We start from the raw sequence: 57,671 nt of genomic DNA, 5'->3' as shown, positions 1-57,671 counted from the left end.
GCCCGTGCGCCGGAACGTCTCGATGAGCCCGATGCTCGCCCAGGTGCCCTCTACGGTCGCCACCCTCCCGGCCCACTCCGGGTTCGGGTAGTCCCAGGCGCCGTCGGGTCGCTGGCGTGCCAGGATCTTGTCGGCACAATCGATCGCTGTTCGGGCGTACGATTCGTCGCCGGTGCGCTCGTGCAGGATCCAGTTCGCAAGGATCCAGTAAGCCTGCCCCTGCAGGTAGTACAACTGATCGTTCCACCGTACGAAGCCCAGATAACCCTTGACAAAGCGGCCGATGCGGTAGTTGAAGCGGATCCCGGGATCGGGCCCGACGAGCGCGCCGCCGTCTCCGTGGTTGGTCACCAGGTACCGATAGAGCTTGTCGGCAGCTAGAGCGTAGTGATCCACGGTTTGACCTCCTTCCCCTGGGACGACCGAGCGGACGTGTCGGCAAGCGCGCGGTCGTAGACCGCGAGCGTCTGCTTGGCGATGACGTCCGGGTGGCACTCGGTCTCCAGCTTTCGGCGCCCGGCCTGCCCCATCCGGTGACGAAGCGGGGCATCGGTGAGCAGGCGGACGACGGCATCGGCCAGAGCGCGCTCGTCCCGCGGGGGGACGAGATAGCCGGTGCGGCCGTCCTCAACGAGAGCCGGGAGGCAGCCGACGTCGGTGGCGACGACCGGCTTTCCGGCCATGTAGGCAAGCGGCGCGACGCCGCTCTGGGATGCCTCCACGTATGGAAGGACCACCACGCTGGCCTCGGCGAACAGCGCGGCCCGCTGCTCGTGCGAGACGTATCGGTTGTGGACCTCGAAGTGGTCGGGGTTCTGCATCATCTGGCGGTAGCGGGTGAAGTCCTCGCCCTCGCCGGCGATGACGATGCGCGCATCCGGAACCCTGGCGGTGATCAGCGGCTCGGCACGGATCAGGTACTCCAGCCCCTTGTAGGCCCAGATTCGCCCGAAGAACAGGATGCGCTTGGTGTCGGCCGGTTCCACGTCCTTGATCTCATCGTGTCCCACCAGCACCCGCTGGATCACATCGATCCGCGAACTGGACAAGCCGCACTCGTCCACGAGTTGCTGCTTCATGCGTTCGCAGTGAGCGATGACGCGGGCCGCACGACGGAACCCATAGTCGAAGACCGCCTGCGGGGTCTTCTGTGATGAGCGATCACCCGGGTGGTGGCGAACGTCGTGGACGGTGAGCACGAGCGGATAGCGCCGCAGGAGGGGGAGGGCAAGGTTGAACCACAGATGCCCCTGCTGCAGGTGCAACACGTCCGGGCGGAAGTCATTGATCTCCCGGAGCAGATGGCGCAGTGAGACGAGTTGCCGGAGCGGTTGCCGCATCCGCGGCTTGTCAAAAGCGAGGAACCGGACGTTCGGGCTGACCAGGGACAGGTGTGGTTCGGAGATCTCGCGCGGAAGGATGAGCTGTACCTCCGCCTCCTGCGCCAAGGCGCTGGCCAGGCGGATGCAGTATTCCGCCGAGATGTAGGAAATCAAGGTCACTCGCATGCGTGGTGTGCCCTCCTCCAGCGGCTGTCTCTCAGGCCGCGTCGTGCGAGTCATTCCGACCACAGGTAGCGATAGTGGGTGCGGACGCGCCGGACACCGCCGGCGGACCAAATCGTCAGGGCGCCGAGCGCGGCCGCGTACACCAAGGCCGCGCTGACGATGGTGATCACGATCCCGTGGTGCCTGAACACGATCAGGTACACCCCCATGCACAGGCTGGCGAGTGCGGGTATGCGCACAGGCGCGAGCAGGTTGACCGAGCCGGCGATGCGGGAGACCTGGATGTAGTGCTGCACCACGCCGACGCCACGGGTTAGCACGATGGTCAGTGCTGCACCGATCAGCCCGAACTGGCTGATGAGGATCACCCCGATGACCAGGTTGGCCAGGGTGTTGATCGCCACGATGCTCAGGGTGATGCGCTCGCGATCTCCGGCGAGTAGGGTCTGCCCGAGGGCCGTCGTGTACGCGCGGAGGAAGACTTCCCAAACAACGATCCGGAGCACGACGGCGCCCAGGGCAAAGTCCTGCCCGCCGTACACGAGCACCAGGATGCGCTCCGCGAGGAACGACAACCCCACGACGATGGGCAGACCGATCGTCATCAGCAGCTCGGTGACGCGCTGGGAGAGCCGCTTGAGGCTCTCGAAGCCCGCTTCGTAGCGGCGGCACATCACCGGGAACAGGCTGAGAACCACGCTCTGGTAGAGCAGCACAACCGGCGTGAGCAGTTGCGATGAGGCGCTGAGCAGCCCGACGTCTGATTCGCTCCGAAAGGACGACAAGATGACGATCGTGATCGTGCCCCACAGGGAGATGAGCACGTCGATGGCGAGGAACGGCGCTGTCTGGCTCAGGGCACGGCGAATGAAGCCGAGATCGATCCGCAGCCTGGGCCGGGTGACACGGGAGACGACAAGCGCCAGCTCGAACGCGGCGATCGCTCCCTGCGTCAGCAGCAAGATCGCGACGACCGTATAGATTCCGCCGCCCGCACGAAGCAGGACGAATGCGCCCCCCGCCTTCGCCAGGTTGAGCGGGATGTTCACGTAGGCGATGAAGTGCATCTGCTCCACCGCCTGGAAGAGCGCCTCGCAGATCGTTGAAATCGTGTACGGAAACAGGATCAGCGCGAGCAGCAAGATCACCCGCGCGGTGTCGGCTCCGTAGCCCATAATCCAGACGAAGCCGAGGAGCAGCACGAGCGAGATCAGCGTTGCCCCCGTGACGATTGCGACCCCGTTCACCAGGTACTGGGCCGTCTTCGTTCGATCCTTCGCGGCCTCGCGGATGATGAGCGTCTTCAACCCTGCCGTCGCGAAGACCTGGGCGGTGTAGACGATGCTCAACGCCAGCGAGAGTTGACCGAAGCGGAACAGGCCCAGGTGCCGGGTAACGAGTGCGTAGAGCACGAACGTCGATGCCCGGGTGACCACGTCGCTGGCGAGCACCGAGGCGGCATTACGAGCGATGGTGCGCAGGCTGATCGAGAAGGTGCTGGACATCGGCGGCTACCCCCCTACCCCAGTGGTGCGGTAGTCGGGGATAAACGCGGGCAGGCGCACCCAACGGTTCGCTGGCCGCCCAGCCACATCCGCGCGGCCGAGCCTGGTGAGGGCGATGAGGAGGCCCGCGACCAGGAACAGCGAGTCGAGTTGCGCCCAGCTCTTGTAGACGTCGACGAACATGTGCACCGACTCCCCGAGCAAGGACCCGAACACCGCTACCGCGAACGGCGCGAGGTCGGGACCGAGCGTGTGAGCGCATGCCCATGCGCGACGGACGGCGGCGGCCAGGATCCAGAGGAAAGCCACGAGCCCCACCGGACCGATCTCGGCCCAGATCGTCAGGTAGTAGTTGTGGACGCTGTAAATGAATTGCGTTGAAAACTGGGGCCCGACATATGCCGGCAGCACGGCGGTGAAGTTGTTCAGGCCCACCCCGAGCGGATGGTCGCCGATCACCAGGAAGGCGATCTGCATCAGGGGGATACGCGCTTCCGCCGCGCCGTGGTCTTCCCCGAAGAGGCGAGCGACAAGCGTTGGCCCGAAGATGACGGCCACCACGATGCCGACCGCGGCCATGGCGACGATCGTGGACGCGGCAAACCACCGACGATGCAGCCCAATCGCGGTGAGCACCATGACGGCAATGCCGAACGATAGGAGACTGCCTCGTGAGAGCGTCAGAATGAGCGCGACCGTGCCCAGCGCAAAGGCGACGCCGCCAAGCCAGCGCAATCGCTTCGGCAGGTGACAGATCGTGAGCGACAGCGCCGGTGCGAGAAGGAAGGCAAGGTAGGCGCCCGCAGCGTTGGGTGAGCCGAGCGTGCCGGCTGCTCGGGTAAACCCGCCGGCGTAGACGCTCGTGGTGGTCACGCGCGTCGAGATACCCGCGACTTCGAAGGTGACGCCGGTCGCGGCCACGCCGATCATGATGATGCTCTCGATCGCCAGCGCCGCCATCATCGCGGCCAGGATGACGTAGACATCCCGCCGCGTCTCCACGGTGCTCGCGACATAAAGGAACATCAGGACGATCTGGATCAACCAAAACGTCTCAAACAGCGACGCGAAAACGTCCCGTGCGAAGAGGATCGACACGATGTTCAGGAGCAGGTACAGGAAGACCGGACGCGCCTCGCGGAGCGCCGGGCGTGGAGCGTACGCAACCCCGGTCAGCGCGGCCCCGATCCAGAGCGCGTACAACCCTCCCAGGGCCACGGTTCCGAGCGAGATGTTCCATCCGCCGATCCCGCCGAGCATCCCAATGGCTTCGCGGTATCCCAGATAGATGTCCGGGCCGGTCGGGATGGTGATGATCAACAGGATCAGGAGCACGTAGCGCACGCGCCCGACAACTGCCACGATGAACGGAGCCAGGAGCCCAGCGAGCAGCAGCGGGGCGAATCGACTGTTCGACCCGGTCACGACGATCGCGGCGCCGCCGAGCCCAAGCCCGACGGCGGCCGCGAGGATCAACTGCGCGGGCCAGGACGTGACCAGATGGCCGAAACCGCCCCGGCTCGCTTCGTCGATCCACTTGGGTTGGACGAGGTTCCAACTCGCCACGCTCATGCTCCTCAGCCGACCGCCGCACCCGTCCGGGCGGTTGGTGGCACGTACTCCGCCTGACGGGCGACTGCGTCGCGATCAGTCAGCGGTTCGTGCGATCCCCGGTGCGGGCTGGTCTCGCTCCAGGACATCGCGAATGGCTGCTGCGACGTAGTCGATCGCGCCGTCCGACAGCTCCGGATACATGGGGAGGGACAGGATCTGATCAGCGACAGCTTCGGTGACCGGAAAGTCGCCGCGCCGGTAGCCGAGCCCTGAGCACGCTTGCAGCAGGTGGATCGGGATCGGATAGTGGATACCCGTCGCAATGCCGCGCTCAGCCAGTGCGGCGCGGAGCGCGTCCCGATTCGGCACTCGGATCACGTAGAGGTGCCAGACCGGTTCCGCATATGACGGCACCGAGGGGATGCCGACGTTCTCCGGCAAGACCTCCGCATACCGTTCGGCGTGACGGCGCCGTGCGGCGTTCCATTCGTCGAGGTAGCGGAGTTTGACCCGCATCACCGCCGCCTGGAGCGTGTCCAACCGGCGATTGAAGCCCAACTGCAGGTGGTGATACTTCTCCCGCTGGCCGTAGTTGCCGAGGAGGCGCACCGTATCGGCCACCTTGGCGTCCGGCGTAACGACCATGCCGCCGTCTCCGTAGGCACCGAGGTTCTTCGCGGGATAGAAGCTGAAGGCCGCAGCGTGGCCGAAGGTGCCGACCCGTCGGCCCTTGTAGCGGGCACCGTGTGCCTGGCAGGCGTCCTCGATCACGATGAGGCCGTAGCGCCGGGCGATCTCCACGATCGGGTCCATGTCGGCCGGTTGGCCGTAGAGGTGGACCGGCAAGATGGCCTTGGTGCGCGGCGTAATTGCCTGCTCGAGCAGCTCCGGATCCATGTTGTAGGTGCTCGGATCGACGTCCACGAGCACCGGAGTCGCCCCCGTGTAGGCGATCGCGAACACCGTCGCGACGAACGTGTTCGCCTGGGTGATCACCTCGTCCCCTGGCCCGATGTTGAATGCCCGCAGCGCGAGCTCCAGGGCCGACGTACCCGAGTCGACGCCGACCGCGTGCTCGATCTCGCAGTAGTCGGCGAACTCGCGCTCGAACGCGGTGACGTCGGCGCCCAGGATGAAGTCGGTGCCGCGCAGCACGCGCGCGATGGCCGCATCGACCTCGGGCGCGATGCTGTCGTACTGGGCGGCCAGGTCAACGAAGGGGATGCGACGCTGACTCTGCAGGGTAGACATAGAGCGACTCCTTCGTGTTCGTGAGTTCGACCGGCGTGCCACGCATGGCCATCGACTTATCCACTGCCTCGAGAACACGCACGACATCCCGCCCGGCGGGGCCGTCCGTGAGCGGCCGGCGGCCGTGGATCACGCACTCAGCAAAGTGGGCAGCGAGGGTCTTGAGCGGTTCCCGGGGCTGGATGCTGGGGCTGATGATGTCGCCGTCGCGCACCACAAGCTGGTCTCCGCCGATGCCCTCCCCGTTCTGCATCAACGGGGCAACGCCTTTCTCAAAGACGCGCACTTGCTCCATGGTCTGGAGGTCGTTGAAGACGATCCGCTTGTCGCTCCCGACGACCACCACTTCGCGAACCTTGTGGGGATCAGCCCAGCTCACATGGATCTGGCCGAGCACGTTGTCGGGGTACCCGAGGACGATGAAGCCAACGTCCTCGCGACCGTTACGCAGAGCCCGGGAGCCGACCGCGCTGACCCACAGCGGAGCGGAATCCATGAAGTAGTTGAAGATGGAGATGTCGTGCGGCGCGAGATCCCAGAGCGCGTTGACATCTTTCCGGATCGGGCCGAGGTTGGTGCGGCGCGCGTACAGGTAATAGATCCGGCCGACCTCTTTCCGGTCGATGTACTCCTTCACGCGTTGCACGCCCGCGTTGTAGAGGAAGGTGTGCCCGACCATGAGGGTCAACTTGCGGGCATTGGCCGCCGCGATCAGGTCCTCGGCGTCCTGGCTCGTCGTCGCGATCGGCTTTTCGATGAGGACGTGTTTCCCGGCGCGGAAACACTCGCGGGCCACGCGATGATGTGAGGTCGCCTCGGTGCAGACCACCACGGCATCGACACCCGGCATGGCGAGGGCGTCGGCCACATCCGTGGTCACGGCGATACCGGGGTACCGCTGAGCGATCTCGCGCACCCGCTCGGGCCGCTGGTCGCAGGCTACGACTACGCGTGTCTCTGGGATCTCGTTGAAGACCCGGACGTAGTTGACGCCCCAGTAGCCGCAGCCGAGGACCGCGATGCCTATTTGTTCAGCCATGTCCCTCCGTCCTCCCATAGCTCGTGCGTCGACTATCCAGCTCCGGTGCCCCGGAGCACCGCCGGAACGGTCCGGGCCAAGATCTTGAGGTCCAGCACCGTTGACTGGTTCCGCACGTACTCAAGGTCGAGCGCGATCATCTCGTCGAAGGTGAGCGCGCAGCGGCCGGTGACCTGCCACAACCCGGTGATTCCGGGCAGTGCTGCCAGCCGCTCGAAGTGCCACGACTCGTAGTGCTCGACCTCATAGGGCGGCACCGGCCGTGGCCCGACGAGACTCATGTCGCCCTTGAGCACGTTGACGAGTTGCGGCAGTTCGTCGAGGCTGGTGGCCCGCAGGAAGCGTCCGACCCGGGTGATCCGGGGGTCGCCAGTGAGCTTGAAGCCACCCTTGCCGGGTCCGCGTTGCACCTGCCCGCTTGCGTAGGCGGCGATGTGTGCCCGATGGAGCGATTCGTCCGCGTTGTGCACCATCGAGCGGAACTTGTAGAACCGGAACGGCCGGATCTCCCAGGCGACGGTCGTTCCACGACGCCGCATCCGTGCGCCTACCCGTTCGTGAGCGAAGATCACCGGTCCGCGAGAGTCCAGTTTGATCGCCAGCGCGATCACCAGCATCACCGGCGACAGCAGCACCAGAGCTGCGCTGGACAGGACGACGTCGATGCAGCGCTTGGTGGCGTAGTAGCGCAGGCGCCGTTGATCGACGTGCGTAACCACGGCCCTTGGGATCTCCACCGCCTGCTGGGCTTGCATCATGACCCTGTCCTTCCCTAGGCGCAGCCCGGTGCTCTGGGATTCCCGCCAGTGACGTTGAGCGCGTGCCATGCTCACTCATCACCACGCAGAGACGACTCTGACTCGGCCTCCGCGAACCGCTGGCGCAGCCGCGAAGGCCGCCCGTTTCGGACAGCCACTGGTGTCGGGTTCTCATGCGTGATCAGACGAGCGGTTGGGACTGCGTCGTAGCTCTCCGCCGGCTCGCCGTCGTCAGCGTCGGCCTGGTTGGCCACGACCCCGACCACGCGCGCCTGAAGCGTGTCGAGCTTGCGGATGGCGGCGACGACGGCCCCTTCGCGGGCGCGCCCGCTCTGGACCACGAGAATGACGCCGTCGACGATCCCGGCCAGAATCGCTGCATCCGCCACCTGTTCAAGCGGTGGCGCATCGAGCAGGATCAAGTCCGCCGTCGCTCGCAGCTCGGTCAGGAGCTGACGCATCCGCTCCGAGCCGAGCAGTTCCGGCGGATACGACGGCTCGGGGCCGCTGGTCAGTACCTGGATCCGAGGGATGGTGGTCGTCTGGAGCGCGTCAGCCACCGATGCCTCGTCGCGCAGCACGCTGGTGAGCCCACAGTGGTTCGACAACCCGAAGAACTGGTGCTGTCGCGGCGAGCGCAGGTCGGCGTCGATGATGATCACGCGGCGGTTCGCCCCGGCGAGTACGAAGGCGAGATTGGCCGTCACGGTGGAACGCCCCTCGCCGCGTTGGGAGCTGGTGATCACGATCGTCTTGAGCGGTTGCCGTGCGCTCTGATAAAGCAGATTGGTCCGCAGCCAGCGGAACGCTTCGAGCAGGCGAGCGTTAGCAGAGACCAACAAGATGCGGGCACGTCGCCCGGAACGCGGGATCACCGCGAGGATCGGTACGCGTGCCGCGCGACGGATGGCCCCAGTCGTGTAGAGCCGATCGTCCAGATTCTCGAAGAGGAACGCGAGCCCGATGGCACCGACGAGCCCGGCGCCGAGACCAAGGGCCAGGTTCAGCAACTGGTTCGGCGAGCTCGGGCTCTCCGGTGGTACGGCCGGGTCCGCCAGAACGATCGTGTCGCGGCGAGTCGCCTCGGTCACTCGAGCGCGGTCATATTGTGTCTGCAGGGAGCTGTATTCCTGCTGCCGCAGGTCGAGCTCGATCCGCGCGGAAGCGACATCGTTCGGGTCCGCCTGTGGATCCGATGCCAGCGACTCGTACTTGAGCCGTGCATCGAGCAGGGCCTGCTGGGCCGCCGCGAAATCCTCTCCCAGTGCCTGGGCGGACTCTGGGTTCGACTGCTGGGCGGTTTCCACCTGAGCGGCCAGTGCCGCGGTGGCGGCGTTGGCGATCGCGGCAGCCATGGCCGGGTCGCGGTGGGAGGCGCTGACATGCAGGAGTTCCGAGTTCGCCGGGGCGGTCCCGGAGATTTCCGGCAGCGTATTGAGATTCAGTTCTTTCGCCACCTGCTCGCGCACGGAGTGACTGGTGACGAGCGTCAGATAGGTGTTGAGCAGGCGGTCCGTATAGGTGGGATCCCGAATCACGTAGTCGATCGAGCCCGACGTGACCGAGACCCGAGCCGTCGCAGTCGCGACGTAGACAGGCGCGATGATCCGGTTTGCGGCGACCGCGACTCCCAATGCTGTCAGAACCGTGAGGAGAACGATCCACTTCCGGCGGCACAGGATGGCCGCGTAGGCGCGTAGTTCCATTCCACCACTCTCGTCTAGGGAAGCTGCCGCGCGATACTCCGTCGGTCTCCGTCGAGGTTGGGGCAGCTCCCAGACTGTGACCGTCCCTGTCGCGCCCATTCGGTTCACCGGCCTACCTCGCGCGGTGAGCGCCGGTGAGGGTGACGTGGCCGCTGCGGCGGAGTGCAGCGTACGTCCGCGCCGAATGGACCGTTGGGCGGGGGACAGTGACCCGCGCAGCTCCAGTCGCGCGCTACGTGCTGATCGGGTCGGCGTCGTGACTTCTCCACCGACCGACGCAACTCCCGACCATCGACCGGAGTTTCCGTATGTCAGTATGGTCTGGGCCGATTAACAGGGACCCTTACGTTGTGCGTGGAGTCGATAACAGTAATGTTACTGAGGGTTAGCGGCAGGGAACTCATTAGAGCCGCGTTCAGACATGGCGAACTCCGCGCGGAACCGCACGGTGGTCCGAGCTCGTGCGGCCCTGGGTGGAAGGGGAACCGGCTAGGCGTAGCGGTAGACGAGGGCCCCTGCACGCGCCGCGACTGGGAGTGGCATGCGGCGCCACGCCGGCTTCGCCAACTGCCGAAGCTTACTTCCGCGTGATGGGCCACTGGTGCCGGCCTGCGTCGTCGACGGACGACGTTCCACGTAGCGATACATCGGCCGTGGCTGTCCGCCCCACTTGCGCTTGTACCGTGCCAGACCGCTCTCCGGATGGGCGTCGCCGAGGTCGATGCGACGATATCCCGCGTCCCAGCTCGAATGGACGATGTGCCATTGGATCAGGTCGTGACCGTGAAGCTGCCTCGAGATGGGGCTGCGGGCGAGGTACTCGCCAAGAACGGTCTGCGAATTGAGCAGCAGAATCTCGCCCCCGATGAGTTCCGTCCCGTTTCCTCTCGGCTGGTCGACCACGAGGAGCTGCAGCATTCCTTCCGGGCGCAGGTAGTGCCAGGCTGCATCAAACAGGCGGAAGGGGAGAGGCGGGGATTCTTTCTCTTGCATCGTTCCCACGTACAGGCGATACCACGCGACCAGGTCCTCGAAGCGCTCGGCTTCTCGCAGCCGCAAGCCATATTCATGTGCCTTTTTCACCCCGCGTTTGATGACGCTGTGCTTGCCGGCAGCCCCAACCCGGAGCGGCTCCGTGCGCTCCGGAAGATCGATCACGTAGGTCGGGATGCCCTCGACCCTGGAGAGAACGGTGCCTCCCGGATCGAGGTCCGGCACCATCGAGTGAAGTACCAGCCGGTGGGCGGGCGGTTCCTGGGCCAGCCTGATCGCCGCCTGGATCAGGGCCTCGGCCGCTTCGGCACTGGTGGTGAGCGGACCGGCCACGGCCGTGCAGGGGAGTGACCAGAGCTGGCGGCCGCGTATCAGGCCGCGGCGGTAGACCAGCGGCAGCACCCCATGCAGTCTGCCCTGGTCGTCTTCGCAGGCGAGATGAGCAGGGGGGTAGCCGAAGGTGTCGGCCAGGGTGGCGAGCCAGGCGGGGTGGTGGAAGGCCAGCCCGTCCGGATGTGCCGATACGAATGCCGCCCAGCGGGGGTCCGCCGTGGGGTCGACGAGATTGACGCGGAGTCCGCCGGAACGATGTTCGGTTCGCGGGACTGATTCAGTTGCCATACCATCCAACCCCTCACTGTCTCCCGTCCGGTGCCGCCGCTGGGTGATGCTCACAGGTAGTGCGTGACCACCGACCCGATCCATGCTGTCGCGGCGAGTGGCACGCGGCGCCAGCCCGCCTGACCCAGCCGCCCCATCCGCTGCTGGAGCGAGGTGGGGCTGGGGAGCCGGGCGTTCTGCGGGCTCGCGGGGTAGAAGTAGCGGTAGACAGGATGTGGCACGCCGCCCCACTTCCGCTTGTAACGCGCCAAGCCCTCTTGACCGGTCGGCACGTTTCCCAGGTCGAAGGAACGACAACCCGCCTCCCACGCGATGTGGAGCGACTCCCAGTACAGGAGATCGTGGAGGTGGAGCGTGCTCGTGCCGTCACGCTGACCGATACCCTCGCCGACCGCCGTCTGCGATACCAGGACGGTGATCGCTCCGCCGACCAACTCGGATGAGCCTCCCGATCGCTGTTCGATTAGAATGAGTCGCAGGAATCCCCGCGGGTGCAGGTGGTGCCAGGCAGCTTCGAAGAAACGGAACGGGTTGGGGGGCGACATCTTTTGGCGCATGCCTGCGAGGTAGAGCCGGTACCATGCATGCAGGTCGTCGATGCTCTTACCCTCCCGTGCCCGGAGACCGTATTCCGTGGCCTTCCTCACCCCGCGCCGGATGTCCTGGTGGTATCCAGGGGCGCCGATCCGTAATGGGCCTGTGCGGTCCGGCAGCGGAATCACGTACGTCGGGTACCATTCCACCCGCTGCAAGGTCGGAGCGCGCTGATTGAGGTCCGGACCCAGCGTCTTGAACTGCAGGCGCTGCCCTACCTCGCGTTCGGCTAACTCGACTGCCGCCTGCACCAGGGCGGTGGCAGCCGCATCGCTGGTAGCCAGTGGGCCGGCCAGCGGCGTGTGCGGGAGTGACCACAGCGCCTTCCCGCGAAGCCACCCATGGCGGTACACGAGCGGCAGGAAGCCGTGCAGGTTCCCCTGGTCGTCCTCGCAGGCCAACGCGACCGCGCGGTATCCGTATGTGTCGACCAATGTTTGGAGCCACGCCGGGTGGTGAAAGGGAAGACCGTCTGGGTGGGACTCAACGAATGAGGCCACTCGCGAGTCGGCCGTGTGGTCGACCAGTGTGACCCGCAATTGTTCCCGTATGAGGGGTGTTTCCAGGCGGTAGTCGATGCTCATGATGTCCAGCCCTTCACCACTCTCGCACACTACAGGTACTGATGGATCCAGCGACCGAGGGGCCTCGTCGCCGCGAGCGGCACTCGTCGCCAGCATGCAGCGGCAAGCCCGGCCTGTCCCTGAGTGCGTGAGCGCGGCCTAGACAGGCGGGTGCCCCAGTCGGAGGGCGGGTAGAAGTAGCGATAGAGCGGGCGTGGGCGGGCGCCCCATACCTCCTTGAACTGTCGGAGGCCAGTCTGGTCGGGAGCAACACTGCCCAGGTCGTAGCGTCGATAACCGGCCTCCCATGCTTGGTAAATCGCCTGGCCGAGGATCATATCGCTCGGGTGGTACTGGCGGGCGTCCAGGCGGTCGGCGGTGTACTGATCGGTCACCGTGGTGGTCCCATGGAGCACGACGGCGCCGGCAAGGAGCTCCGTGCGTCCACCCGCAACCCGCTCCGCCAGGAGCAGGCGGAGCAACCCCTGCGACCGCATGTGGGTCCAGGCCGCCTCGAAGAGTGTGAGCGGGAGAGGCGGGTGGCCCAGGCGGCGGAGCGTCCGGACGTAGAGGTCGTACCACGCGTGGACGTCGCTGACACGATCGGCGTCGCGCACCTGGACCCCGGCGCGGACCGCCTTGGCGATTCCCCGGCGCCGGGACTTGGAAAATCGAGGGGCCTCCGACCGATCTGACAGGTCGATGACGTAGTTCGGATACCAGTCGACGCGCAGGAACGACACATCGCGGACGGTCAGATCCGGCAGGTCGGAATGAAGCTGTAGGCGCTGCCCGGCGGCCTGCTCGGCCAGGTCCACCGCGGCATGCACCAAGGCCCCTAAGGCCGCCCGGCTCCGGGCCAGGGGGCCGGCGAGGGGTGTGTACGGCAACGACCACAGTTGACGGCCGCGGAGCAGTCCGCGTCGGTACACGAGCGGCAGCACTCCGTGCACCGTGCCGCGCTCGTCCTCGCAGGCGAGGTGAAAGGGTGCGAAGCCGAAGGTGTCGGCCAGCGTGGCAAGCCACGCAGGATGGTGGAATGCCAGCCCGTCCGGGTGGGACGTCACGAACTCGGCCCACCGGGGATCGGTGGTCGGATCGACGAGCCTCACCCGAAGCGATCGTGCCCTGACAGGGCTGTGCTCAATGACCGGTTGCATCCACAATCTCCTTCCCCAACCCCGGGGCGACGTTGCAGCGGCCTCGCCCAATGGAATGAGCGCGCCCGTTTGACCGGAGCGGGGTCCACGCGGGTAACGCGGTCCCCTGGACCGCAGACAACCCCCTGACTCACAGGTATTGGTAGATCCACTCTCCGAGCTGCTGTGTGACCGCGAGGGGCAGGATCCGCCACGTAGCTTGCGCGGCAGCCCGTACTCGCCCTCGGGACGCGACGACGTCCATGACGACGTCCTTGGGAGCGGGGTAGAAGTAGCGGTAGAGAGGCCGCGGCTCCGCGCCCCACTTCAACTTGTAGCGCGCCAAACCGTCGTCTCCTGGTTCCACTTCGCCCAGGTCGAACCGATGGTGTCCTCGCTCCCAGGCGGTGTGGATGGCCGTCCATTGGATCAGATCGTTCGGCCGCAGGGAGAGTGCGTCCTGACGATAGCCGGTGAAGGCGAACAACGTTGTCCGAGCACAGGCAAAGTAGACGCATCCACCGAGCATCTGCGTACCGTTCGACGTGGGGAGCTCGGCCAGGAGGACCGACATCAGCCCCAGTGGTCTGAGCCGCTCCCAGGCCACGGTGAAGAAGCGGAACGACCGCGGAGGCACGCCGAGGCGACGCATGGTCGTGAGGTACAGGTGATACCAGTCGCGCAGCTCGTCGCGCGTTTGCACCTCCCGCGTGACCACCCCATTCTTGAGCGCCTTCTTGACCGCCCGTTTGATCCGCTCGCGATGCCGAGCCGAACTGAAGGCGGGTGGCTGCGGCGGACTGGGCAGGTCCACGATGTAGGTTGGATCCCACTGGACCGGCACCAGCCCGGGGATGTCGGTGCTCAGGTCCGGCGCGTCCGCCTTGATCAGGAGCCCCTGGTGTCCGTCGGCTCCGGCACGTTCCACCGCGGCGCGGAGGAGGGCGGCCGTCGCTGCGCGGCTGGTTGTCAACGGACCACACACTGGAGTGTGCGGCAGGGAAACCAGGCGCCGTCCGCTGAGCAGCCCTCGCTGCGAGAACAGCGGCAAGACGCCGTGCAGGTTCCCGGCTGCGTCTTCGCAGGCGAGATGAGCCGGTCGGTAGCCATACGTCTCTGCGATCACTTGTGACCAGGCCGGGTGATGATACAGATGGCCTTCGGGATGGGCAGTCACGAATTCCGCCCACCGCCGGTCCGTCTCGGCGTCGATCTCCACGACGCGGAGCCGTGTTGCCGGATCGTTGTCCGCTTTCATCCCTTGCGCGGCGGACCCGTACTGCCCCTCCGCGCTGGCTATCGCGACATCATCCCACGCAGGGTGGTTACTCGACACGGGATTCCTCCAATTCCACGCTGCGCGAGACGTCGACCGTTTGAAGTCCCCTCCTGTCGAGGGTGCAGAGGATCGACTCCCCAGCGGTGACGTGGTCGCCTGGCCGGACGTTCACGCGCAGCCCCTCGACCGCCGGCAGCACCAGGTCGACCTGCGAGCCGAGCCGGATCACACCGATGCGCTGTCCCAAGGCGACGTCCTGGCCCTCTCTGACGAACGAGGCGATCTGGCGAACCAGACGCGACGCGATTTGCACGACGGCAATCTGGAGGTTGCCGTTCTCGATGACCGTCGTGACGCGCTCGTTGGCGAAGATCATGTGCGGATCCCGCAGCGAGCCGAAGAGACCGGGGAAGCGTTGCAGCGACACGATGCGGCCCGCGATCGGCGCGCGGTTCACGTGCACGTCCAGGAAGCTCATGCCGATGCCGATGACGATGGCGTGTTGCATCTGGAGCGGGGTTCCTGTCAGTTCTCGCAGGGTGTAGCTCCGGCCCTGTTTGGTGGCGATCGGCAGTTCGCCGTTCGACGACCGGTGGATGTAGAGGACCGTTCCGTCGGCCGGGCTCACAATGACATCGTCGCGGTTGGGGGCCACGCGCTCCGGGTCGCGGTAGAAACGGTAGGCGAGCACGGAGAAGGCCCCGGTGAGCGTCGACGCCGTGGTGAGCACGGTGCGAACGCGTCCATTGAGCGCGAGGACATTGCCCAGCGCGGTCACGAGGGCGGCCGACACGGTCGCCAGTACGGTGACGGCCGCCGCGGTGCGGCGCATGCCGAGCTGCCACTTCCAGGCCAATGCGAGCGCGGTGCCGAGGGCAGCGAGGCCTCCGGCCACGAGGTGGTAGATCATGTTCTAGAACCCCCGCTTGATGGCTTCGTACGGGATCAACGCGAGTTCGAAGATCCCGGGAAGGGGATCCTCGCGTGCGAAGACCGACTCGATGTGGATGCCGCGCAGCGAGCGCAGATACGAGCGCAAGGAGAGCGTCCCGTCCTTGATCTCGACGGCACCGGTCGGCAAGTCGGTCACCAGCCGGATCCATCGGATCCCCGGTTGGGCCCGGCAGGGCTCGACCGGGAGTCCAACCTGATCGGCGTACAGGAGGTACGGGAAGTCGACGCCTGCCCGTTGCCCCAGGGTGTGGTAGCCCCAGGCGCGTGCGTTGATGTCGAGGAGCTTGTACTGCCCGTCGCGCGGGTCGAGCTTATACTCCATCTCCACGAGCCCGTAGAAGTTGACGTGGCGTAGAAAGCGTTCGGACAACTCCTCGAGGAGTGGGATATCGACCGTCTCGGCCAGGGTGCTTGCCCGGCCGAACTCCGGCGGGTGCTGGCGCCGGCGCTGGGCGACCATACTGCCGATCGCCTGTCCATCCTTGTAGAAGGCACAGTAGGCGAATTGGTGGCGCCCGTCTCCCGGTATGAGTTCCTGCACCATCGCTTCGCCGGGCCCGACCAGCGCCGCGGCCTGCTGGAACTTCTCGCGCAGCTCCTCGCGCGTGTCCGCGCGCCAGGCTTTAGCCTTCGTCGCGTAGATGAAGTGCTCCTTGATGGCCGGCTTGATCGCGACCGGCAGCTCGACGTTCAGCTCATCGAGCTCCGCAACGTCCCGAGGGCACCAGGTGCGCGGTGCCGGGATGCCGAGCTGGCCGGCCATCTCGTAGGTCCGGCGCTTGTCCCAGATCCACTGCACACTTTCCCAGCCCGGGCTCGGCACGCGGTACTGGGCGCTGAGCTGGTCGCGGTAGCGTGCGAACGCGGCGACGTTCTCGTCGCGCGTCGGGTAGAGGATCCAGCCGTCCAGCCCAAGTCGCCGTCCGACGTCGAGCACCGTCTCGACCGCACGCTGCTCGTCGAGGAGGTCGGGGACGCGGACGTGGTGCGTGGTGTACCGGGAGACCCGGCTGACGGAGATTTCGTCGTCGATGACGCACACCGGGATGCCTCGACGCCCGAGGCTCCGGACAATGCCGAGCCCGGGGAAGTTGCCGCCGACCACGACGGCACCGACCGTCTCGGTGTTCGGTCGTCCAGCAGATCGGTTCCGGCGTGGCTCGGTGTACGCTGGATTATCCGCCGCCTGTCGTTCGACGGTGCTCGCAACGCCCCGTTCCGCTGCTGTTTGGTCCAACCTGGTGCGCTCGGTCACTCCCTGCTCGCCCTTCCAACCTGTTCGTCGCGTCCGAGACGTCTGCCAAGCCACCTGCGCTAGTGGCGGTCGCTGGCAGCCAACTGCCGCCGGGATGCAGCCCGTGTAAAATCGCGGCGATCCCCGAGCAGCGCGTCGTGCTCGCGGCTGTAATACGTGGCGAGCGATTCGTCCTGCGGCCGCGGGGTGATGCGGTCGGCGAGCGGCATCGTCTGCTGGAAGAGCGTCCAGCCGTACTCCAGTGCACGGAGGTAGACGTCTTGGACTTCGTCAAACTCGGGATAAATTGAGTACTCCACCTGAGCAATGATCGGCCCGTCGTCGATTCCCGACGTGATCTCGTGGATGGTCACGCCGTGCTTCCGTTCGCCGTTCTTCAAAGCCCAGTTGATGGGCGACACTCCCCGGTACCGCGGGAGCGGGCCGTTGTGGAGATTCCAAATCCGCTCGCACTTGGCGATGAACCACGGGCGGATGATGTGCCCGTAGAAGACGGACATCGCCAGGTCGACGCGCCAGGACTCGTCGTGAACCCCCTCGATGTCGCGGTAGTGGCCTGAGGCCACGACGGGCACGCCGTGCTCGCGCGCCCACTCGGTCAACGAGTCGGTCCAGGTCGGCTCGGGAATCACCGGGACGACCTGTGTCAGGTGGTAGTCGGGACTCCGATAGAACCAGTCGGCGATCCGAATCGCCAGCGTACCCTTCCCGAGCACGATGACGGTTCGCGGTCGACCGGCTTGCGTGTTCATGGCCCTGTTGGACACTGGTCCTCCCCTTCGGCTCTTGCATGGGTCGAGAGGGAACAACGGTTCTGAGCACCTGTACACCGGGGGTGCCGGTGCTGTGAGTGCTGACCGTCTACTACCCAGTGAGCCTAGTTGGGACGGATGAACTCTGGCTTACCCGACACAGCCAACAACCTAACATTCTTGGAACACTGTCAAGAACGCAGACGCTGCCGCGTCCATACAGGGGGTGAGGAGCGCCCAGAGGGTGCGGATTCGACGCAATAGCACACTGTCCCGAGTCGCCTGGTGGACGAGCGAGGCCGACCGGTGGGTGGAGCATGTCGGCGTGGTCGCGCTTCCGGGCTAGTGGCGTCGTTTGGCGTCTAGTCGTCAGATGCCTCGTGTTAACCTCGATCCCCGAGCTCGCCGGCCTCTCCGGCCGGATGAAGGCGAACATCGCCTCGGATCGTAGGTTCGGGGCTGTGCGCACTCCTGACGGCCGGTAGCAGCGCTCCCGTCAGCGACCTTGGTGCGCGGGCGGTCACCGTGGCGCCGCTCCTGTCACATATGGGTTTAGACTTGTGCCGACGCCCGGTCCCAGCCGCCGGGGCTTGCCACCGAAAACCCCGGGGCGCCGGATCAGATGTGCACGCCGGTTGGCGCACGCTCGGCGCATTCGTCCCGTCAAGACGGGTGCGGCGATAGCGCCCGCGGTCACCGGGAGTACCACCAGCACGATGGGGGAGTGTTGCGAGCACTCGGTGTGCCACGAATGCTGAACGGAGTCTCAGCCACCGCCTCCGTCAATGGCCCCCGCAGAAGAGGGCGCGATCTCTTGCCGGAGAGGCGGCGGGCCGTCATCCCCCTTGCCGAGCCGGCTACTCAACGGAAACACGCCACGAAGTGGAGTGGTGCGCCGCTCAGTGAATCCGCGGGGTCGTGTGCGGTGGCCAGCAACACGATGCCACGGCACCCACGGTGTCGATTTCGTCCGAGGCCGATCGACTATCTAATGAGACCGCTAACTTCAGTGGCGACGGTACTGCCGGAGCCTAGCGATTCGGAGCGGAGCATGGCGCAGTCAATCACCCCGTGCCTGTGGTTCAACGGTCAGGCAGAGGAAGCCACGAACTTCTACGTGTCGGTGTTTCCCAACTCCGAGGTGCTCGAGGTCACCCGGTACACCGAGGTGGGGCCGGGCGAGCCGGGTTCCGTCGTGACAATCTTGTTCAGGATCAACGGCCAGGAGTTCCTGGCGCTCAACGGCGGGCCGGAGTTCACGTTCAACGAGGCTGTTTCGTTCATTATCGACTGTGCATCGCAGGAAGAGGTCGACTACTACTGGGAGAAGCTAACCGCGGATGGCGGCGAGCCGGGTCCTTGTGGCTGGTTGAAGGACAAGTTCGGGGTGTCCTGGCAGGTCGTCCCGTCGATCCTGAACGAGTACCTCCAGGATAAGGACCGCGAGCGGGCGAACCGCGTGATGTCGACGATGCTCAAGATGTCGAAGCTCGACATCGCCGAGCTTCAGCGCGCCTACGAGGGCCGATAGGCAAGGGGCCGCGTAGGGTCCACCCGCCGCACGGCTCGTTCACCGCACGCGCCGAGGGCAGGGCCGCACAGTCCGAGACCGCCCGTGATCGGACAGGCCATTGCGGCCTCGTTCGGCGGCACGCGAGGGACGGCAGGCGGTTCCGGCTGCTTCCAGACAACAAGACGGCGACCCATCCGGGTCGCCGTCTCTGGGTTCTTGCGGCGGGAGCGACGGGATTCGAACCCGCGATCTCAGCCTTGACAGGGCTGCATGTTAGGCCACTACACCACGCCCCCACGCCGTTGGCCCATACTCTACCATGTTTTTCCCCGTCGTGCCCGCGCCTGTCGGGCATGGAGCGCCACAGAGCGAGCCGACGGTGCCGCCTCTGGTCCGAGCGCCTGGCTCGACCACACGTCGCGGCAAACAACACAGCGACCCGCGTGGGTCGCCGTGCGAGATGCTGTCTGGCGGAAGCGACGGGATTCGAACCCGCGATCTCAGCCTTGACAGGGCTGCATGTTAGGCCACTACACCACGCCTCCAAGCCAACCGGCGGGAATGGTACCACGGCTCTCCCGGGGGTGTCAAGAGAAATCGCCGTCCTGGCGCGGGAACGCGGGACCAGCACGACCCAGTACGTACGTTGCGGACGCTCACGACGCAGCGGTCCGGGTTCGTCCGAGGAGGGCGAGGACGATGTTCGCCTCCTGTCGTCCGACTGCCCCGGAGACGACCAGCGCGCCCGCATAGGCGACGCAGGCTGCGATGGTTGCCGGGATCGCCCCGAGGCGCCAGGTGAGGAGAAGCACGGCACCCATCGCAACGGAGGCAAGTGCCGGCCGGAACGCAATGTCGGACCAGTTGAGCCGCCCGACGTAACGCCGCACCGCGACCCCGAGCGTGCCGAAGATGACGACTTCGGTAGCAACGGTCACCGCCGCCGCCCCGTAGATCCCGTACCGCGGCACCAGCAGGAGGTTGGCTCCCAGGTTGAACACCACCGCAGCGGCGAAGGCCCCGGTGATCGACCGCTGGCGGTCCACCGCGATCAGGACGTATTGGGTTACGCCATTGACATAACTTAACGGCAGGAACCAGATGAGGACGCGCAGCGCGCTGGCGGAGTCGGGGAGGAACTCAGCGCCGCCGAGGATGTCGATCAGGAGCGGCGCCAGCGCGACCGTGCCGAGCGTCATCGGCCAGGCGATGATCAGCATGAACTTGATCGCGAGCCGGTAGCTGTCGATCAGTCGCGTCTGATCGGACGTGGCGTAGCGCGACAAGATCGGGAAGACGGCGAGGGTGAAGTAGGTCGGAACCAGGAGGACCGTGTTGATGAACTTGTAGGCGGCGTCATAGACACCGAGCGCGTGGTCGCCGCGGGTCGCCTGGATGATGAACACGTCGGCCCGGAAGAACAGGTTTACCAGGAGCGAGTTCAACAAGAGCGGCCAGGAGAGCGTGATCAACCAGCGCGCTTCGGTTCGGGTGAGCCGCCACTCAGGCCGCACACCGAGGTGTCGCAGCGCAACGTGGTAGGCGAGCGTGGACACGGTGGTCGTCACCAACGCCACGAGCGCAAGGCCGACGACACCGAAGCCTGCTACCAAGGCCGCCAGCCCGAGGCAGAAGCGGAAGAGGTTTGTGGCGACATTGAGGGCGGCGGGCAGCTCCATTCGCTCATGGGCGTTGAAGATTGAGTTGATCGCCTCGGTGTAACTGCCGGGGACGAGCGAGAGGGTCAGCAGGCCGATGGCGACGGCGCTCGCGCGCGAGAGGTCGAACAGGTGCGTGCCCCCGACGGTGTAGGTGGCAACCGGGGGAACCAAGGCGACCAGCACGACGATACGGAGTAGTGTGCTGGCCCCAAGCAGGCGCCCGGCACGATCGGGTTCACGCGCCGCTTCGCGCGTGACCAGAACGCTGAGGCCGAAGTCAGAGATCGTCTTGAGGTACAGCCACGCCACGACCGCGACCGCGTACTGCCCATTGGCCGTGGCACCGAGGAGGCGGAGCACGAAGGCCGCGAAGACCAGGTCCACCGCGCGGTTGGCGAGCTGCCCGACAATCGGGGCGGCGCTGTTCTTGGCTAATCGCTGCACGGTGTTTCCGGAGATGCGGTCGATGCCGGGGATGCCGACCCGCGCGAGCGCGAAGAGCAGGGTCGCAAAGAGGGCGGCACCCGCCAGGAGTGCCGCCGAGGTATAGGGCCAGTCTACGAGCGCGTCGGTCATCGTGCGGCGTAGATCTCCTGTTGCCTACCGGCCGGACGAAACGCGGTAGACGATGGCGAGCGCGACCGTTGCCATCATGCAGGCGAGCAGCAGGTAGGCGATGACGGCGATCAAGATGATGGATCGACTCGCGCTGCTGCTTGGGCGGCGCGGCTCAGACGGCGCCGGCTCGTTGTTGGGCGGTTCGGGCAACTGCTCGTTCACCGCTCTGCCCTCACTCGTCGGTACAGCGCCAGGTGCGCATCGGCGGCAGCCTCCCAGGTGAACTGTGCCGCCCGCTCGCGGCCGCGGCGCACGAGCTCATCGCGCAAGGCGTCATCTTCCAGCACGCGACACATCTGTTCCGCAAGCTTGTCCGCGTCGCCCGCCGGTACCAGCAGGGCGGCATCGCCCGCGACCTCGGCAAGGGCACCGTGGTCGCTAGTAATCACCGCAGCCCCGCTCGCCATCGCCTCGACCACGGGGAGGCCGAACCCCTCATACCACGAAGGATAGACGAGCGCGGTGCTCCCGGCGTAGAGGCCGGGGAGCAGCCGGTCGTCGATGCGAGAAAGTAGGCGGACCGGTAGTTTGCGCGCGGCCGCGTCGATGTCAGCCACGATGGGATCGGCCAGCCAGCCATGCCGCCCGACGATGAGTAACGACACCTCGGGATGGGCCGCATACACCTTCTCGAATGCCGTGAGGATTGTGCGATGGTTCTTCCGTGGCTCGATGGTGCCGACCGTGAGGAAGTACGGGCGCCGAACTTCGAGCTGGGCATGGACGCGATGGATTTCATCGGGTGCCGGAGGCTGGAAGCGAGGATCCACCCCGTTGGGGATGACGGTGATGCGCTCGCGCGGCGCGCTGTAGTGCTCGACCAGGTCGGCCGCGGTCGTCTCTGAGACTGCAATGATCCCCGCGGCTCGCTCGAGTGCGCGGGGCACCGCCTGCATCAGGTAACGGCGGAGGGCAGGGTGAGCGTATTCGGGTGTGACGATGTAGCTGAGATCGTGGATCGTGACGACCGCCGGCGCGCTGGTCGGCGGGATGACGAAGTCGGGGCCGTGGACGACGTCGACGGAGCCGATCAGGTGCTCAAGCCGGACCGGGGCGTGGAGCCGGTGCCACGCGCCCGTTAGCACGCGCTCCGGCAGGGGCACCCTCCGGAGCTGCACACGACCGTTATCCCACGAAGGCGGATCTTCCGGCTCGGCATCCCGCGCATACCACAGAACCAGTTCTTCGTCATCCCCGAGGCGCTGCGCGACGGCGCTGACGAGGCTCCGCGTGTAGCGTCCGATTCCCGCTCCCTGCCGGATGGCAGGGGTATAGTCAATCGCGATCCTCATACCTGCCTCACCGCCATCGCCAGCGGGTGATGAGATAGAGAACCGCCCCGACGGCGATGACGCTCCAGTACGCCACGACCCGGTCGAGGAGTGCCACCGACGCGGCGGTTTGGTGGAACACCCCGAAGAGGGTCAGCGCACCCACGATACCCAACTCGACAAATCCCAGGCCAGCGGGAGTGACCGGGACGACGGTCAGAAGGCTGGCGAGCAGCGCGACGAACAGGGCGGCAGCGATCGACACGCCCGCACCGACCGCCATGCTGACGAAGTAGAGGCGAACCCCCTCCAGCAGCCAGATGATCGCCGTGAGACCGAGCACCGTGGGGACGCTCCCGAACGAGCCGATTACCCCCTCTTCGATACGGACGTAGTGGTGCCGGAGGCGGGTGGGCACCAGGGCGCGCAGCCGATGACGGAAGCGCACGATGAACAGGAGTCCGGCGACCATGAGCACCGCCAACCCCGCAGCGAAGAACATCCACGACGTGATGGTGCGTGGGAGGTGGCGTCCAAACACGACGAAGCCGGACCCCACCAGGAGCGCGGCCAGTGTTGCCAGGTCGACCAACCGTTCGGCGAAGATCGTCCCGAGCGCGCCGCTGAACGACGTGCGCGCCCGCTGTTTGAGCAGGAACCCGCGGTAGGCATCGCCGAGCTTGGCCGGCACGATGCAGTTGGCGAACCATGAGAGGACGAAGATCGCGCTGAGACCGGGTAGCCCCGGCAGTGATTCGCCGTCCGGCGGGCGGATCTCCGCGCTCTCCAGCAGCGAGCGCCAGCGCGCCGCGCGGAAGCCGAAGGCACCGTAGTACGACGCGAACGCAAGCCCGAGGTAGAGCGGGTTTGCGTGCCGCATCTCGCTCAGGACCGCGCGAAGATCGAGGTCGAAGCGGGTGAGCATGAAGGCGACGATGGCGGCGGCGAGTCCGAACGAGATGAGTGTCTGCGGGCGGAGTACCCGCCGAAGCAGCGAATCGTCGCTCCAGCCGTTGTCGTCGGGCGGTATGGCGTCCCTGGGAGTGGCGCCGTTAGAGTCGGCGGCCGGTGTCGGGGCGGGTACGTGCTCCGAGTGTGTCTCATCGAGTCGTGGTGTTGTCCTCACGCGCTGTTCGTTCCCTCTTCCGCCTGCGCGACGCCGCTCCAAGGTGGATTGTAGAGGGCGAGCACGGCGAGCGCCCAGATTGCGGCGAGTTGAATGCCGAGGCTCAGGACATGCAGGTTCTCCACGACATTGTGCACCATCAGGGCCACCGTCACGCCGACCGCGCCCAGCCCGACCGCCCGGCTCAAGGCATCACGCGTTGTCCGGGCCGCCCTCAGCGCGACCGCCAGAGCGGTCCCGATGAGCCACAGGTATACGGCAAGGCCGAGCGTGCCAGTTTCTGCGGCGGCTTGGATGTAGTAGTTGTGCGCGTGGCCCGCGGAGGTGGGAAATCCGGGATGGACCTGGAAGTCGCGGAAACGACCGTTGAAATTCCCGACGCCGACACCGAGCAGCGGTTCGGCTTGGAACATGGCGATCCCGGTTTGCCAGTGCGCCATACGCTCCACGGCCGCGAAGTTCTCCGGCGTCACGATAACCTGGCGCGCGTCGAAGAGCCGGACCTGGCTCACAAGCTGCTCGTAGCGTTCTTGCACCGCCTCGGGCGCGTAGCGCATGCCCCCCGTGAGCAGCACCACGGCCACGACGCCGGCGACGGCAACGCGGGCGATCGGCAGTCCTCTTGCCGACACGAGCAGCATCGCGAGGAGCCCGGCCGCGGTGCCCAGCCACGCGCCACGGGAAAAGCTGAGGACGATGCCGACCAAACCGGCCAGCGCACACACGGCCATCCAGAGGGTGAACCCGGTCCACCAAATGACGCCCGCGCGTTCGGCGCGACTCGCCACCATCCCGTGCAGCCGGGTCTTTCGGTACGCGCGGAGTTGCTCAACGATTTGACCAAACCCCCACCCAGCCAATGCCAGCAGCAGGGGCGCGCTCAGCTCCAGGTAGGCGGCGTAGGTGTTCGGCTTACCGAAGCTGCCGTAGGCGCGGGACAGCCCGCCACCCGCGGCGAAACTCGCGGGGCCCAGCTCGAGGAGTGACTGGATCACCCCCGAGGTCGCCTGCCACAGCACTCCCGCGCCGATGGCAATCGGGATGGCCAGTGCCGCCCGCCGCGAGCGCACCACGTACAGGACCAGCACGAAGGCAAAGAGCGGTGTCGACCAGCGGTAGATTTCGGCAATGCCAGGGCGGAGGAACTGGGCGTCATGCAGCGACGCCACCATCACCAGCAGGTACGCGCAGTACGGCACCAGGATGCTCGACCACCGGATGGTTTCGCGCCGGGTGACCAGGTGAACGGCGAGCGCACCCACGGCCGCGCCTAGTGCGACCTTGGTAGCCGTCCATTCGACCCCGCCTGCACTGACGGCCCCCGTTGCCTGCACGGGGACCGACGCGACGAGGAAGACCGCCGCTGCGGCGGGGACGAGCAGGTAGAACAGTCCGGCGGCGACCGCCGGGATGGCCAGCAGGTCGAACGGTCGAGGCAGTATCAGGATAGCCAGAACAGCCGCGACGGCGAGCGCCCAGCCGAACAGCGTTGGGGCTGGCAGGCTGGGCAGCGGCTTAGCCGTCGAGAATCGCACGTGGATCCTGCCCTACGTAGCGACGGAAATAGGCGATCGTCTCCCGCAGGCCGTCATGGATCGGGATCGTCGGTTCCCAGCCTAGCAGGGTGCGCGCCCGGGTGATGTCAGGGCAGCGGCGCTCCGGGTCGTCTGGCCGGCGCTCCAGAAACTCGACTTCGGACGGGGAGTCGCACAGATCCAGGATGATCTGCGCCAGCTCCAGCACCGTCCGCTCGTCCGGATTCCCGAGGTTGATGACCTTCCCGCGCGCCTCGTCGCGATCCATCGCCAGGATCAGGCCGCGGACGAGGTCGCTGACGTAGCAAAGTGAGCGGGTCTGAGACCCGTCACCGAAGATCGGGAGCGGCTCGCCCCGCAGGGCGCGCATGATGAAGTTGGGCACCACGCGGCCATCCTGCGGGTCGTTGCGTGGTCCGTACGTGTTGAAGATGCGAACGATGCGAGCGTCCAGGTCGTAGCGGCGGATGAACTCCATGGTGATCGACTCGCCGAACCGCTTGCTCTCGTCGTAGCAACTGCGCGGCCCGATCGGATTGACGTTGCCCCAGTACGTTTCCGGCTGCGGGTGGACCAGCGGATCTCCATAGGCTTCCGACGTCGAGGTGAAGAGCAAACGTGCGCCGCTGCGTTGCGCGAGGCGGAGCAGGTTCAGCGTCCCGACCGAATTCACCAGGTGGGTCTCGATCGGGTGGCGCATGTAGCCCTCGGGGCTGGCCGGGCTTGCCAGGTGATAGATCTGGTCGGCCTCGATGTCGAGTGGCTCGATGACATCGTGCTCGATCAACGTGAATCGGGGATGCTCGAGCAGGTGGGCGACGTTTGCACGGCGGCCGGTAATGAAGTTGTCGACGGCGATGACTTCATGGCCGGCGGCCAGGAGCGCGTCACAGAGATGGGACCCGATGAAGCCAGCGCCACCGGTAACGAGTATCCGCACGCGATGCCTCCTTAGCCGGAATCACCGCCGGTTCGTCCGACCTCAAGGTCGATGATCGCAGTCACGAGCCAAAAGGCTAGCGCCAGACCAGGAAGGAAGTAGCCGTTGTCAACCAGCCCGTGGGTAGCGCCGGCAACGAGTGCGCCCAGAGCACCAAGTCCGAGCCGGGTCTGCTGGCCGACGATGCGGTGAACTCGGCGGACGAGCACCACGACGTAGGCTGCGGCTACGCCAAGGCCCATTATACCGAGCCGCAGCCAGAGGTCGAGGACAATGTTGTGAGGGTGTGAGGTGAAACGCTCCGGCCAGGCTTCGGGCAACACGTAGCGCGGGGCGTACTGGTAGAGGAACTGATCCAGCCCGACCCCGGTGATGGGGTGGTCGCGGATCATCGCCAGCGACGACTGCCAGATCGCGAGCCGCAGCGAGCCGCTGCCGCCGGAGAAGAGGCTGAGGATCCGATCGCCGGCCACCAGGACCAGGACGCCGCCTAACACGACGGCGCCGATCGCCAGTGCTCCGGCCAGGCGACGACGCCCGGCTAGCCAGGCGACGACGAGCAGGCCGGCGCCCGCCCCCAGGTAGGCACCGCGGGAGAAGGTGAGCAGCAGTCCCCCCGCACAGACCGCGGCCAGCGCCAGCCAGCGGGCATCCACGCGCGACCGGAAGGCGATGCCGAGCGCAGCGGCGAAGGGGACGACACGCTCCAGGTAGAGGCCGAGCGCGTTGGGATGCGGGAAGGTACCGCTGATGCGCACGACCCCCTCGACGGCCAGCCCGCTTCCGCTCAGTCCGTCCACGGCTGCGGAGACGGCGGCGAGTGCCGCCGCGCCGGCAAACAGCCAGGCGACGAGCCACCTGTCGGCGCGGTCCGTGAGGTACCAGCGAAGGAGGAAGGCAAACAGCACCGGTTCGAGGATGACCCAGCGATACTCCCGCAGGCTCTCGGCACGGTGGCTCGGATCAGCGACGGTGAACAGCGACAGAGTGCCGACCACCACGAGCGCGATCGCCACCGGACCGAAGCCGCTAAAGGCGAGGGTCCTAGCACGTCCCAGAGCCTCTTGCGCGACGGAGAAGCCGCCGCGGAGCAGGGTTTTGCCGGCACGCAGCGCGATACCCCCACAGGCCGTGGCAAGCAAGACCTCGGCGGGGTTGAACCGCAGCGACCCGAACGGAATGGGCATTTCGATCAGCGCCAGGGACGCCGCGATCGCGGCGAGCACGCCGGGAGGATCAAGCGCGGCGATGCCGATGGCAAGCAAGAGGAGCGCGGCCACGACCGGCAGCGGCGGCTCGATGTAGAGGGAGGCGACGGCCAGCATGACCGCAGCGCTCGCGCCCCAGGTAGGGATCGGGAGCCTTCTCTCGGCCGCTTGACCTACCTCCGACGCCCGGGTGACCTTCACCGGCGACCTCCGGGTTGAGATTCCGTCAGAGAGGTAGGTGCCCAACCGAGCCGGTAGACCGCCTCCCAGGCAAGCCCGCGAAGCGCCACCACGAGGAGCAACAGCACCCCACCGTAGAACAGCGCGAAGGCCCAGGGGAAGGGGGTCTGCGCTTCAACGATGATGGCGGAGATCGCAAGTTGTCCCTGTGACCCGTTCGTGATGATCAGGTCGTGCTCGCCGTGCGCCAACCCGCTGGCGATCACGATGTCGCGATCCGCCGCCTTGCTTGCTCGCAGCCGCACGAAGCTGCCGAGTTCGTCCTGTTCCAGATCCGGCACCGGCTCGCCGTCCACCGTGATGTAGGCGCGGCTCGACTCGGGGCCGACGCGCGCGGTCAGCAGCACCTGCGTGCCGTGGACGCGCAGGCGGGCGACGGCGCCGGGCTGATCGGTGACGACGCTGGTGACATCGCCGAGTGGCTGGGTGTACCAGTCGCCGACGAGCTCGACCGGGGCGTCGACGACATGGTGCTGCCCCGGCGCGAGAATTCCCTCGCGCGCCGCGCGTTCGGGCCCTGGTACCCGGATCGAGGGGAGTGTCGCTTCCAGGTGGATACCCCAGAGGAGCGCGAGGAGCAGCACGGGCACGGCCGCAGCCAGCCGTCTGGCGGTCAGGCCCGGTCGGGGACGCCGCGGTGGGAAGTCGCGCGTCGGTTGAGCGTCGTCAGCGTAGTCGATCATCGTGTGCGTCGTCTCATCAAAATGATGGCGGCGGCGACTCCCGCGAGCCCCGCGAGCGCGTACGCGCCGAACTGAGTATAGGTCCGGCGGTACGCGACGGCGATGCCGTCGATCGCCAGCTCCGAGGCAGAGCCGAGGGTGAGCCGCACCCGATGCTCGGCCTGCGGTCGGTCACTGTCGAGTCCGGAGACGATCGGGACCTCGCGCGCACCCACTGGGAGGGAGCTCAGGTCGATGTAGGCGCGGCCGGCGCTGTCACGCTGGATGCCGGTTCCGGACGCCGGACGGCCGTCGACCTCCACGTACAGGCGCCCGCGGGGTGCAACGGGCGGGAGCAGAAGCGTCACCTCCGAGCCGTAGAACCGTAGCTCGATCGCCGCGCCGGGTTGGTCCGACCGGATGTACTGACCCCCCATGGCGCGGGAATCGCTGACCCGCGGCCAGGTGCCAAAGGCGATGATCGGCGCCTCCATTTCTCCGTAGACCCCGGGCAGGGCGAGCTGCCGGGCGGTGGCGTCGCGTTGAACGGTCAAGTAGGCCAGGCGCGGGGTGAACTCGACGTCGACAAGTCGGAAGTAGTAGAGCGGATCGCTCGGCGGGATGTTCCCGATCTGGCGGAAGTACCAGATGCTGACCGTCCCGACCCACGGGAGATGCTCGCGCATCCAGGCGATGCCCTCGGGGGTCCAGGCGGCCTGCTGCTCCTCGGTCACCCGCCGCCAGACGAGCCGGTCCGCATCCATCGTTTCCGGTGCCGCATTCCACCCGTACTCGTTGAGCCAGACCGCCTTGTGCTCGTCACCGAACTCGACCATGACCTCCCGTAGGAGCTCGATCCGGCGGACGTTGATCTGGTCGGGATCCGGTTCCGCCGTTGGAGGCTGGTCGAGGCCGTAGGCCGAAGCGGACATGATGTCGAAGTAGGCGCCCGCGCCGAGGCGGTAGAGCTCCCGCCAATAGTCCAGCTCGGGCATGGCGCGTTCGGAATGCTCGGTCGTCATCGCCATCGGCGCGCTGAGGATCACCACGTTGGGGTCCACCGCCTTCGCACGGCGGTACGCCGCTTCGAGGAGCCGGGCGTAACCGGCCGGGTCAACCTTGCCGCCCCATTCGACCGCCAGGTTGGGCTCGTTCCAGATCTGGATGAACTGGACCCGGCCGCGGTAGCGCTCGACGAAGGCCGCGACGAAGTTGGCGAAGTCCTCGGGGTCCGAGGGCGGAGTATTCGGCGTCGTGCCGGGGGGACGGGCCCACTCGGGGGTGTGGTCGAGCCGGGCGATGATGCGGACGCCGTAGCGCTCGGCGAGCGCGACGATCTCGTCGTACTTCTTCCAGGCGTCTTGCTGCCACTTCTGGTCCCAGTGGCTGCCGCGGGCGGGCTCGATCTCACTCCAGAGGAACCCCTGCTTGATCCACCCGATGCCCGCCGCCGCGATCATCTCCATCGTCTTTTCGCGCTTCCACGGCTCGACATCGTCGGCGAGAAAGGTGTTGACGCCGTAGGGATTGACCTGAGCGAAGGTCATCGTCTGGATCGGCGTCGGTCGCTCCTGGGTCATCGCCCAGGGTGCTCGAACGGAGAGGTTCCAGGTCTCCAGACCGACACTGGCGATCAGGAGAACGAGCGCGGTGATCGTGCCGGCGCAGGACCGGCGTGTGGTTCGATCGTCGGCCCGGATGTCGTGCTGTGGGGCTGCCGTGTGGCTCATGTGCCTCGCGTCCCAGGTCGCCGAGCACGCGCGGGCTGACCACGCATTCCCTGGCACCGGGCCGCCCCGGCACGGCTCGGAGTGGCGGCAGACGCGCGCCCGATTATAGCAGTCGCTCCCGGCGCGGACGGCACGAGGCCTCCAAATGGCGGGTACAATGGCCGCGCGACCGGACCTGACTGAGGAGGAGGGCGCCATGGTGGATGAGCCGCGTGCGGTGATCGGGGTGATCGGCGGGAGCGGGCTCTATCAGATGCCCGATCTCACCGACGTGCAGGAGGTAGAGGTCGATACGCCCTTCGGTCCGCCGAGCGCTCCGCTGGCGATCGGAACGCTGGCGGGGGTGCGTGTCGCGTTCCTGCCGCGGCACGGGCGGCATCATCAGCTTCACCCGTCGCGAGTCCCGGCACGGGCCAACTTCTGGGCGCTGAAGGCAGTCGGCGTGCGCCGCGTCATCTCCGTGAGTGCCGTGGGCAGCCTGCGCGACGACATCCACCCGCTCGACCTCGTCGTGCCCGATCAGGTCGTGGATCGGACCGTCAATCGTCCTCGAACGTTCTTCGATACGGCTCCGGTGGTCCACGTGGAACTGGCCGACCCGTTCTGCCCGGAGGTGCGCGCGGCGCTGGTGACGGCTGCCAAGGCGGTTGCGAATCGGGTACACGATGGCGGTACCTACCTCTGCATCGAAGGGCCGCAGTTCTCGACCCGCGCGGAGTCGGAACTGCACCGGCGATGGGGCATGGATCTGGTCGGCATGACGGCGATGCCGGAGGTCCGCCTGGCGCGCGAGGCGGAATTGTGCTTCGGGATCCTGGCGTTGGTGACCGACTACGACGTCTGGCACGAGAGTGCCGAGGATGTCAGCGTGGCGCAGGTGATCCAGAACCTGCACCGGAACGTCGAGACGGCGCAGGAGGTCTTGCGCGCCGTCATCCCCTCGCTTGCAACGGAACCCGCGTGCACGTGCGGCACTGCGCTGCAGCACGCGATTGCGACGGCTCCGGAAGCGGTCCCTCGGGAGACGCGGCAACGCCTCTCGCTGCTCCTCGGCCGGTACCTCCCAGTTGAGCCGACCGGTTGACCGGATGCCGCAGCGTGTAAGATTCCCGGCTGCAGCCACCCGAGCCCGGTGGTGGGGGTGGCGTCGGTCAATCTGACGGGAAGGATTGTGCCGCGTGCTGGCGGCATTGCGCCGATTCCGCTTCACCGAGTTTCAGTTGCTCGTCGTGCCGTCCTTGATGGCCATCGTCGGGCTGCTGACCATCTTCTTGACTCGGACGGGCACCGTCGAGTGGACCTGGCGAGACATCTGGGTCAGCCTTGCCTACGTGGCGATGCTGATCGGTATCAGCGCCTGGCTCAGCATCTCCGGCTTCAAAGGGGATCAGGTCCTCTTCCCGATCGTGGCAATGCTCGCCGGGCTTGGGTTGCTCATGACCCAGCGCCTGCAACCGGTCCTGGAGGCCAGGGGAGCCGCCTGGGCTCGCCTCCCGGAGCGTCAGTTGATTTACCTGGCGATGGGGCTGGTGCTGTTCTGGGGCATGATGACCTTCGTCCGCCAGCTCGACTGGCTGCGGCGGTATAAGTACACCTGGGCCTTCGCCGGCGTGCTGTTGATGGTGATCACCTTCATGTTCGGCCAGGAGATCAACGGCGCGCGGCAATGGCTCGACTTGGGGATCGTCACGATCCAACCGGACGAGATCGTCAAGCTCATCCTCGTCGTCTTCCTGGCGGCCTATCTCGACGACCACCGGGCAGCGATCAACACCGTCTGGCGCGTCGGACCGCTGAACTTGCCGCCGATCCCGTACCTGCTGCCGATGGTGCTGATGTGGCTTATCGCCGTGGGGACCGTGGTGCTTCAGAACAACCTCGGCAGTGCCTTGCTCTTCTTCGGGATCTTCCTCGTCATGCTCTACGTCGCCACGGGGCGGACGCTCTACGTCGTCGTTGGGTCCGCGTCGTTTGCTGCGGCGGTCTACGTCGCCTACCAGCTCTTCGGCCGGATCGCCGACCGGGTGCAGAACTGGATCAATCCGTGGGTGGATCCCTGGGGCACGGGTCTGCAGCCGATCCAATCGGACTACGCGATGGCCGCCGGGGGCCTGTTCGGGACAGGTCTCGGGCACGGGTATCCCCAGTTCATCCCCGTCGTTGAAACCGACTACATCTTCGCCGTCATTGGGGAGGAGCTGGGCCTCCTCGGGACGATCGGCGTCCTCTGCCTGTACCTGCTGCTGATTGGGCGTGGCTACCTCATCGCGCTCCGGGCGGAGGACGGGTTTGCCCGGCTCCTGGCGACCGGACTGACGACAATCATTGCGCTCCAGACGCTCATCATCGTCGGCGGTGTGGTCCGCCTGATCCCGCTGACGGGTGTGACCTTGCCGTTCATCAGCGCGGGGGGTAGCTCGCTCCTCGCCAACTTCATCATCGTCGCTTTGCTGCTACGCACCAGCGACCCTGAGTGGAGGCGAGGATGAGGCTGTTCGTCCGTGCCGTGGCGCTGGTCGCCGCGGCGCTCGTGGTTGGCTACGGGTTCTTCGTGCTCGACCAGGAACAGCAGGTCGAGTGGCTCGGGGTGGTCGCGGTCGCCTTCTTCCTCCTGGTGCTTGCGCTCTGGCCATCGTTCCCGGCTGGTGGGGGAAACAGCTTCGAGCGGTCGTTGACGCGGACGGCGTCGGTGGTGTTCGCTGTCTTCGTTCTCGTCAGCGTCCAGTTGGTGCATCTCCAGGTGGTCGATGCCGACGAGATCGGTTCGCGGACCATGCCGACAGCAGAGGGCACGGTCATGGACCCGCGACAGGCGATCGTGTCGGCTCGGGTGGCGCGCGGTCGCATCCTTGCGGCCGGGGGAGAGCCGATCGCGGACACAGTGATCAATCCGGATGGGACGTGGCGGCGGGAATACGGGGATCCCGCGGCCACCTACCTGGCCGGGTTCTACTCGCCCCTCGCGTACGGCTTGAGCGGCCTGGAGCAGACCTACAACGCCTATCTCCGGGGTGAGGAGGGGGGCAACCCGTTCACCGAGTGGCTGGACGGTATCCTGCACCGCGAGCGCCGCGGCTACGACCTCGAGTTGTCGATCGATCTCGACCTCCAGCGCCGGGCCCACGAGCTGCTGGGCGATCAGTCAGGTGCCGTCGTGTTGATGGATGCCAAGACGGGCGCCGTGCTCGCGATGGCGGGCTCACCAACCTACGACCCGGCCCGCCTGTACACCAACGCCGGGCCGGATTCCGACGCCCAGATCCAAGCGGCTGAGGCGTACTGGGCGGAACTGACGCAGCCGGGCAGCTCCGCGCTCTTGACGCGCCCCACGCAGGGCCTCTACGCGCCCGGCTCGGTCTTTAAGACCGTGACCGCAGCAGCGGCGATCGAGACGGGCGTGGCGGCGCCAGATACCGTCTACCGCGACGAAGGTGCGCTGACCGTCGACGGACGGGTCATCCCTGAAGAGAACCGCCCCGACCCCAACCGGGTCAGCTACACCCTCGATGAAGCGTATGCCTGGTCGCTCAACGTCGTGTACGCGCAGGTCGGGCTTCAGCTCGGAGCGGAGCGGCTGAAGCAGTACGCGACGCGCTTCGGGTTCGAGCAGGAGATCCCGTTTGACCTCCCGGTGGCGGTGAGCCAGATCTCGCAGGACGAGGGGTTCCTCAACAACCGCGCGGCGCTGGCCGACACGGCATTCGGACAGGGGCAGCTTTTCGTCACGCCGCTGCAGATGGCGCTCGTCGCCGACGCGGTGGCCAACGGCGGCGAGATGATGCGGCCGTACCTCGTCCAGCGGGTCAGCACGTACGACGGCAAGACGCTCCAGACCCGTTCGCCGGAGGTCTGGAAGCGCGCGATCTCCGAGGACACCGCCGCCGTCCTGCGGGACATGATGGTGCATTCGGTACAGAACGGCTGGGCGAGTGATGCCGCGATCCCGGGCTACCTCGTGGGCGGCAAGACGGGGACGGCTGAAGCGGGCGGTGGCGAGCCGCATGGCTGGTTTATCGGCTTCGCGGGCAAGCAGGAGCCCGAGTACGTGGTCGCGGTCATCGTCGAGCACGGCGGCGTCGGCGGAACCTCGGCGCTTCCGATCGGCCGCGAGATGCTCCGGGCGGCCCTCGAGCGGTCGGGCGAGTAGTCGCCAATCGGTTCCTTCTGACCAACCGGGAACGGCCAAATCTGCGCTCCCTACGGGCCTATCGGGGCCTCCCCGACGGGCCCGATTTTGGTATGCAGACAATGATCCTGGTATAATTGGCAAGTGCGGCAGGCTTGGGAGGTCAGGGAGTGAATATCAGCCGATCGGTGTTTGAACGTCTCGTCGTTCAGGCGCTCGATGACCTTCCGGAAGAGTTCCTGGCCGCCCTGGACAACGTCGATGTCGTGATCGAGCGCGAGCCAACCCGAGAGCAGCGCCTGGCGGCGGGGGTCGGTGGAGGAACCCTGTTCGGGCTCTACGAAGGCGTACCGCAGACCGAGCGCGAGGGGTACGGGTTCGTTCTGCCGGACAAGATCACGATCTTCCAGGGACCCATCACCCGCTACGCCCGCACGCACGCCGAGGTTCGGGAGATCGTGCGGGATACCGTGATCCACGAGCTTGCCCACCACTTTGGCATCTCCGATGAGCGGCTCCGCGAACTGGGCCGCTACTGAGGAGGAGACGGAGCCCACGTGCAGAGTCAACGGCGACCGAGCGAGGCGGACAACCAGAAGCTGCCGGGCATCATCGACACGTTCGGCGAGGCATTCGCTCTGGTCGTCCAGCGCCCATACTTGGCGCTCGTGCCGGTGCTCCTCGATCTCTACCTCTGGCTCGGTGTGAGTCTCTCCGTAAAGCCCTTGGCCGACGAGGTGGAGCGGTGGCTTCGTTCACTTCCCGACGTCAACGCTGAGGCGGTCGATCAGGTCGTGCGATTCGGGGAGAGCTTCGACCTCGTCTCTCTGCTCGGTGTGAGCATTCCGACGCTGGTCGGCCAGCTCGGTCACAGTGCCGTCGCGGCGGTCGGTGACCACCTGTGGCTGACGGATCTGCCGTGGTGGTCGATTCCACCGCTGGCGGCTGCGCTGGTGGTCGCCGGGCTGATCGTCGGCACGCTCTACCTCACCGGCGTGGCGTACGTGGTACGGGCGCAGCCCTTCAATAGGCGGTTCTGGCGGGATGCGGGCCGTAACGCCATGCGGATGCTTGGGTTCGTGGTCATCACGATCCTCGGCGCAATGCTGCTGATCTTGCCGGTCATCTTCACCAGCGTGGTGCTGATGGTGATCGGGATCAATGCGGTGCCGCTCCTGGTTCTGCTGGCGTGGTCCGCGGGGATGTGGCTGTTCTTCCTGCTGTTCTTCGCGCAGTACGCCATCGTCGTCTCGGATGTTGGACCGCTGCGTGCCATCTACCTCAGCTACAACGTGGTTCGGCGGAATGTCTGGAGCGCGGCTGGATTCATCATCGTCTATTTCGTGATCAGTAACGGCGTGCCCGTGGCCCTCAACCTCCTCACCAGTTCGCCGGTGGGCGTGGTGCTGGCCATGGGCGGGAACGCCTTCATCGCAACCGGGGTCATCGCTGCGGCGATGCTCTTCTATCGGGACCGGGCGCGAGCGCTGGGCCAACCCGGTCCACTCTCTAATGCCCCGGCCGGCCCAGCGAGTTGAAAGGTCGTAGTTTCGTGGCAGAAGCACTTCTTTCCAAGTACGACGCGTCAAGCATCCAGGTGTTGGAAGGGCTGGAAGCCGTTCGACGTCGCCCCGGTATGTACATCGGGACGACCGACATCCGTGGCCTCCACCATCTCGTGTATGAGATCGTCGACAACAGCGTCGATGAGGCCCTGGCAGGGTACTGTGACCGGATCGACGTGACGATCCACGCCGACGGCGCGGTGACGGTCGTCGACAACGGCCGCGGCATTCCGGTGGATGTTCACCCGAAGCTGGGGAAGTCGGCGCTAGAGGTCATCATGACCGTGCTCCACGCCGGCGGGAAGTTCGGCGGCGGCGGATACAAGGTGTCCGGCGGCCTCCACGGCGTCGGCGCGTCGGTGGTCAATGCCCTGTCGGAGTGGGTCGTCGTCGAGGTGCGTAAGGACGGGAAACTGTACCGCCAGCGCTACGAGCGGGGGCGGCCGGTCACGCCGGTGGAGCAGGTCGGTGAGGTCGGGCCAGACGAGCACGGCACCAAGACGACGTTCAAGGCGGACGCCACGATCTTCGACTCGATCAACTACAACTTCGACACGCTGATGCAGCGCTTCCGGGAGATCGCCTACCTGACCAAGGGGCTCCAGATCACTTTCCGGGACGAGCGCACCGACCGCGAGATGTCCTTCTACTTCGACGGGGGGATCGTCTCGTTCGTGCGGCACCTCAATCGCCGAAGGCAGGTGCTCCAGCCGCGGCCGTTCGCCGTCTCGCGGGAAGTGAACGGCAACCTGATCGAGGTGGCGCTGCAGTACAACGACGGCGTGGCCGAGTCGACGTACACCTTTGCCAACAACATCAACACGATCGACGGTGGGACGCACCTCACCGGATTCAAGGCCGCGCTGACCCGGACGATCAACGACTACGCGCGGCGGGCCGGCTTCCTCAAGGAGACGGATGAAAACCTCAGCGGTGAGGACGTCCGCGAGGGGTTGACGGCCATCGTCAGCGTCAAGCTGCCCGAGCCACAGTTCGAAGGGCAGACCAAGGGGCGGCTCGGGAATGCCGAGGTGGCGGGCCAGGTCCAATCGGTGGTGAACGACGCGCTGGCAACCTACCTGAACGAGAACCCGCAAGCGGCCCGCCGCATCGTGGACAAGTGTGTGACCGCGGCGCGTGCCCGGGAGGCAGCCCGCAAGGCGCGCGAGCTGGTGCAGCGCAAGGGTGCACTCGACACGCTCAGCCTCCCGGGTAAGCTCGCCGACTGCCAGGAGCGTGATCCGGCGCGGGCCGAACTCTACATCGTCGAGGGTGATTCCGCAGGCGGTTCCGCCAAGCAGGGACGTGACCGGCGGTTCCAGGCGGTCCTGCCGCTGCGCGGGAAGATCCTGAACGTCGAGAAGGCACGCCTGGACCGGATGCTCCAGAATGAGGAGATCCGTGCGCTCATCACGGCGCTCGGCACGTCGATCGGCGACCAGTTCGACGCGTCGAAGCTGCGCTATCACCGGATTATCCTGATGACCGACGCCGACGTCGACGGGGCGCACATCCGGACGCTGCTGCTGACCTTCTTCTTCCGCCATCTTGAGAGCCTGATCGTCGACGGGCGGCTGTTCATCGCCCAACCGCCGCTCTATCGCCTCCAGTCGGACAAGGAGATCCACTACGTCTACTCCGATGCGCAGCGCGACGAGATCATCGCCGCGGGCGGCCCGAACAAGACGTGGGAGATCGTCCGATACAAGGGCCTGGGCGAGATGAACCCGGAGCAGCTCTGGGAAACGACGATGGACCCGGAGAACCGAACGCTGCTCCAGGTGACGCTGGAAGACGCCGTGCGGGCCGATGAGACCTTTGACATGCTGATGGGGAGCGCCGTGCCGCCGCGCCGCCGCTTCATCCAGATGCACGCGCGCGAAGTGCAGAACCTGGACGTTTGATCCGGAGCGGCTGGAGAGGGCCGGGACCATCTTGGAGAGAACCGCGACGTCGCGGGAGAACCTGCCGATCGCGTTGGACGCGTCGGGCGGTGATCGCGCTCCGGAGCAGCCGGTCGAGGGCGGCGTCCGGGCGGTGCGGGAATTGGGGATCCCGGTGGCGCTGGTCGGGCGCGCTGCGGAGGTCGAGCGTCTCGTCCGCGGGCTTGGCGGCCCGTTTCCCGGACTGACCATCATTGATGCCCCCGACGTCGTCACGATGGAAGACCAGGCGGTCGCAGCGGTGCGGCGCAAGAGCCGTGCGTCGATCGTGGTGGCCATCGAGGAAGTCAAAGAGGGGCGGGCATCGGCAGTCGTATCGGCCGGGCACTCGGGTGCGGTGGTCGCAGGGGCGCTCTTCGGTTTGGGTCGCCTGCCGGGGATCGACCGTCCGGCGATCGCGATACCATTCCCCAAGCTCACCGGTGGTTCCGTGCTGTTGCTGGACGCGGGAGCGGTGACGGACCCCCGACCCCAGCACCTGGTGCAGTATGCGCGCCTCGCCACGGCGTACCTGCGCTATGTTGACGGTGTGCCCGAGCCGCGGATCGGGCTGCTCAGCAACGGCGAGGAGGCGGGCAAGGGGAACACCCTGGTACGGGAGACTCACAGCCTGCTTGCGGCGGCTCCCGATATTCGTTTCGCTGGGAACATCGAAGCCAACGCGATCATCTCCGGGACAGTCGACGCCGTCGTCTGCGACGGCTTCACCGGGAATGTGCTGCTCAAGACCGCGGAGGGGACCGCGGCATTCGTACAATCCGCGCTGCGCGAGGCATTGACCGCCCGGTGGTATACCCGGATACCGGCGCTGCTGCTGCGCAGGAGGCTACGCCAGGTGGCCCGCAGCCTGGACTACCGGGCGTACGGCGGCGCGCCGCTCCTCGGGGTACGCGGCATCGTGATCATCGCGCACGGGAGGTCCGACAGCACCGCGATCAAGAATGCGGTGGCCGCGGCGCAGCGAGCCGCAGCCTCGGGCCTCGTCGATTCCCTCATGGGCGGAATGGTGGAACAAGACGCCCAGCGGGCGTAGCTCACACGCGCTTCTCGACTGCCGTACGTCGAGACGCGCGCACCAAGCCTGAGGGCCGTGGACGGCACTCTCACAGGTCAGTTTGGCGTTTAATCCAGGGATGCTGGGCGGAACTCCAGCGATCGAGCCCCGCCCAGATTCGTGATCGGGTGGGTTGAACTAGTCGGCAGCCGCGGCCTCGCCGCTCACCGCACGCTTCAACTGCGTCCCGGGCTTGAAGCTCGGGCTGCGGCGCGACGGGATGGTGATCCGCTCGCCGGTCTGCGGGTTGCGCCCCTCGCGCGCGCCCCGCTCGCTGATCCGGAAGGTGCCGAAGCCGGTGATGGCGACTTCATCACCCGACGCTAGCGCCTCGCGAATCGCCTCGAAGGTCGCGTTGACGACCGTGCTGACGTGGCTCTCCGGCTGCTGGACCTTCCGTGCCACCGCCTTGACGAGGTCGCTCTTCCTCATGAGTCGATCCCTCCCATCGTCGGCCGCGAGGGCCGTTGTGACGAAACGTCGCGTCCACTATAGCACATCTCGATGCTAGATCAAGGATTGTGGCGCGTATGTACGCTTATCGTCTCACCTTTACCGCGCAATTCACGTGCCCGGCGCTGTCTCGCGGCCTCGAAGAGGATCACGGTGCCCGCCATCGCCGCGTTGAGCGACTCCAGGCCACCCGCTAGTGGGATGCGCACGGTCGCGGTCGCAAACTCCCGCGCGGCCGGGGAAAGGCCGTCTGCTTCGCTGCCGATGATGACGCACGCCGGGGCGGTCCAGTCGATTGCGTCGTAGACGATATCGGCGTCGGCCGTCGCGGCAATGCGGGTGGCGATGCCGGCGATTCTTGGGTCCGGCGCCCGCCAGTCCAGGTGGGCGATCGGGAGGCGGAAGTGCGCGCCCATCCCGGCGCGGACGACTTTCGGCGCGAATGGGTCGGTTGTGCCCGCGGTCACGTACACGCCGTTCGCCCCGGCGCCCAGCGCCGCGCGCAGCAGCGTTCCCAGGTTCCCCGGGTCTCGAATTCCGTCGGCGATCAGGATCAGTGGCGCGGTGACTTTGTCGTGTGCGTTTTCACGCTCCCCGAGTTGCGGGAAGGGGAAGATGCCGACGACGCCCTGCGGTGTCTCGGTGTCGGCGATCGACCGGAGGAGGGCACTCGTCACCGGGACAACCCGTGCGCCGCGGGCACCAGCCTCCGCAGCAAGCTCCTGGAGAGCCGTGTGCTCCTTCTCCGCGTCGATGAAGAGAACCGACGGGGCTGCGCCCGCGTCGAGGGCGTCGGTGATGAGCCGTACCCCCTCAACAAGAAAAGCCCGCTCTGCGTAGCGGGCCTTCCGTCGCTGGAGCGATCGGGCGAGCTTCACCCATCGGTTCTGGCTGCTGGTGACCGTCGGTCCGAAGTCGGACATGGCCCAGGCGGCCCTTACAGCGCCTGCTTGGCCACCTCGACCAGCCGCCCGAAGGCAACGCTGTCGCGCACCGCCAGGTCGGCGAGCATCTTGCGGTCAACCTCGACGCCAGCCTTGTTGAGACCCTCGATGAAGCGGCCGTAGGGCAAACCGTGCTGGCGTGCACCGGCGTTGATGCGGACGATCCACAGCCGGCGCATGTCGCGCTTGCGGTTGCGGCGGTCGCGGTACTGGTTGGTCAGCGACCGCATGACCGCTTCATTGGCGGCCCTGAACCGGCGGCTCCGCGAGCCGCGGAAGCCCTTGGCCTGCTTGAGCACCTTCTTGTGGCTACGGCGCGCAACGGTGCCGCGCTTGACGCGAACCATTTCGTGTCCACTCCCTCGTCAGTCGGGCCGGGTTAGGAGCCGTACGGGAGCAGCCGGCGGAGCTGCTTGCGGCTGGCCGGAGCGACCTCGATCATCTTGTCGAACGCGCGCAGCCGGCGCTTCGCCTTCTTGCGGCGGAGATGGCTGCGCTCACCATGCATGCGCATGATCTTGCCGCCTGCGGTGATCTTGAAGCGGCGCTTGGTGCCGCTGTGGGTCTTCATCTTCGGCATTGCTGTGTCCTCGTGTCCTTCTCGCTCCCGTGGCGCAGCCTACTGCTCCGCGCCTGATCCTTCGTTCGCCTCGGGGCGCTCCGACTCGCCACGCTCCGGTGCGGGGGCCTTCGGGCTCAGCATCATCACCATGGTCCGGCCTTCCATATGCGGTGCCTGATCCACCACCGCGACCGGAGCCAGTTGCTCCGCCAGTCGATTGAGCAGACCCTCGCCGATGTCCTGGTGCGCGATCTCGCGCCCACGGAACAGCACGGAGATCTTCACCTTATCCCCGGACTGCAGGAACCGGTACGCTTGCCGGCCCTTGGTGGCGAGGTCATGGTCGTCGATCTTGGGCCGTAGCCGCACCTCTTTGACCACGACCGCCCGTTGCTTCTTGCGCGACTCCCGCTCGCGCCGGCTCTCTTCGTAGCGGAACTTGCCGTAGTCCATGAGCCGGCACACGGGCGGCGATGCGTTCGGCTGTACCTCGACCAAGTCGAGGCCCCGCTCACGCGCCATCTCGAGCGCGTCGCGCGTCCGCATGACACCGATATGCGTGCCGTCCTCGTCGATGAGGCGAACTTCCGGCACGCGGATCCGCTCGTTGGTTCGTACTGGTCTCGTCGTACTGATTGATGCCTCCCGTTGAACAATACAGAGCCGCAGCATCGACGACCGCGCGTGCTGCGGCAATCAGGCGAACCTCGCTCGAAATCTTAGCATAGCCGCGGCAAGGCGGTCAATTTGGCCGACTCGCCAGTTTCGGGTCGTCGGGGCGCTCGAAGATAACCACATCGCCCTGTTGGAAGACCCGCGACCAGCCAAGCTGCTCAAGCGCGGCCAAGCCGTCCTCCGGATAGGGCGGGCCGACCGTGCACCCAGGCTCATAGCCGTCGCGCTCGTGCGTACCCACGTAGATATAGCGCACACGGTATTGCTCCAGCAAGGCACGGGCCATCGGGCTGGTAGGGTCACGGTAGATGGTATTCACGTCTGCCTGCCGCTGCCCGATCTCGGCGAGCTCCTCCGGCCGTCCGCTGCGCCACTGGTACTCGTGGAAGTGCCAGCCGATCACCGTCGGGAGCCCCGTAGCCATCGATACTCGGTCATGCGGTAGCCCGGCCGCAACGCCGTAGGAGCAGCCCGGAGCCTCGAGTACCACGTCACCGGGCCGTGCATTCGCCGCCAGCCATGCGATCGCGGCTCCCTCAGCGGGCGACGTCGTGTCGATGTAGGCCAGACCGTCAATGCCTCGCCAGTCGCCGAAACCGTCGGTCCAGCGGTACGCGGACAGTGGCGGGTACAGTGCCGCGCCGAGCATGACGAGCGCCAGCAATGCGCCCGCAGCCCTGGTAGGCGCGCGGCCGAGGGCGTCGCGCAGGCGAGGCATGGCGAGGACGATCGCGGCGGCACCCGCAACCGCGAGGATCGCCCAGACCTGGAAGTACACCTTGAAGACGGTGTTCATCCGGTCGCCGAAGGCATCCTGCAGGAACGCGACTTCGGGTACGAGCACCAGTGCCCAACCAAACGCGAGGAGCGCCCCCGTCGCGCGCATCGTGGGCTCGGCCGGCGCCCGGCGCAGGAGCAGCAACAGGAGCGCCAGCGGAATCCCGATGAGCCAGAGCGCCGCGAAGCGTGCCAGGGTTCCGACCACCATGGCGACGGGCACGGCCGCCAGGAGCAGACCGCTCACAGGACGCCGCGACTGTGGGGTGAGGATCCAGAGGGCGGCGATCAGGAGCGCGGTAATCCCGAGGAAGAGGCCATAGATCGTTAGGAGCGCCGTCGCTGCGCTGCGTGGCCAGATGACGATTCCGACGGTTCGCACGAGCCGCCCGACGACGGGAAGGTCGGCGATCCAGGCAGGGATCGCATCCACGCTGGTCCCGATAGCGGGGGTGTAGCCGAGCGCGAACGGCAGCGCGGTGAGGAGCGCCGCGCCGACGAGGACGGCGAGCGCCACGAGTGCGGGGCGGAGCTGGCACCGGCCCGCCCCTAGGAGCAGCCCCCCGCACGTGAGCGCCAGGGCGGTTGGGAGATCCCAGGAGTTGATGGCGTAGAGTGCTCCGGCGACGATCCCGCTCGCCGCCAACGGGAAGAGGAGCGGTCGCAGTCCTCCACGAGCTCCTCCGCTCGCGCACAGGGAAAACAGCCCGACGGCGAGTCCGATCGTGGCGATGAAGAGTGGATAGGCCAGGACGTGCGGGTGGAGATCTCCCAGGACGAAGGAGAAAGCGGGAAACTCGTTGATCGTCGGTCGGGGCCCGCTGGACCCCGGCACGCCCTGGTCAACGATGACGCGCGATGCCTGCCATCCGACCCCGCTCCACCAGCCGGCGTCCAGCGTCGCTCGCGGGTTTCGAAGGAAGCGAAGCGGCGTCTCCAGGTTGCCGATGCCGACGAGCAGGAGCGCACCGAGGATCCCGCCCAGCCAGGCGGTGCCACGACCACCCGTGGCTTTGCCGAGGCGCGCAGCGCGAACGAGGTTGGCCGCGGTGCCGGCGGCGGCGACAGTGGCGTAGGCGAAGGTGGTCGCGAGGCTAAGAGTGAAGGCGACCCCAGGACCCGAGCCTGACAGCCGAGCGAGTGCCGCCATCAAGACATATCCCAGGTAGTAGTAGTTGATCGGCTGGCCGGCGAACCACGGGTCAGGCGGCGGCATGTCGGTCGCGCGGATGGCGCTGGCCAGCATCGCCATGTCCATTGGCTTTTCAGTGTAGGCCGCGTCGGGGTTGAAGCCGCGGAACACGACATAACCCAGGAATAGTACGAGTGTCGACGTGGGCCAGAGCAGCACGGTGCCGATGTTTCGCCTAAGGTAGGGGAGGATTTCTCCCCGGCGAATCTCCCATGCCCAGAGGGCAGCGCCGACCGCCAGCGGGATCGCGACCAGGAGGGTGTTGGTGAAGCGCGCGATCCCGGCAGCCGCCAGCCACCACGGTCCGGCCACGGCAAAGAGGAGGCCCAACGGTCCCGCGAGGCTCAACCCGCGGTCGGGCAACGCCGGGCTTGCCCGAAAGACGATCGGGTAGAGCAGCGCGCTCAACACGAACGCGACCCCGTACCAGGCGAGGCCCTGGGTCAGGGCGTCGATCACGCTCATGACGCCCCCCGGGAGGCCAGCGGCGGGAGGCTGGGGACGGGGAGCACCTCGTAGATCCGGGTGTTCCCCGATTCGAACACGAGCCTGAGATCAGTGCCGAGCATCTGGTCGAACGCTGCCAATCCCTCGGGCGAGGCGTACGGCTCAGCCGGCTGCGTCGCCCCGGCGAAGGGCGCCTGGATGATCGTGTGGCGCTCCACGTCTCCGACGATGATGTAGCGTACGCCGTAGCGGTGCAGGAGCGCGCGCTTCTCGTTCACATCCGTGCTGGTGTAGATGCGCCGGACGTCGAGCAGTCGCTCGTCGATCTCCGGCCAGGGCCGCTGCTGGCGCTGGTGGCGATCCCAGCCGAGCACGTCCGGCAGGCCGGTGGCGGCCGCGATGCGGCTCCCGTTGCCGCGGTATGGCCCGATACTGGCTTCCAGGATCACCGGAAGGCCTTGAGTGTGTTCGCGGAGCCAGCGGATCGCGTCGTAGTCCCCGCTGAAGTCGATGGGCTGTCCCGCCGCGTTGAAGATCCACGACCCCCGCATCCAGGCCAGCCCGTCAAGTGTGGGTGTGGTGGGACTGCCCGGCATGTGTTCGGCGAGCCGGGTGCGGGTGGCGAATATGGGATAGGCGAGGCCGGCAAGGACGAGCACTACCGCTCCCGCGAGCGCCGCGCGAGCCACCAGAACCTGCACGGTGTGTTCTACCCCTCGCTGCGGCCGACCGCGGGCCTTGGGGTGGGCGATCAGGCCGATCGGGCTGGACACCGTCCCCGAAAGCACGGCCCGGATCAACCAAGCCATTGCGACTGTGGCGGCTAGCGCGTAGAGGGGCCAGCTCTCGAAGTAGAACTTGAAGACGGTGTTCATCCTGGCCCAATCCGAGCCGCTCAGATCGTCGACGACGTAGACGAGATCCACCCCGAATCCGATGCCGACGGCGGCAGCTAAGGCGAGCGCTGCCATCCCCGCGCCCGGGCGATCGCGCAGCCGGACCCAGAGCGCCGCCGAGACCGCGAGCGCGGGAATCAACACCGCAGCGGTCGGCCGGACGGGGGCCAGACCTCCTGCCACGACAGCCAGGAGCGGCAGGACGGGCCGGATCGCCGTGAGGCTCCCGCAACTGACCAGAGGAACCCCGAACCCCATCACCGCCGCGCCGAAGAGTGAGATCGCGATCCCACCGATCGAGAGCCACCTGAGCGGTCCGAGCACGAGGACCACGATTGTGTACCCGGCCAGGGCAGCCACGACGGTCGTCAGTACGACGAACATGTCGACCGGGGCACTGTCATGCGCCGCCGCACGCACCGCGTAGTGCCGGACGGCGAAGGTCAGGCCCGCCAACGCCACGATCCCGAGGAACGGCCCGAAGTGGACCAGGTACTGGGGCAGCGCTGTCCCCTCCGTGGTACGGGCGACGCCGCTGACGAGGACGACAAAGCGGCTGAAGAATGGCTCGAACAACCAGCGAGCAACGATCACGAGAGCAGCGCACTGGAGTACGGCGAAGCCGACGGTCCGCCACGGACGCCGCTTGTTCCGGAGCGCGGCGGTCACGAGCACGGCGCCCGTGAACAGGACGGTCAGCGGGAGGTCCCAGGAGTTGATGACCGCGATCGATCCGCCGGTCAAGGCGGCCGCACCGCTCCAGAGCCACGGCCAGAATCCTCCGCGGGTATCTGGCGGACGCAGGAGCCAGGCATAGAGCAGCGCCAGCAGCAGGAGCATGACTGGTAGTGCCAGCAGGTGGGGGTGCACGTCGGCCCAGAGCAGGCTGAAGTACGGGAACTCGGTGATAGCGTAGTCGACGACCCGGCTGCTCTGCCAGTAGTCGACGCGCAGCGAACGGGTCGCCACGATCTGGCCCACCGCGTCGAGGTTGCCCATCGCGACCAGCAGCACGGTCCCCAATACGCCGCAGCTCACGATCGCGCGGGGGTGCTCCAGGCGCAGCGCGCGGCTGCAGAGCGCCGCGGAGAGGCTGAACGCAGCCGCGGTGACCAGACCCGCGAGCGTGGCGGCCGCCAACTGAAAGCCGATCTCAGGAGGTACGCCGGTCAGCTTCCACAGCAGGGCCATCAGGTAGAAGCCGTAGTAGTAGTAATTCATTACACCGCCGGCGAACCACGGGTCATACGGCGGGAAGGTGGCGCTCCGCCCGATGGCACTGATGTAGGCCATCTCCATCGGCTTTTCGCCGCCCCAGTAGGTGTGCCAGAGGTCTGGATTCAGGGAGCGGAGGAACAGAAAGAACCCGAACCCGACGAGGAAGGCCAATTCGCTGGCGATGATCACCGGCCGACGTCTGCGCACCTCGTACAGCAGGGGCGGCAGTTGCCCGCGGAGCCCACCCCAGGAGGCGAACGCGGTCAGGACGACCGCGACGATAATCCAGGGCAGCGTGAAGCGGCTCACGCCCAGGCTGGCGCCGATCCAGACGAGGTAGCCGACGGCGACGAGCCCGACGGTCCGCGCGAGACCCCAGCCCAGGTCGGGGAAGGCGCGGAGCAGGAGCAGCGTCGCCGGCAATGTCGCAAGGCCCAGAAGCGCGAGCGCGATGAGCCAGACGACGGTAGCGGCCACGCTGTTCCGCGTCAGTCTGGCGGACCACCCAAGGTCTTGCGCTGCCTGGCGCTGCCCGGGCGGCATGCCGTCCAGCAGGTAGGCATCCGGCCGCTCGCGAGTCGGCCACCAGGGCTGTGCCAGTGCCCAGGCGAAGCGATCGCGTAGCTCCTCGGTGGAGAGCCGCTCCACCTTCTTGTAGATGCGCACCTCGGGATGGTCATAGACGCGGAAGCTCTCGTCGGCAGCTTCGTCCACGATCGTCACGGGGCCGAGCCGCGGGTAATTGGTGCCATGGTAGACGAGCTGAAAACCGAGCTGACCGGTGTCGAGCAGGTGGTAGTACTGCTTGTAGACCGGGTAGCGCCAGGGCAGACGCGGGATCGAAGCGGAAAGCCGGTCGCTCGAGAGCACGATGTAGTCGGCCTGCGCCAGTTGATCGACAAGGTAGGCGAAGGCTGATTCGTTGTGCCGGTCAGCGTAGAGGTCGAGCGTCAGCGTGCGGTAGGTGTCCGGCGGTTGGCCCGTGACGGGGATGGGCAACGCGTCGTCCCAGTACTCGGCGGTGAGCGTCGCGCCGGGTGGGATGTTGCGGTAGATCCACTCCGATGCCGCGACGCGTGGGTGCGTCTGCGTGTAGATCGCCTCGAAGGCCAGTGCCCAGGCGGCGGTGCCGAGTACGACGAGACCGACCAGGCACCAGGTGACGGCCCGGCGCCATCGGTGGAGCTCGTGGCGCGAGGCGAGGTCCGTGAGCCAGGCAGCGGCGAGGATAACGAGTGCCGGGACGATCGGGGCCATATAGCGCAGGAACTTCGCCTCGGCGGTCGCCACGAGTGCGAAGTACGTCACGACCCAGGTGACCAGGAGGATGTCCCCCGGGGAACGGTGACGAAGCGTTCGACGAATCGCGGCGAGCGTGCCGGCGATGGCGGCGAGTCCGAGCAGCGGGCCAAGGCCCCAACGAACCAGATTGTCGATCTGGTACACGCCCCGCGTGGTGCCGACGAACTGGCGGGTGAAGGGCACGTCGAATCGGCCGCTAACGATCTCCCATTGGGTCAGCGCGTCCTCGATAAACGGGCCAGGGCGCCACAGCGCGTACGGCTCGAAGACCGCAAAGACCAGCAGCGCCGCCACCGCGGCAGCCCCGAGGCGGATCACACCCGAACGCTCGACAAACGGCCGGCGGGGGCGTCCTTCCGGTGCCAGGGCCGCGACGAGCACCGGGACCAGGAGCGTGACGACGCTGACCTTCGTCGCCAACCCCGCACCCACCGCGGCGCCGGCGACCATGGCCCAGCCAAGCCGGCGCGTCTCCCACAACCGTAACGCCGCGAACAGGGTCGCCACGGCGAAGAAGGTGATCCAGGTGTCGGTCGTGAAGAAGTGGGCCAGTTGGATCAGGATGACGCTGGTGGCGAGCAGGATGCCCGTGAGTGCGGCGACCGCTCGCCCGTAGACCCGGGCTGCGAACGCCATGGCGAGGAGCACCGTGGCGGTGTCGAGGAGTGCCGTTAGGGGACGACCTACGGCTGCGACGTTGCGATAGGCGTGGTAGTCAACGCCGGTCAGGTGCCCCGCAAACCACCCCACGATTGCCACGACGTAGAGGGGCAGGCTGCCGTACGCGAAGGACTGGGGCCTGCCGTCGGCGTCGTCGGCGCGAGGGTTCAGTGGGCTCCGGGCCGGGTCGAAGATGACTGAGAGGTCACCAGCCGAAGGGACGTGGATGCGGTCGCTCACCACGATCGCGATGAAGCGCTCGTCGGGGTGAAGGTACCAGCCATCATCCCAGTTGTGACCGAAAAGTCGCAGGCCCAGGGCGAGGGCGAGGATCGCGCCAACAGCGATATACCAACCGGCGCGGGGAGCGAGCACGTTCCTCATTGCTGCGAAATCATAACAGCGGGACCATACCAGGACAATCGGGCCGTTGACCCCCCATTGGCGGGAAGCCTATACTCGGGCGGCGGGTTGGGGTGGCATCACAACCCACATCCTCGACGATGGGAACTCGCTCATGCGCACACTCAAGGTGATCGTCGGCGGTGAAGGTAACGTCGGGAAGACCTCGCTGATCCGTAAGTATGCGCGGGGCAAGTTCAGCGAGGCCCGCAACATCACCCTGGGCATCGACATCACCACACAAGAGTTCACCATTGACGGCGAGACGGTCCGCCTGGCGATCTGGGACATTGAGGGCCAGGCCGGGAACCGGCCGAACTTCTACATTGGGGCCCAGGCCGGGATGCTGGTCTACGATGTGACCGAGCCCGCCTCGCTCCAGGCCTTGATCGAGTGGCATGCCCGCTGCGTCCGGTATGCGCCGGATGCGCCGCTGATCATCGTCGGCAACAAGATCGACCTCGGCCTCGTCTTCCCTCCGATGTGGGGCCGGGTGCTGGCGCGGCATCTCGGAACACCGCACGGGTTCCTCTCTGCCAAGACCGGCGAGAATGTGACGCAAGCGTTCACCCTCTTGGCGGAAGCGGCGTACCGCCACGCGCGCGCCGCACAGCGATAGGCTGCCATGGCCATCTCCGTCGTCTTCCTCGGCTCACCGGCATTCGCTGTCCCCTCGCTTCGAGCGCTGGCTTCGGATGCCCGGTTCACCATCCCGCTCGTCGTGACCCAGCCGGATCGTCCGGCGGGACGCGGCCGGCAGCCGCGCCCCCCGGCGGTTAAGGAGGCCGCCCTGGAGCTGGGTCTACCTGTCTTCCAGCCGGAGACGCTGCGCGACCCGGATGCGGTCGAGCAACTTGCGACCGTCGCGCCGGACGTGATGGTGGTCGTCGCGTATGGAGAAATCCTGCGCCAGGTGGTCCTCGACCTGGCACCCCACGGGTGCCTCAACGTGCACCCTTCGTTGCTTCCGCGGTATCGCGGTTCGTCGCCGGTGCAGGCGGCCATCCTGAACGGCGACGCGGAGACCGGGGTCTCGATCATCAAGCTCATCAGACACATGGATGCCGGCCCGATCGTTGCCCAGCGCCGCATCCCGCTCGACGGGACGGAGACCGCCGGAACCTTGTCAGAGCGCCTCGCCAACCTGGCGGCGGAGATGCTGCCGGACGTGGTAGCCGGCTGGGTCGCAGGGAAGCTGAACGCTGTGCCGCAGGACGACGAGGCCGCGACGTATACCCGTGAGCTCACGACGGCGGGCGCTCGGATCGACTGGCGCCAGGACGCTGCGGCGATCGAGCGTCTGGTGCGGGCGATGCAACCGTGGCCCAAAGCCTGGAGCTTTCTCGAGGGCCGCCGGCTGGCCATCCTCGCTTGCGACATATCCCAGGCGGTAAGCACCGAACCCCCCGGCACCATCAATCTCACAGCGCAGCCGCCTCGAGTTTCCACCGGTTCTACCGACCTCTTGCTCCTTCGGGTGCAGCCCGAAGGAAAGCGCGAGATGTCGGCGGAGGACTGGGCCCGTGGCGTACGGCTCCCTCGCGGTGCGCGGTTTGCGCCGGTGGAGGAGATGGGGGAGGGGAGCGGCCCTCAGGCGGGAGCGTGAGCGCGCATGGCGGATTCGGTCCGTGCCGCGTTGATCAACGAATATCGCCAGCGGCAGCGGGAACTCGCCCGCTCCGTCGTGGAGCGACCGCTCGCCACGCCCCCGCGCCTCATCGCCGCGGTCGACGTCCACCTGCGCGGAACACAGGGCGTCGCCGCAGCCGTCCTGTGCGCGTATCCCACGCTGGAAGAGCTGGCCCACTACGTCGCCTTGGGACAGGTCCCCTTTCCGTACATTCCAGGTCTGCTGTCCTACCGCGAGGCGCCGCTGTGCCTTGAGGCCATTAGGGGACTGCCTGAGTCACCCGATCTGATCCTGGTCGATGGGCAGGGACGTGCACATCCACGCCGGGCCGGGATTGCCTGCCACCTCGGTGTTGAGCTGGGTCTGCCCACCATCGGCGTGGCGAAGTCGATCCTGGTCGGCCGCCATGAGCCGCTTGGGGATGAACGGGGGAGTGTGGCGCCACTCGTCGCGGACGACGAGGTGATCGGCATGGCCGTCCGCACGCGCGCCGGCGTCACACCGGTCTACGTCTCGGTCGGCCACCTCGTCACGCTGGAGGACGCGGTCGAATGGACGCTGCGCACGACGACCCGCTACCGCCTCCCTGAGCCGTCGCGCCGGGCGCACCGCCTGGCGCAGGATGCCGCTCGCGCGCTTCCATCCAACGATTCCCGAGACTGACGGCGCCACCGACCTTCGTGGTCTATCCCGGTGTAAGCGACATCCTCACCCTCCGGCTCTGCGCCAGGTCAGAATACCGACGATTCTCAGCGTGCGAGTTGCATGTCATCGGATGACGGGGATACGTCGCCCGCCAATACCCGCAACAAGTTCGACTTACCCGCGCCGGTCGGACCGATCACACCCAGAGCCTCACCTGCGGTGGACATAATCAGCTCCATCGGTGTTGTGTGATCACATCGCTGGCCGCCAGGGTCGAGTCCCGCGGGAAATCAGGCATGCCGTCGATCCTCATGCGCTGGGATCATCAAGCGAGGTGGAGGGACGCGCTCAGGCACTGGCACCGGGGACCTAGGAATTCAGGATGGGTCTAGCGTGGAACTCTGGATATCTCGACCGTCGTCCGTTGCGCCGCGTGTCCCTGGCGAACGACGCGCTCTGCGGGCAACCTATACCAACGGTGGCTCACGGGTTCCGGCCGACAACGGACAGGGATCCGCGGACGGCACAAGGGATGGTCGCTCAGTGCTCGCGGACACCTGAACGCGCTCCTGGCACCTGCACGAAGCCACGATCCCACTTACACCCGGCGCGAAGCCGGCGGGATGGGCGGAGATGTCGGCGCCGAGGCGGAGCAATCATCGTTGCGGATAAGCGCACTTATCCGCATGTGCTCGTGGGCGCAGGTTCAGTGTGATTGTGTCGAACTCCCCGGCCCCGACGGCACGGACGTCAGTGATCGGCAGGCGATTGACACCGCACGTCCCCAGCACACGGATCGAGGCGATGATGTCAGGAGCGACCGTGGCGAACAAATGCCGGGCTGGGTTTCCACCTGCCGCAGGAAAACCGCGGGTGCACGAGTCGCGTCGCCGAGTCCCGAGTACGTTTGACCGGTCCAGTACGCGAGCATCCGCCGGCTCGCGTCGTCCCAGCACAAGACGTTTCCCGCCACCTGGCCGTCGACCAAGATCCTTCGAGCACGTGCCGTGTCGCCCTGCGGGACCTTTGACCAGTCCACGCAGTCGTCCTACCAGTCCCGCGCGCGGAAGCCTGCCATCGTCGACCGGATGAATTCGTGCAGTTGTTGGACTTCGCGCCGCTGCGGTTCGTCCAGCCGCTACCTGTCAGTGTACAGTGCGCACAACGGCAGAGCGCTGGGTCGCGCTGCGGCGCGCTTGGGGGAAGGACGGGCGGTGGAGCGCTTTCTGAAGTGGCTGTTGCCCGCCCTGATCGTCGTCGAGATCGTCCTGGTCCGGGGCGGTGTGCTTTCACTCGGGCAGGCGGTGGCGATCGTGGTCGCCATCGAGGGCGGGATCGCGCTGATCGCCGCGCGGCAGGCGATCGTCGCCGTGCGACGCTTCCGCGCCGGGCGGCGCGACGGAGTCGATCCGTGGACCGCCGCTGAGGACGCGCTGACCGTCGTTTTCCCGCGGGTGATGGCGCGATTCATCGTCATGGAGCCACGCGTCTGGATCTGCCTCATCCGCTGGGTCACGCGGCGCTACCATTACGGTCCGGACGACTTCCCGTATCACGCCGGCTCCATCCTCGGCATCTTTCTCGTGGTCATTCTGTTCACCACGCCGGTCGAGATCATCCTCTTCGAGTTGTTGATCCCCTGGGCCTGGCTCCGCTGGATATTGCTGATCCTGGCCATCTACGCGGTGGTCTGGGCATTCGGCCTGTACGCCTCGCTGGTGGTCCTCCCCCACCGCCTGGAACCTGAGGGGTTGCGTGTCCGCTATGGCGTCCTGAACGAAGCGGTGATTCCATACGACCGGATCGTCGGTCTCGAGGAGGAGCAGCGCAAGACACCTGACGGTCGCGAGGGTCTGATTTTCCCCGAAGGCGAAACGGGGGTGGCCTTTCTCAGCATCGGCGGCCGCACGCATCTGAGGATCGAGGTAGACGAGCCCGTGCGTTTCCGAACGTTCACAGGTCCCTCGCGGCCGATCAACGTCTTGTCTGTCGCGGCGAACCACCCGGATCGGCTCGGTGCCGCGCTGCGCGAACGCCTCCCGTCCCGCCGCCGCGACGACCCCGACCCCAGCGAGCGCCGGGCAGCGTGAAAGGACGCTATACTAGGCAAGCATGTGCCGATTGGTCGGTATCGGTGGAGAGCGGGCAGGACGCCGCTCGGTGCGCCCTTGCCCCCACCGGGCACGGGTGATGCGCGGCGGCCAGTGGTAAGGAGAGTACGCGGCGATGGCGATGTCAGTGAAACGGAAAGTTCGCGGTGGTGTGGCGCTGATCAAAGCCCTCGAGGCGCACGGCGTCCGCACCACCTTCGGTATCCCCGGCGTGCACACCCTCGACGCATACGACGCCCTCTACGACAGCGATCATATCGCCACGATTCTCCCGCGCCACGAGCAGGGTGCTGGGTACATGGCCGACGGGGCCTATCGTGCCACCGGCAAGCCGGGAGTGGCCCTCATCGTCACCGGTCCCGGTGTCACCAACGTGGTGACCGCCGCGGGTGAGGCGTTCGCCGACAGCTCGCGGGTCGTCGTCATCGCCACCAATCTGGAGCGCAAGTACCTCGACTCGCTGGAGGGCAACCTCCACGAGATGAAGGACCAAATGGGCGTGATGCGCCCGGTGACGAAGTGGGCGCACCGGGTCATGTCGGCGAAGGAAATCCCGAGCGCCGTCGCTGAGGCATTCCGGCAGGTGCAGTCCGGGCGCGGCCGACCGGTGTACCTCGAAATCCCGATCGACGTCATGGCTGAGGAGGTCGAGATCGACGAGCTGCCGGTTGGCGAGGGTGAGCGCACCGCTCCCGACCCGGCGCAGGTCGCCGAGGCAGCCGACCTGATCGCCGCCGCGAATCGGGTCTTCATCTTCGCCGGAGGTGGCTGCGACGACGAGGAGGTCTCTCCCCTCCTCCGCGAGCTGGCGCACGAGCTGGGCGCGCCGGTGTGCACCTCGCTCATGGGCAAGGGTGCGATCCCGGAGGACGACGACTACGCCGTCGGCGCCTTCGGCTACCGCTGGTCACCGAACAGCCCAATCGTGCCGCTCATGAAAGGCTCCGACCTTACCATCGCCATCGGCACCGGCCTTGGAGTCCGCACGACGGCGCAGGGCACGATGCCGCTCCCGACGCCGCTGATCCACATCGACATCGACCCGCATGAGATCGGACGGCGCTACCCAACCGCCGTGGGCATCGTGGCCGATGCGGCGCTCACACTGAAGGCGCTGCTCGAAGCGGTGCGCGCCGGGAAACGGCCGAAGGGGCGCTGGTCGACCGAGGAGGTCCGGGCCGCACGGGAGGCCAACTTCCAGCCGGCGGACGAGCGCGCCGAGCGTTATGTCGCTTACCTGCGGGCGCTGCGCGAGGCGACACCGCGCGATGCCATCGTCACCTGCGACATGACGATGATGTGCTACGAGGCGGTGCGCTACTTCCCCGTCTACGAGCCGCGGACCTTCACCTTCCCGCGCGGGTTTGGGACGCTGGGGTCGTCGCTGCCGACGGCGTTGGGTGCGAAGATCGCCCGGCCCGACCGCAAGGTGGTGTCGCTGAACGGCGACGGCGGCTTCCAGTTCACGATGCAGGAGCTGGGTGCGGCCGCGCACCACCGAATTCCGGTCACGATCGTGATCTTCAACGACAGCACCCATACGGCGGTCAAGGTGGCCCAGCGTGAGTCCTACCCTGGCCGCTACATCGACGTCGATCTCGTGAACCCTGACTATGTCAAGCTCGCAGGGGCCTACGGGATCGCGGCGATGCGCGCCGAGTCCCCGGCCGCGCTGAGTGAGGCGCTGGCGTCCGCGCTCCAGCGAGACGAACCGGTGTTGATCGACGTGCCGATCAAGCTGGAGCAGTACTAGGCCGCCTCACGCGGCGCCGATCCCGTTTCGATCGAGGCTCCGCGCGCGAGACCTAGCGACGTCTGCCCCCGCCGACCCGCTCAGGATCGGCGGGGGCTCCGGTATAATCCTGGCGTGTTCAGCCGCGTGGGCCCGTTCCGGGCCGCATTGCCCAGATAGGGGTACTCGTGACAACCAGTCCCCAGACGACGGAGGTAGTGGAGACCACACCGGCGCCGGGTGCGCGACGACCGCAGGTCTTCAACTGGCTACTCCTGTTGATCGTCTTCGTCGGCGGCATCTGCAGCATCGGCATCGAGCTGACCGCCTCACGGCTTCTCGGCCCCTACTTCGGCGACTCGACGATCATCTGGGCCAACCTCATCGGGCTGACGATGCTGTATCTCTCGATCGGGTACTACTTCGGGGGCCGGGTCGCCGACCGGTGGCCGAGCGCGACCCTGCTCTTCGCCATCACCGCCGTGGCCGGCTTCGCGACGGGATTGATCCCCTTAATGTCGCGCCCGATCCTCGAGCGCTCGCTCGTCGCCTTTCAGGATCTCGCGGTCGGCGCATTCTACGGCTCTTTGCTCGGGGTCATCCTCTTGTTCGCGGTGCCGGTTACCCTGCTCGGCTTCGTATCGCCCTTTGCTATTCGCCTGCGCCTCTTGAGCGTCACCTCCGCAGGGAACACCGCCGGGTCACTCTACGCGCTCTCGACGGTCGGAAGCATCATCGGGAGCTTCCTGCCGGTGCTCCTCCTGATCCCGTGGGTCGGAACCTACAAGACCTTCTACACCTTCTCCCTGATCCTGATCGGCACATCGGTCATCGGGCTGTTACTCCTGCGGGCGCGCGTCATAGCGCTCGGAGCCATCCTGTTGGCCGGAATCGTCCTGGCTGTCGCCGCGCTCTGGGAGACGAGCGCGATTCGTCCGCCGGAGTACGGCGAGATCGTGCATGAGGAGGAGTCCCAGTACAACTACATCCAGGTCGTCCGGGACGGCAGCGCACATTACCTGTCACTGAACGAGGGCCACGCGATCCATTCGATCTACGACCCGGAGCGCCCCCTGACCGGTGGACCATGGGACTACTTCATGGTCGCCCCCTACTTCAACCCAGACACCAGTCCCAGCGATGTGCGCAGCATGGCCTTGATCGGCCTGGCGGCCGGCACCGTGCCGAAGCAGTTTACGGCCGCCTATGGGCCGATTCCGATCGACGGGGTGGAGCTCGACCCGGAGATCGTCAAGGTCGGCCGCGAGTACTTCGACATGAACGAGCCGAACCTGAACGTGATCGTCCAGGATGGACGCTATTTCCTGGCTACCACCGATCGCCAGTACGACGTGATCGGCATCGACGCCTACCACCAGCCCTACATCCCATTCCACCTGACCACCCGGGAGTTCTTCCAGGAAGTGCGTGACCATCTCACGCCCAATGGCGTCGCGGTCGTCAATGCCGGCCGCACGGCTACCGACTTCCGGCTGGTCGACGTGATCGCCTCGACCATGAAGTCGGTCTACCCGAACGTCTACATCATCGACGTGGGGCGCTTCGCGAACAGCATGGTGATCGGCACCAACCAGCCCACCGACATCGCCAACTTCGCCGAGAACATCGAGCGCCTGCCGCCAGGCTTGATCCGGGACGTGGGCGAGATGAGCTTGAAAACGGGGAATATCCGCGAGTGGACCTCGACGGACCCGAAGCTTGTCTTCACCGACGACTGGGCACCGGTGGAGCGGGTGGTAGATCTGATGATCATTGACACGGCGACGGGGCGCTAACGGTGGGGGTTGAAACGCAGACATTGCCGGTCTTCCGGTTCAAGTGCTTCGACCCGGCTATGGTACGGCACGGCATCACCGGGCGAACGTCCAACCTTCCAGCCGAGGGGACGGTGACGAACCGGCCCGGACTCGACCCAGCGATCGTCACGGCGAACCGTGCCGCCTGGTCCGCCGCCATCGGCGTGGACGCCGCATGTTGGACCTATGGGCGGCAGGTGCACGGCGCCGAGGTCGCGCTCGTCTCGCGCAACGGCCTCGGGCCTGATGCGGGAGACGAAACTTTTCTGCCGGGCACGTGGATTCAGGGGCGGGACGCGTTCGTTACCGCCGAACCTGGAGTCCCGGTGGTCGCCTTCTGCGCCGACTGCGTGCCGATCTTGCTGCACGATCCGAAGCGGGGTGCCGTGGCGGCCATCCACGCCGGGTGGCGCGGCACGGTGGCCGACGTAGTCGGCGCGACGATCCGGACGATGCAGGAACGACTCGGCTGCGACCCTCGCGACCTGATTGCGGGGCTGGGACCGTCGATCGGACCCTGCTGCTACGAGGTGGGCGACGAAGTCATCGAGGCGTGGCGCGCGACCGAGCTCGATCCCGATGGCCTGGCGGTCCGACGCGACGGATGTCGCACCATCTTCGACCTGTGGCGCGCCAACTGGACCGCGCTCGTCGCGGCAGGAGTTCCGGCCGATCAGATCGAGGTGGCCGGGGTTTGCACTCGCTGCAACGCGGACCGGTTCTTCTCCCACCGTTCCCGCCGCGTGACGGGCGCGCCGCCTGCGAGCTTCGCCGCAGTGATCGCGCTCGTGCCGCAGTGAACTAAGCAAGGAGCAGGGAGCCAATGGTGATTGGAGGAACCGACGCGGCGGTTGTCTCCGAGAAGTTGGCGAGGGTGCAGGAACGCGTGCGCGCCGCCGCTGAGCGTGCGGGACGCGACCCGGCCGGCATCCGCATCGTCGGCGTGACCAAGACGCTTCCGCCCGACGCGAGCGCCGCCGTCGAGGCAGCCTGGGCCGCGGGGCTGCGCGACTTCGGTGAGAACCGAGTCCAGGACGCGGCCAAGAAAGTGACCAGCCTCTTCGCGTCGGTCCTGGACTCGGGCGCGACACTGCATCTGATCGGCCACTTGCAGACGAACAAGGCGCGAGACGCCGTTCGCCTCTTCTCACTGATCCACTCGGTCGATCGCCCCGGACTGGTCGACGCCCTGCAGCGCCGCGCCGAGCGGGAGGGGAAGCGCCAGGATATCCTGCTCCAGGTCAACGTCGCACGAGAGGAGCAGAAGCACGGCTGCGCGCCGGAGGATGCGGAGGCGCTGCTCCGTCACGCCGCGGCGCAACCCAACCTTCACGTGCTCGGGCTGATGACCATCGCCCCGCTCGTGGACGACCCTGAGGAGACGCGCCCTGTCTTCGCGGCGTTGCGCACGCTCCGCGACCAGCTCCAGGAGGCAACCGGCATCGTGCTGCCGGAGCTCTCCATGGGCATGACCAACGACTACGAGGTGGCCATCGAGGAGGGCGCGACCATCATCCGGGTCGGCCGAGCGATCTTTGGTTAGTG

48 protein-coding genes and 2 tRNA genes (1 of these 50 running past the window's edge) are annotated in these 57,671 nt (G+C 66.7%); 16 read left to right on the top strand and 34 right to left on the bottom strand.

Annotation, left to right across the window (positions count from 1 at the left end):
• The 15 genes from IRZ30_RS00545 to IRZ30_RS00475 form a co-directional block, all read right to left on the bottom strand.
• Positions 1-396, bottom strand: partial view of a hypothetical protein gene (locus IRZ30_RS00545; RefSeq protein WP_294081813.1) — the 5' portion only. It extends 750 nt beyond the left edge of the window; the window shows 396 of its 1,146 coding nt (coding positions 1-396); its start codon is at positions 394-396; the stop codon falls past the left edge of the window.
• Positions 378-1,508, bottom strand: a complete 1,131-nt coding sequence (locus IRZ30_RS00540) for a glycosyltransferase family 4 protein (protein ID WP_294081810.1) — start codon at positions 1,506-1,508, stop codon at positions 378-380. The genes IRZ30_RS00545 and IRZ30_RS00540 overlap by 19 nt, the downstream gene beginning before the upstream one ends.
• A 50-nt stretch (positions 1,509-1,558) precedes the next feature.
• Positions 1,559-3,013, bottom strand: a complete 1,455-nt coding sequence (locus tag IRZ30_RS00535; protein ID WP_294081809.1) for a flippase — start codon at positions 3,011-3,013, stop codon at positions 1,559-1,561.
• A gap of 6 nt (positions 3,014-3,019) precedes the next feature.
• Positions 3,020-4,579, bottom strand: coding sequence for an O-antigen ligase (locus tag IRZ30_RS00530; RefSeq protein WP_294081807.1), 1,560 nt, complete (start codon positions 4,577-4,579; stop codon positions 3,020-3,022).
• Between the two features lie 81 nt (positions 4,580-4,660).
• Positions 4,661-5,818 (bottom strand): DegT/DnrJ/EryC1/StrS aminotransferase family protein, encoded by a 1,158-nt coding sequence (locus tag IRZ30_RS00525; protein WP_294081805.1) that lies wholly within the window; start codon positions 5,816-5,818, stop codon positions 4,661-4,663.
• Positions 5,778-6,857 (bottom strand): Gfo/Idh/MocA family oxidoreductase, encoded by a 1,080-nt coding sequence (locus tag IRZ30_RS00520; RefSeq protein WP_294081803.1) that lies wholly within the window; start codon positions 6,855-6,857, stop codon positions 5,778-5,780. Before IRZ30_RS00520 ends, IRZ30_RS00525 begins: the two co-directional genes overlap by 41 nt.
• A 32-nt stretch (positions 6,858-6,889) precedes the next feature.
• Positions 6,890-7,615 (bottom strand): sugar transferase, encoded by a 726-nt coding sequence (locus tag IRZ30_RS00515; RefSeq protein WP_294081801.1) that lies wholly within the window; start codon positions 7,613-7,615, stop codon positions 6,890-6,892.
• Positions 7,616-7,686: 71 nt separating this feature from the next.
• On the bottom strand, positions 7,687-9,321 hold the full coding sequence (locus IRZ30_RS00510) for a polysaccharide biosynthesis tyrosine autokinase (RefSeq protein WP_294081800.1): 1,635 nt from the start codon (positions 9,319-9,321) through the stop codon (positions 7,687-7,689).
• A gap of 489 nt (positions 9,322-9,810) precedes the next feature.
• The gene (locus IRZ30_RS00505) at positions 9,811-10,989 is read right to left on the bottom strand and encodes a GNAT family N-acetyltransferase (RefSeq protein WP_294081799.1); all 1,179 of its coding nucleotides are present in this window, start codon (positions 10,987-10,989) and stop codon (positions 9,811-9,813) included.
• On the bottom strand, positions 10,986-12,113 hold the full coding sequence (locus IRZ30_RS00500; RefSeq protein ID WP_294081797.1) for a GNAT family N-acetyltransferase: 1,128 nt from the start codon (positions 12,111-12,113) through the stop codon (positions 10,986-10,988). The genes IRZ30_RS00505 and IRZ30_RS00500 overlap by 4 nt, the downstream gene beginning before the upstream one ends.
• A gap of 29 nt (positions 12,114-12,142) precedes the next feature.
• Positions 12,143-13,252 carry a GNAT family N-acetyltransferase gene (locus tag IRZ30_RS00495; protein ID WP_294081796.1) on the bottom strand — a complete coding sequence of 370 codons (1,110 nt, stop codon included), beginning with the start codon at positions 13,250-13,252 and terminating at the stop codon, positions 12,143-12,145.
• Between the two features lie 130 nt (positions 13,253-13,382).
• Positions 13,383-14,204: a GNAT family N-acetyltransferase gene (locus tag IRZ30_RS00490; RefSeq protein ID WP_294081794.1), complete on the bottom strand. Its 822-nt coding sequence runs from the start codon at positions 14,202-14,204 to the stop codon at positions 13,383-13,385.
• A gap of 352 nt (positions 14,205-14,556) precedes the next feature.
• Positions 14,557-15,420 (bottom strand): phosphatidylserine decarboxylase, encoded by an 864-nt coding sequence (locus IRZ30_RS00485; RefSeq protein WP_294081792.1) that lies wholly within the window; start codon positions 15,418-15,420, stop codon positions 14,557-14,559.
• 3 nt (positions 15,421-15,423) lie between these two features.
• Positions 15,424-16,701 (bottom strand): ATP-grasp domain-containing protein, encoded by a 1,278-nt coding sequence (locus IRZ30_RS00480; protein WP_294081790.1) that lies wholly within the window; start codon positions 16,699-16,701, stop codon positions 15,424-15,426.
• A 77-nt stretch (positions 16,702-16,778) separates the two neighbouring features.
• Positions 16,779-17,486, bottom strand: a complete 708-nt coding sequence (locus tag IRZ30_RS00475) for a formyltransferase family protein (protein ID WP_294081788.1) — start codon at positions 17,484-17,486, stop codon at positions 16,779-16,781.
• Positions 17,487-18,522: 1,036 nt separating this feature from the next.
• Here IRZ30_RS00475 and IRZ30_RS00470 point away from each other — a divergent pair.
• Positions 18,523-19,002 carry a VOC family protein gene (locus tag IRZ30_RS00470; protein WP_294081786.1) on the top strand — a complete coding sequence of 160 codons (480 nt, stop codon included), beginning with the start codon at positions 18,523-18,525 and terminating at the stop codon, positions 19,000-19,002.
• A 204-nt stretch (positions 19,003-19,206) separates the two neighbouring features.
• On the opposite strand, the gene IRZ30_RS00465 is transcribed toward IRZ30_RS00470, so the two are convergent.
• The 11 genes from IRZ30_RS00465 to IRZ30_RS00415 form a co-directional block, all read right to left on the bottom strand.
• Positions 19,207-19,280, bottom strand: a tRNA-Asp gene (locus IRZ30_RS00465).
• A gap of 172 nt (positions 19,281-19,452) precedes the next feature.
• A tRNA-Asp gene (locus tag IRZ30_RS00460) sits at positions 19,453-19,529 on the bottom strand.
• Positions 19,530-19,640: 111 nt separating this feature from the next.
• The gene (locus IRZ30_RS00455; RefSeq protein ID WP_294081784.1) at positions 19,641-21,221 is read right to left on the bottom strand and encodes a flippase; all 1,581 of its coding nucleotides are present in this window, start codon (positions 21,219-21,221) and stop codon (positions 19,641-19,643) included.
• A gap of 24 nt (positions 21,222-21,245) precedes the next feature.
• Positions 21,246-21,425 carry a hypothetical protein gene (locus IRZ30_RS00450; protein WP_294081782.1) on the bottom strand — a complete coding sequence of 60 codons (180 nt, stop codon included), beginning with the start codon at positions 21,423-21,425 and terminating at the stop codon, positions 21,246-21,248.
• Positions 21,422-22,555: a glycosyltransferase family 1 protein gene (locus IRZ30_RS00445; protein WP_294081780.1), complete on the bottom strand. Its 1,134-nt coding sequence runs from the start codon at positions 22,553-22,555 to the stop codon at positions 21,422-21,424. The genes IRZ30_RS00450 and IRZ30_RS00445 overlap by 4 nt, the downstream gene beginning before the upstream one ends.
• A 7-nt stretch (positions 22,556-22,562) precedes the next feature.
• Positions 22,563-23,660 carry a lysylphosphatidylglycerol synthase transmembrane domain-containing protein gene (locus IRZ30_RS00440; protein ID WP_294081779.1) on the bottom strand — a complete coding sequence of 366 codons (1,098 nt, stop codon included), beginning with the start codon at positions 23,658-23,660 and terminating at the stop codon, positions 22,563-22,565.
• On the bottom strand, positions 23,657-25,195 hold the full coding sequence (locus IRZ30_RS00435) for an O-antigen ligase (protein WP_294081777.1): 1,539 nt from the start codon (positions 25,193-25,195) through the stop codon (positions 23,657-23,659). The genes IRZ30_RS00440 and IRZ30_RS00435 overlap by 4 nt, the downstream gene beginning before the upstream one ends.
• A complete protein-coding gene (locus IRZ30_RS00430) occupies positions 25,176-26,135 on the bottom strand; it encodes a UDP-glucuronic acid decarboxylase family protein (RefSeq protein ID WP_294081775.1) in 960 nt (319 codons plus the stop codon). The genes IRZ30_RS00435 and IRZ30_RS00430 overlap by 20 nt, the downstream gene beginning before the upstream one ends.
• 11 nt (positions 26,136-26,146) lie before the next feature.
• Positions 26,147-27,544, bottom strand: coding sequence for an O-antigen ligase (locus tag IRZ30_RS00425; RefSeq protein ID WP_294081773.1), 1,398 nt, complete (start codon positions 27,542-27,544; stop codon positions 26,147-26,149).
• Positions 27,541-28,266 (bottom strand): hypothetical protein, encoded by a 726-nt coding sequence (locus IRZ30_RS00420; protein WP_294081770.1) that lies wholly within the window; start codon positions 28,264-28,266, stop codon positions 27,541-27,543. The genes IRZ30_RS00425 and IRZ30_RS00420 overlap by 4 nt, the downstream gene beginning before the upstream one ends.
• Positions 28,263-29,975 (bottom strand): cellulase family glycosylhydrolase, encoded by a 1,713-nt coding sequence (locus IRZ30_RS00415; protein WP_294081768.1) that lies wholly within the window; start codon positions 29,973-29,975, stop codon positions 28,263-28,265. Before IRZ30_RS00415 ends, IRZ30_RS00420 begins: the two co-directional genes overlap by 4 nt.
• Positions 29,976-30,132: 157 nt before the next feature.
• Here IRZ30_RS00415 and mtnP point away from each other — a divergent pair, with 157 nt between their 5' ends.
• The 7 genes from mtnP (at position 30,133) to plsX (ending at position 38,642) form a co-directional block, all read left to right on the top strand.
• Positions 30,133-31,059 (top strand): S-methyl-5'-thioadenosine phosphorylase, encoded by a 927-nt coding sequence (gene mtnP / locus IRZ30_RS00410; protein ID WP_294081766.1) that lies wholly within the window; start codon positions 30,133-30,135, stop codon positions 31,057-31,059.
• Positions 31,060-31,153: 94 nt separating this feature from the next.
• The gene (locus IRZ30_RS00405; RefSeq protein WP_294081764.1) at positions 31,154-32,464 is read left to right on the top strand and encodes an FtsW/RodA/SpoVE family cell cycle protein; all 1,311 of its coding nucleotides are present in this window, start codon (positions 31,154-31,156) and stop codon (positions 32,462-32,464) included.
• The gene (locus IRZ30_RS00400; RefSeq protein WP_294081762.1) at positions 32,461-34,122 is read left to right on the top strand and encodes a penicillin-binding protein 2; all 1,662 of its coding nucleotides are present in this window, start codon (positions 32,461-32,463) and stop codon (positions 34,120-34,122) included. Before IRZ30_RS00405 ends, IRZ30_RS00400 begins: the two co-directional genes overlap by 4 nt.
• 149 nt (positions 34,123-34,271) lie before the next feature.
• Positions 34,272-34,640, top strand: coding sequence for a metallopeptidase family protein (locus tag IRZ30_RS00395; protein ID WP_294081761.1), 369 nt, complete (start codon positions 34,272-34,274; stop codon positions 34,638-34,640).
• Positions 34,641-34,658: 18 nt separating this feature from the next.
• Positions 34,659-35,639 (top strand): hypothetical protein, encoded by a 981-nt coding sequence (locus tag IRZ30_RS00390; protein WP_294081759.1) that lies wholly within the window; start codon positions 34,659-34,661, stop codon positions 35,637-35,639.
• A gap of 14 nt (positions 35,640-35,653) precedes the next feature.
• On the top strand, positions 35,654-37,570 hold the full coding sequence (gene gyrB / locus IRZ30_RS00385) for a DNA topoisomerase (ATP-hydrolyzing) subunit B (protein WP_294081758.1): 1,917 nt from the start codon (positions 35,654-35,656) through the stop codon (positions 37,568-37,570).
• A gap of 31 nt (positions 37,571-37,601) precedes the next feature.
• Positions 37,602-38,642 (top strand): phosphate acyltransferase PlsX, encoded by a 1,041-nt coding sequence (plsX, locus tag IRZ30_RS00380; RefSeq protein WP_294081755.1) that lies wholly within the window; start codon positions 37,602-37,604, stop codon positions 38,640-38,642.
• Between the two features lie 159 nt (positions 38,643-38,801).
• Here plsX and IRZ30_RS00375 read toward each other — a convergent pair whose 3' ends face one another.
• The 7 genes from IRZ30_RS00375 to IRZ30_RS00345 form a co-directional block, all read right to left on the bottom strand.
• Entirely contained in the window at positions 38,802-39,095 is a 294-nt protein-coding gene (locus IRZ30_RS00375; protein WP_294081753.1) for an HU family DNA-binding protein, read from the bottom strand.
• 80 nt (positions 39,096-39,175) lie between these two features.
• Positions 39,176-40,039: an RNA methyltransferase gene (locus tag IRZ30_RS00370; protein ID WP_294081751.1), complete on the bottom strand. Its 864-nt coding sequence runs from the start codon at positions 40,037-40,039 to the stop codon at positions 39,176-39,178.
• A 14-nt stretch (positions 40,040-40,053) separates the two neighbouring features.
• Positions 40,054-40,407, bottom strand: a complete 354-nt coding sequence (rplT, locus tag IRZ30_RS00365; RefSeq protein ID WP_294081749.1) for a 50S ribosomal protein L20 — start codon at positions 40,405-40,407, stop codon at positions 40,054-40,056.
• Between the two features lie 32 nt (positions 40,408-40,439).
• Complete coding sequence (gene rpmI, locus IRZ30_RS00360; RefSeq protein WP_294081747.1) at positions 40,440-40,640, bottom strand: 50S ribosomal protein L35; 201 nt, start codon at positions 40,638-40,640, stop codon at positions 40,440-40,442.
• A 39-nt stretch (positions 40,641-40,679) separates the two neighbouring features.
• On the bottom strand, positions 40,680-41,294 hold the full coding sequence (infC, locus tag IRZ30_RS00355) for a translation initiation factor IF-3 (protein ID WP_294081824.1): 615 nt from the start codon (positions 41,292-41,294) through the stop codon (positions 40,680-40,682).
• Positions 41,295-41,364: 70 nt separating this feature from the next.
• Entirely contained in the window at positions 41,365-43,731 is a 2,367-nt protein-coding gene (locus IRZ30_RS00350) for a DUF2298 domain-containing protein (RefSeq protein WP_294081745.1), read from the bottom strand.
• A complete protein-coding gene (locus IRZ30_RS00345; RefSeq protein ID WP_294081743.1) occupies positions 43,728-48,164 on the bottom strand; it encodes a DUF2298 domain-containing protein in 4,437 nt (1,478 codons plus the stop codon). Before IRZ30_RS00345 ends, IRZ30_RS00350 begins: the two co-directional genes overlap by 4 nt.
• A gap of 55 nt (positions 48,165-48,219) precedes the next feature.
• On the opposite strand from IRZ30_RS00345, the gene IRZ30_RS00340 reads away from it, so the two are divergent.
• From IRZ30_RS00340 to nfi, 3 genes are read left to right on the top strand one after another with little or no spacing between them, the layout of a single operon-like run.
• On the top strand, positions 48,220-48,810 hold the full coding sequence (locus IRZ30_RS00340) for a Rab family GTPase (RefSeq protein WP_294081741.1): 591 nt from the start codon (positions 48,220-48,222) through the stop codon (positions 48,808-48,810).
• Positions 48,811-48,816: 6 nt separating this feature from the next.
• Positions 48,817-49,797, top strand: a complete 981-nt coding sequence (gene fmt, locus IRZ30_RS00335) for a methionyl-tRNA formyltransferase (RefSeq protein WP_294081739.1) — start codon at positions 48,817-48,819, stop codon at positions 49,795-49,797.
• 6 nt (positions 49,798-49,803) lie between these two features.
• Positions 49,804-50,484: a deoxyribonuclease V gene (gene nfi, locus IRZ30_RS00330; RefSeq protein WP_294081737.1), complete on the top strand. Its 681-nt coding sequence runs from the start codon at positions 49,804-49,806 to the stop codon at positions 50,482-50,484.
• A gap of 86 nt (positions 50,485-50,570) precedes the next feature.
• Here the strand turns inward: nfi and IRZ30_RS17130 are convergent, their stop codons facing one another.
• Positions 50,571-50,693, bottom strand: a complete 123-nt coding sequence (locus IRZ30_RS17130) for an ATP-binding cassette domain-containing protein (protein ID WP_366945297.1) — start codon at positions 50,691-50,693, stop codon at positions 50,571-50,573.
• A 987-nt stretch (positions 50,694-51,680) separates the two neighbouring features.
• Between IRZ30_RS17130 and IRZ30_RS00325 the strand changes: the two genes are divergently transcribed.
• From IRZ30_RS00325 to IRZ30_RS00305, 5 genes are all read left to right on the top strand, one after another.
• Positions 51,681-52,556: a hypothetical protein gene (locus IRZ30_RS00325; RefSeq protein WP_294081735.1), complete on the top strand. Its 876-nt coding sequence runs from the start codon at positions 51,681-51,683 to the stop codon at positions 52,554-52,556.
• A gap of 136 nt (positions 52,557-52,692) precedes the next feature.
• Complete coding sequence (locus IRZ30_RS00320) at positions 52,693-54,330, top strand: thiamine pyrophosphate-binding protein (RefSeq protein ID WP_294081734.1); 1,638 nt, start codon at positions 52,693-52,695, stop codon at positions 54,328-54,330.
• A 167-nt stretch (positions 54,331-54,497) separates the two neighbouring features.
• A complete protein-coding gene (locus tag IRZ30_RS00315; RefSeq protein ID WP_294081732.1) occupies positions 54,498-56,105 on the top strand; it encodes a spermidine synthase in 1,608 nt (535 codons plus the stop codon).
• 2 nt (positions 56,106-56,107) lie between these two features.
• Positions 56,108-56,926, top strand: coding sequence for a peptidoglycan editing factor PgeF (pgeF, locus tag IRZ30_RS00310; protein ID WP_294081730.1), 819 nt, complete (start codon positions 56,108-56,110; stop codon positions 56,924-56,926).
• Positions 56,927-56,949: 23 nt separating this feature from the next.
• Positions 56,950-57,669, top strand: coding sequence for a YggS family pyridoxal phosphate-dependent enzyme (locus tag IRZ30_RS00305; RefSeq protein WP_294081728.1), 720 nt, complete (start codon positions 56,950-56,952; stop codon positions 57,667-57,669).
• Positions 57,670-57,671: the final 2 nt, after the last annotated feature.

The organism is Sphaerobacter sp. (assembly GCF_019683595.1).
Lineage (GTDB): Bacteria > Chloroflexota > Chloroflexia > Thermomicrobiales > Thermomicrobiaceae > Sphaerobacter.
Note: the sequence above shows the minus strand (reverse complement) of the source record. Positions and strands in the feature narration are given on the sequence as shown.

Excerpts from the sequence above, each read along its gene's own strand:
- IRZ30_RS00515 (WP_294081801.1), bottom strand. The coding sequence starts at position 7,615 with ATGATGCAAGCCCAGCAGGCGGTGGAGATCCCAAGGGCCGTGGTTACG.
- nfi (WP_294081737.1), top strand. The coding sequence starts at position 49,804 with ATGGCGGATTCGGTCCGTGCCGCGTTGATCAACGAATATCGCCAGCGG.
- IRZ30_RS00510 (WP_294081800.1), bottom strand. The coding sequence starts at position 9,321 with ATGGAACTACGCGCCTACGCGGCCATCCTGTGCCGCCGGAAGTGGATC.
- IRZ30_RS00350 (WP_294081745.1), bottom strand. The coding sequence starts at position 43,731 with ATGAGCGTGATCGACGCCCTGACCCAGGGCCTCGCCTGGTACGGGGTC.
- rpmI (WP_294081747.1), bottom strand. The coding sequence starts at position 40,640 with ATGCCGAAGATGAAGACCCACAGCGGCACCAAGCGCCGCTTCAAGATC.
- rplT (WP_294081749.1), bottom strand. The coding sequence starts at position 40,407 with ATGGTTCGCGTCAAGCGCGGCACCGTTGCGCGCCGTAGCCACAAGAAG.
- mtnP (WP_294081766.1), top strand. The coding sequence starts at position 30,133 with ATGGCCGCGCGACCGGACCTGACTGAGGAGGAGGGCGCCATGGTGGAT.
- fmt (WP_294081739.1), top strand. The coding sequence starts at position 48,817 with ATGGCCATCTCCGTCGTCTTCCTCGGCTCACCGGCATTCGCTGTCCCC.
- IRZ30_RS00485 (WP_294081792.1), bottom strand. The coding sequence starts at position 15,420 with ATGATCTACCACCTCGTGGCCGGAGGCCTCGCTGCCCTCGGCACCGCG.
- IRZ30_RS00370 (WP_294081751.1), bottom strand. The coding sequence starts at position 40,039 with ATGTCCGACTTCGGACCGACGGTCACCAGCAGCCAGAACCGATGGGTG.
- infC (WP_294081824.1), bottom strand. The coding sequence starts at position 41,294 with ATGCTGCGGCTCTGTATTGTTCAACGGGAGGCATCAATCAGTACGACG.
- IRZ30_RS00500 (WP_294081797.1), bottom strand. The coding sequence starts at position 12,113 with ATGAGCATCGACTACCGCCTGGAAACACCCCTCATACGGGAACAATTG.
- IRZ30_RS00415 (WP_294081768.1), bottom strand. The coding sequence starts at position 29,975 with ATGAGCCACACGGCAGCCCCACAGCACGACATCCGGGCCGACGATCGA.
- IRZ30_RS00320 (WP_294081734.1), top strand. The coding sequence starts at position 52,693 with ATGGCGATGTCAGTGAAACGGAAAGTTCGCGGTGGTGTGGCGCTGATC.
- IRZ30_RS00540 (WP_294081810.1), bottom strand. The coding sequence starts at position 1,508 with ATGCGAGTGACCTTGATTTCCTACATCTCGGCGGAATACTGCATCCGC.
- IRZ30_RS00445 (WP_294081780.1), bottom strand. The coding sequence starts at position 22,555 with ATGAGGATCGCGATTGACTATACCCCTGCCATCCGGCAGGGAGCGGGA.
- IRZ30_RS00400 (WP_294081762.1), top strand. The coding sequence starts at position 32,461 with ATGAGGCTGTTCGTCCGTGCCGTGGCGCTGGTCGCCGCGGCGCTCGTG.
- IRZ30_RS00495 (WP_294081796.1), bottom strand. The coding sequence starts at position 13,252 with ATGCAACCGGTCATTGAGCACAGCCCTGTCAGGGCACGATCGCTTCGG.
- IRZ30_RS00470 (WP_294081786.1), top strand. The coding sequence starts at position 18,523 with ATGGCGCAGTCAATCACCCCGTGCCTGTGGTTCAACGGTCAGGCAGAG.
- IRZ30_RS17130 (WP_366945297.1), bottom strand. The coding sequence starts at position 50,693 with ATGTCCACCGCAGGTGAGGCTCTGGGTGTGATCGGTCCGACCGGCGCG.
- IRZ30_RS00420 (WP_294081770.1), bottom strand. The coding sequence starts at position 28,266 with ATGATCGACTACGCTGACGACGCTCAACCGACGCGCGACTTCCCACCG.
- IRZ30_RS00305 (WP_294081728.1), top strand. The coding sequence starts at position 56,950 with ATGGTGATTGGAGGAACCGACGCGGCGGTTGTCTCCGAGAAGTTGGCG.
- IRZ30_RS00535 (WP_294081809.1), bottom strand. The coding sequence starts at position 3,013 with ATGTCCAGCACCTTCTCGATCAGCCTGCGCACCATCGCTCGTAATGCC.
- IRZ30_RS00455 (WP_294081784.1), bottom strand. The coding sequence starts at position 21,221 with ATGACCGACGCGCTCGTAGACTGGCCCTATACCTCGGCGGCACTCCTG.
- IRZ30_RS00525 (WP_294081805.1), bottom strand. The coding sequence starts at position 5,818 with ATGTCTACCCTGCAGAGTCAGCGTCGCATCCCCTTCGTTGACCTGGCC.
- IRZ30_RS00375 (WP_294081753.1), bottom strand. The coding sequence starts at position 39,095 with ATGAGGAAGAGCGACCTCGTCAAGGCGGTGGCACGGAAGGTCCAGCAG.
- IRZ30_RS00520 (WP_294081803.1), bottom strand. The coding sequence starts at position 6,857 with ATGGCTGAACAAATAGGCATCGCGGTCCTCGGCTGCGGCTACTGGGGC.